Source organism: Jeotgalibacillus sp. S-D1 (assembly GCF_004358665.1).
Taxonomy (GTDB): Bacteria; Bacillota; Bacilli; order Bacillales; family Jeotgalibacillaceae; genus Jeotgalibacillus.
In genome coordinates, this window is record NZ_SMZR01000004.1 from 1 (window position 1) to 57,671 (window position 57,671).

Below are 57,671 nucleotides of genomic sequence, written 5' to 3' on the forward strand. Positions count from 1 at the left end.
GTGAATCCGCGGGTGCAGGCTCTGGATCGAAGGGTATTGGTGTTCAATCCGCGGGTATAGCTGCCGAATCGAAAGGTGGATGCCTCTAATCCGCGCTTCATGACAAATTTTCTACTTCTTCCGAAAAAAAACCATGTAAACATCTACATGGTTAATGAAATGGGCTGAGATATTTGCGTGATCTGCAGTTTCCCACAGTTTTAAGATTCATTGAATGCAAATGGCGCCGCATGGTATCCGGTGAATCTACCCCTAAAAATTGTCTTGCCTCTTTGTTGGTTAGAGCGGGGGAAATAAAACGAAAATATGCTTCAATTGAGCGTTTATATGCATTGTTGTCTGTGCGTTTGCATAGGGTGCAGCGCCATCTCAACGAAAGCCACTTCATCGACAGCTGTTTACACTCGTTACACCAGACCCCGCTTGCCAAATCAGACTGAGACAAACCAAACCGTTTCATTACATCGTAAAATCTATCAGGAATCATATTATTTAAAAGGGTTTGACTTAATTCCTGCAGATCACATTCCTTTAAATGGGATTTATTGTGCTCCCGTAATAAACTCCTAACACGAACGGTTAATTGTTCAAAACGGCAAATTTCAGGCGGCAGAAGGGGATGCGTCCCTTCTGCTTGAAGAAATACCTCGGGATGAGTGAACACGACCAGCTTATAAATGGGAAGTGTACAGCCGATCCCAGTGAAGAGATACTCAAGACCTTCCTGCTGGCGTTCGACTTGAAGGACTGGATGGAGGAAACACTGGACTTTACCATCTTTTTCTCTGTACATTTGTCCGCTTTCCTTATTTAATTTCAAATGACCTTTCATGTTTTTGGTTTCGATTATTAATGCAAAGAAAGGGGTTAGACAAAGATGATCAATCTGTATTGTTTCACCGGAGAAAGGAAATACAGCATTCTGGAAGATTAAAAAAGAATTTGAGGAAAAGTGTTGGATAGCATGGTCAACTCGCTGTTCACCAAAATTGCCTGAATGCAGTAGAGAAATTTCATCGAGTAGAGCAGAGGATATAGGATGGGATGGAGGTAGGTGGAGGTTTAACAGTTCATAACTTCTCAAGCGGATAGAAGGCTTTCTTTCCAGTACGATCAAACGCAGCAGCTCCTTTTTGTAAGTTCCTTTAAGAATAGCATAAACCGGATGCTTATAAAGGGATATCATTCTTACATTCCTATATTATGATTCTCCAATCGCAAGAAACTTTTAACCCCTTGCAGACTAGCAAAATTAGGTGGTTAGTGGCAGTAAATGGTATAATAAGTAATAATAACGGATTTTAAAAGGAGAGAAGGCCATGAAAGCAGTTATATTTTATAGTTGTGGAGCAGCATGGGTCTCTGGCAAGCCGCACTGGGAACAGGAGCTTATAGCGCACAGGAAGTATTTGGTGAAGGAAGCAGGAGACCGGTTAATTGCTGCAGGGCCTTTCATGGATCATACGGGAGGACTTGTAATTGTAGAGGTGGAAAAGCTTGAAGAAGCGATTAAAATTGCTGAGAGTGATCCTGCTGTTGCAGAACGAAAATTTAACTATGTTGTCAGGCCTTGGGAACCGCTTGAAGGAATATTTAATCCTCCTCTTTAATCGAAAAACCTTTCTTCAGAAGACTGAAGAAAGGTTTTTTTAAGTGAAAGATTGCGTTGAATTACTCATTTTTGTTTTTAGCTAAAATCAGCACCATATAGCCTTTATCATTTTGAAAATCCCAGTCAACAAAGACTTCATGAATATTCTGCTGAAGAATGGATTCTAAGTTGGATTGTTTAATTAGTCTGGTCTCAAGAGGTCTTTTGGCAAGCCTCAATTCTTCAATAAAGCCGTTTTTTATTAATTCTTTTTCTATTTCTACAAAAAGCCCTGACCTGGCAATTAAGATACTGCGGTCATTAAGCCAGCTGACATTAATGTTTTCAGGCTTTTTTTGTGCTTTTTGGCTTGCATCAATCGCTTCTGATTTAAACGCTTCCATGTCTATATTTTCCGGCCAGTCAAAATGTTCATCACCTTCTTCTTGCTCTAATAAAGCGATGAAAACTCCGGTTTTATTCTCAAGGTTCCAATCCGTGAATATTTGCTTCACATCGAGATTGGCAATCTTCCAAAGCTCAAGTTTGATTGCTTGTTTAAGGTCTTCCATTAGCAAGTCCCTGGTCTCAAGGACGCGCCTGGATTGTTTCTGTTTAACCAGAATTTTTTCTGTTGGGGCAAGAAAACCACGGACGTGAACAATGACATAGGGCTTTTTAATGGTTACATACACAGAAGTAGGACCTTTTCCGAAATGATCCCTTAGCAGTGAAGAGATATAGCTGCCAATTTTGCTTTGGACTGACTTTTCTTTTACAGGTTCATTTCCCATATTTACCTCCCTTCTTCAGCTTACGAGAGTATTAATCTTGCAGTCATTATAAATGATAGGTATATAAATTGCGAATATAAATAGAGTGAATTATCTGTATTATAATGTATTATTTTGATGATTACTGACAACCTAAAAAATGGAATGTTTTACGGTGATGCTTTACTATTCTACCGATAGCGCTTATAATGAAGTTACTTGGAAAACGATAGTGTTTCCACTTTCAGCAAGATGATTAGAAGCGCGTATAAAGTAAAATTAAATATATTTGGTACAATGTTACGGACAATAGAACTGTTAACAAAGCCGAAAAGACTCACATACCCTGTGGTTCTTTTCGGCTTTTTTTAGTTTGAAAGGAAGGCATCAGAATGAAATACTTTATTGATCACGAGAAGAAAAAAGTTCACCATAGTCAGCATGCAGGGGATCAATGTGAATTTTCAAATACTGCAATAGAAAATAGAGAATTTACGACAAATATAACGTATGTTGAACGGTTAATCCTTCAAGAGAATTATGCTAAATGCTCATACTGCCGGGAGGTATTGATATCATTAAATTAATAGACCGTCAGTAAAAGAGGGGCTAAACAAGTTCTTTTAACAGACATTCAATCAGATAAGGGGGAATGGCGATGCGGAAAAGTTTATTAAACACTGATAGCATTCAGTACTTTTTTACAAGGGTAAAAAATTCATATGAGGAAAATGGCTGTATTTTTGTTTCATTTTTTGCCCGGCTTACGAAAGAGCATCGTCATACAAAAAATTCAACCATATCCTTTAAAACTGAAAGGGTATGGGTTGATATTGATGAGTGTAAAGAGAGTCATGCTTCTCAAAAAATGAAGGCGCTGCCAGAAGGTGTTTCTACATATCTGATCACAGAAGAAGTATTTAAAGAGCTGGTTAAATTATCAAATGATTGCCCGCAAGAGCTATATCAGATTACACCTATTTGTTCAATTAATCGAGTTAAGAAATTTAGCGTTTAACCTCCAGAGGACGATTTGTCCATTACCTCATCAGTTTCTAACTTCAGCTTACAACCTCAAAACATATCTCATTTCTGAAAAAAAGCCAGCTCCTTTATGGAAGCTGACTTTTCCGATTGTTATTTTATTGCTTCATTAAAAATCATCTCATGTGTCGCCTTCACCTTAGGACCTTTTTTAGGCTTTGGCCCTTTGTTGTCAAATCTTGCCCGGTCATACACAGCAGCTCCAACAATTTCACCAACATCTTGAAGCTTTTCCTTGCTGATTTTATCGATTGTATCTTCTGGTGTATGGTACCAAGGCTCAGACGGGCTGTGGATAAATAATGCTGCAGGAATCCCGACAGCTGCAAAAGGGACATGGTCGCTGCTGCCGCCCTGTCCATACGGAGTGGCTGTGCCGTTCAACTTTTTACTTGAATTTTGGGCAAGCTCCGTAACCAGGTTCGGCTGCCCATTGACTGTACGCATGATCAGATCACCTGCATCCTTGCTTCCAACCATATCAAGATTAAAGTTTGCAATGGTGCTGCTGATTTCATCGTCAGATAATGTGGAAACGTAGTGATAGGAACCGATCAGTCCCACTTCTTCCGCACCGAAAGTGGCGAAGCGGATTTCCGTGTCAGTAGGTACGTTTTTCAAAACGCGTGCAAGCTCGAGGGTCATGGCAGTTCCAGATGCATCATCATTTGCTCCAGGAGCACCCGCTACAGAGTCATAGTGAGATCCGATGACAATAATGTCACCAGTATCCTTCTTTTTATTTGTCGGCTTTTTAGTAGCAATCACGTTTTGGGATGTTCTGTCACCAGCTTCTGCTCCTTCAACGTTAAGTGTGGCTGAGTTTCCTGCAGAGGCCTTTAATGCTTCGCCTTCAGCTTTTGTTAAGGCAACTGCCGGCACATAATCATCATTGTGTTCTCCGAGCGTACCGTTTAATGCACCGGCTGCATTATTATAAATAATTACACCTTCAGCACCTTTTTCCGCGGCATTTAACACTTTTTCTCCAAAGCTGATTTCACCGCGTTGGATCAGCGCAATTTTCCCGGTAAGATCAACATCTTCAAGCTGAACCTTCGTACTCAGCCCGGCATCTGCAAGTTCTCCAGTTACATTTCCGTTTACGGAATATGTAAATGATGTCGGCGCAAGCTCGTCTGTGTAACCGTCCACGTTAAGTTCAATGCTGGTTGGAGGAGTATAGCCGTAAAAAGTAAAAGGCTGAATGTCAACGTCATAACCATAGGATTCAAATTGTTTTTTAATAAATTGAGACGCCAGTTTTTCAGCTTCCGTGCCTGCGACTCGAGGCTGTTTGGCAAGAAGTTCAATGTTGTTGTAGATTTTGTCGGCATCAATTTTATTGACGACTTTTTGATCAAAATGCCCTTGATTAAAATGGACCTCAGGGACGTGTACAGCTGTTGCAGGGGAACCAACCACCCCTAATGACAATGATGCTGCTAGTGCTAATGATACGACCGTTTTCTTCAAAAAATCCCTCCTGAATAGAATAATAGTCTGACTATATTGAATACTACATTATTTTTTAAATGGAAATAAGTAACTTAATAACCAATTAAGTAGTAAATTAAGACTAATTGTCAGATTTTGCATTCTATCAGATGGGATAAAATGAATTTTGGACCTCTTCTCTTTCAGTAAAATGTCATCCGCACCCTTCCCGTCTTTTTTAATATAGTAGTAAGAACGGAGAAAGGATGATTACGGTGAGTTTCCATGAACGGGATATTGTGAACGATGTCATTGGATTTTTGGATATTTTTGTGATTCTTCTGCTCGAGGAGGACCCGATACTCTCCCTTGTTTTAGTGGCTTTGCTTAAGACTGTGACAGAAGATAAGCTTATTAGAATCTCGTTTATACTTCTGATTATTTTTTTAGGTGTTTCTGATATTGATTAAACGGAAAGCTTAAACAGGCAGCGTAATCAGAAAAGTCGTGCCCGCATCTTTTTCACTTTTTACCTTAATCGTGCCTCCAACTTTGTCAATCACGCTGTAAATCATGACCATCCCAAGACCTGTGCCTTCTTTTTTTGTTGAATAGTAGGGCTGTCCGAGCAGAGAGCACTCTTCTGTTGTCATGCCAATCCCTGTATCAGTGATGGAAATCAAAATAGATCCATTGTTTTCATAAACATCAATGGAAAGAATACCGCCTGTTTCCTTCATTGCTTCAATTCCATTTTTGTATAAATTGATGAGGCACTGCTGCATTTGATTTTGGTCAAACCGCATAAGTAATGTGTTGGAGAAGCTGAATTTCAGGTCTACCAAATGTAAATGGGCGTAGGGAATCATAATATTATTTACATACTCGATTTCTTTTTTGAAATTGGAATACACCATATTCTCTGCTTGCGGCTTGGCAAATGACAGGAAATCACTGATGATTTTCTCTGCCCTTTTTATTTCCTGCAGTGAAATAGCAAGATATTTCTTTTCTTCTTGATGGATTTTGCTTGATTCCATTAATAATTGAAGAAAACCATTGGCAGCTGTTAGCGGGTTTCTAATTTCGTGAGAGACGCTTGCAGATAATTCACTGATGACATTAAGCCTTTCAGATTGTAAATATCGCTCGCGGTTTTGATAATTTGCTCTAATTTTTTCAATTAAAATAACGATAATCATTACACCGATCACGTGAATGGGCAGGACATTAGCTGCAATAATCCAATATTCCTTATTCAGCACCGGAAAAAAGGAGGTTAATGTAACAAGATAAAATAACATCGTCAGGAACGAAAACAGACCAGCCCATAAAACTCGATTACGGGTCTTTAGCTTTATAAACTTCTTTTTCCACAACGGAATAAAAAGGAGTATAACCGTTGAAAAAAAGAAAGATTGATATACCCCTTCACCGCCAATGATAAAACGGTAGACATTTAATACGAGATAGAGGGGAATGGCCCCTTTGAATCCTAAAAACAGAGACGCAACAATAAACGGTATATAGCGCAGGTCATAGATAAAACCTAAATCCAATCGTATTGGAAAAGTCATCGTGAGGATTAATGGAAAGGATGCAAGAAGAACGATGATGGTATTGTTCAGATATAGTGTTATGCGATTTTCGAAAAAAATCAGGTAAATCAGCACAGGGAAGAGGATAAAAAGAAAATTAATCAGAAGAGTTTCGGTCAAAACAGGACGTCCTTTCGTATAGTTGCTGTCATTCTTCCAATCCAGCAACATAGCATCTGCTAATAATACCATAAATGAAACAAATTGGCTTCGCTGACAGCGAATATAAGTATGCTGACAGGATTAAATCTGCTTTTAAATTGCCGATATTAATTGCTATAAATATCCAAATATCTTAATTTCTTTTGTTCTATTCCTACTTCGGCTATAATAAGTGTTTAAGATTTCTGTTGTCTGAATTTTTGGAATTAGGAGGAAAAAGATATGATTGATGTAGTAGATCGCAGCGCACCTTTAAGAAGTGATGTAAAAAAGCTGGGGGCTATCCTGGGGGAAGTTCTTGTTCATCATGGAGGGATATCCCTTTTTAATAAGGTTGAAGAGATACGGGAAACGACCAAGCTTTTACGGAGCGAATTTAATGAAGAAACCTATTCGCAATTAAAAGAAGAAATTCGTTTGTTAAAACCGCCTATGCGCGAACAGGTCATTCGTGCATTCTCCATCTATTTCCACATAATCAATATCGCAGAGCAAAACCACCGTATCCGCCGTTTTAGACAATATCAGCTTGCTGAGGATGGAGCGATACAGCCTGCTTCCATTGAAAGCGCGGTCGCATATATAAAAGAAAATAATTTTTCACCTGAAGTGATTCAGCAGGTTGTTAATGATCTTTCCATTGAGTTGATTATTACGGCTCATCCCACGGAAGCTACAAAGCGTACCGTACTTGAAGTTCAAAAACGAATTTCATTGCTGCTGCGCGATTTTGATAATCCTTCTTTGACGAAGAAGGAAAGAAGAAAGCTGGATGACAGTCTTTTTAATGAAATAACAGCTCTCTGGCAGACTGATGAGCTGCGGCACCGCAAGCCTACTGTACTCGATGAAGTAAAAAATGGATTGTATTATTTTGATCAGACGTTATTTAATGTTTTACCGGCGATTCATCAGGAATTGGAGGATAAGCTGGAAGATTACTATCCAGATATTGAGTGGAAGGTTCCTAATTTTCTTCACTTTGGTTCCTGGATTGGGGGAGACCGTGATGGAAATCCGCATGTGACGCCCGAAATCACATGGGAAACGCTCAAACTGCAGCGCAGTCTTACACTAAAAAAATATGATACAAGCCTTGTTGATTTAATGAAGCGGTTCAGTCAGTCAACAACAAGGATTGATGTGAATGAGTCACTCGTGCAGTCAGTAAAGCAGGAAGAAGCCAAGTATTTAAACGAGAGCGAAGCATGGCCGGTGGAAGGAGAAATCTACCGCCGAAAATTTGCTGTTATGCTGAAACGTTTGCGTGAAGTGGGGAAATCAGAATTGGGCTACCAGCACGCAGAGGAGCTGCTGGACGATTTAACTCTGATAAAAGAGGATGCAGAACAGCATCAGCCATCGAATCGCAAGCTGAAAACGATCCGTAAACTGATCCGTCAGGTCCAGCTGTTTGGCTTTCATTTAGCGACACTGGATATCAGAAATCATAGCGGCGAGCATGAAGCAGCGATCACTGAAATCTTAAAAGTAGTGGGGATTACCGATGACTATGCTGCGTTGTCAGAAGAGGAAAAGCTTGCGACGCTCCAAAACGTTCTGAAGGATCCGAGGCCTGTGACTCTTCTGCAGGAAGATTATTCAAAAGAAACTCAAGAAGTTTTTAATGTGTTTCAAATGATAAACAAAGCCCATAACGAGTTTGGGAGAAGATCCATAGAAGTGTATCTTATCAGCATGACTCAATCAGCCAGTGATTTGCTGGAGGTGCTCCTGCTGGCAAAAGAAGCAGGCATCTATCGCCTGCATGCCGATGGCACCGTGGAGAGTCACCTGCATGTTGCGCCGCTTTTGGAAACGGTAGACGATTTGGTTGCCGGTCCGAATATCATGAAAACGCTGTTTGAAATGGACATATACCGCAGCCATATTGAAAAACGGGGGAATCACCAGGAAATCATGCTTGGTTATTCTGACGGCAGTAAAGACGGTGGAACGTTAACAGCAAACTGGAAGCTGTTTAGAGCGCAGCAGGAAATACATGAAATGGCCAGAGGCTATAATGTAGCGTTGAAGTTTTTCCATGGCCGCGGAGGGTCTTTAGGCCGAGGAGGCGGCCCGCTAAATCGCAGCATCCAGTCGCAGCCTGGTGAAACGCTTGGGCATGGCGTTAAAATAACAGAGCAGGGTGAGGTATTGTCATCACGCTATTTACTGGGAGATATAGCATACCGTAATTTAGAGCAGGCGGCATCAGCTCTTCTTCAGGCCTCTGCTAAAGCGCTGCAGCAGTCTGTTCAGGGACATGTTCTTCCTGAGAAATGGGAAGAAGCGATCACACACAGCTCGGAGATTGCATTAAGCAAATATCAGTCCCTTGTGTTTGGGGATCCTGATTTCCTTACCTACTTTAAACAGGCAACGCCGCTTGGAGAACTGGGTGCCTTAAATATTGGTTCGCGTCCGATGAGCCGTAAAGGAAGCCAGCGCTTTGAAGATTTACGGGCGATTCCATGGGTATTTGCGTGGACACAGTCAAGACAAATGCTGCCAGCCTGGTATGCTGCTGGTTCGGGCTTGAACTCTTATGCTTCTCAAAGCGATGACCATCTGAAAACATTGCAGGATATGTACCAAAACTGGCCGTTTTTCCAATCTACCATCAACAATCTGCAGATGGCATTGTTAAAAGCGGACCTGACAACAGCGAAGGAATATCTGCATTTAGTCCAAGATCATACGATTGCAGAGCGTATTTTTGGTGAAATCTCTCATGAATATGAGACCACCAAAGAAGTGCTTCTGCGGATTACCGGAAATGAAGAACTGCTTGATCACACACCTGCCATCAAGGAAAGTGTCTACCGACGTAACCCGTATGTAGACCCGCTTAACTTCCTGCAGGTCGATCTGATTCAGAAAATGCGCGAAACGGATGATCAGTCAGATCAACTGTTAACCGAAGTTCTATTGACGATTAATGGAGTAGCGGCAGGCCTTGTTAATACGGGCTGATATGAATATTCAATAGAAATAGATCCACTGCGGCGCTATGCTGCAGTGGATCTTTTCTTCTGTTCTTTCCTCTTTGAGTCAGTCATACCATTAGAAAAATGACATGGAGTGATGACGGTGAAAAAAGGAAAGGTATTGTTTATTAGTGTGTGCATTTTTGTCCTGCTTGGCGGTTCCTTCTATTTGTATAGTGCTTTTTTTAATGAAGAAGACAGGGCAGAATCAGATTTTTCACAGATGACTGAAACAGAACAGGCCAGAGTGTTGAAAGAAGTAAATGAATTTGAGCAGACGCTAAGAGTTGAGGGTGGTTTTTACGATCAGGTAGCGGATGAAATGGAAAGTAAAGGGTACGGTGGCTACAGCATCCTCGGCTCAATGTATTCAAAGGAAGATGTACGGCTGCAGATTATATTGGAGAAAAGCGATGTAACGAAAAAAGACGAGGAGCATGTTCAGGGGATTTTTACAGAATTAATGATTCAAAATGACATGGATCCTATGGTATTTACAATTGAAGTAAAGGATCGGAAGAGTGCTGAATGGTAAACAATCTCTTCTATTCCGTGGTTTAAGCCGCCTTCGAATAGGTACATATTTATAATGAGAGTGAAGGGATAAAGATGAAAGGAGGATCAACGTTGACACAGGCAGAGGGCAATGAAGATAGTCTTCCAGCCAACCTGGGCAAACCGGCTCGCCGCGCACTTGAAGGAGCGGGCTATATAAGGGTTGAACAGTTGACTGAGGTAACAGAAGCTGAACTATTGAAGCTGCACGGCGTTGGCCCATCTACTATTGGGCCTTTACGTGAAGCGCTGGCGGACAAAGGGCTCTCGTTTGCTCAAAAAAAACGGTAAAAAGGCTCTTGATGCGATGAGTGATAGAACCGGCCCGACATGAAGTAATCCTCCTGCTCGAATGGGGGATTACTTTTTTTATGGTCTTCATTAAGAGGATTAAACCGCCGCTTGAGATTTTGAAAGAACTGCGTAATATAAGGTTTTCTGTATGCTTTTGACGGATCCTATCAGAACGCGTCATATTGCTAATTTTACTCTTTACTAATGTACAAGCTCTGACCATAATGTAGTTATCTGAAAATTCAATCCCATTATAAGGATGCAGAATTTGAAGGAAATGACATTTCGGAGGGAGGATAAGAGATTTAAAACGTCACATGAATGTTTCCACAATTGGTCAGGAGTTTTATACAAAGGGACAGTTTTTGTGATTAGAGAAGAGTCACCTCAATGCTTTTAGATGTGCCAATCAGGCTACGGTCCCCGTGAAACACTGGCTATGTTTAGCTAATACTATTCTTTCTTTCCATATCCAAACGTTTAAGGACGTGTTTACACGTTTATCCTTTTACGTCCTATCCAGTAATACCCTCTTCCAAGAACCTGCATCATGATTGCTTCTGATTCAGTACAAACAAAACCACTAACCACTAGTACGCTTCTTTGAATACACAGTGCTCCTTTGAATGGGAGCGACAGATGCAAAAACTCAGCAGTTCCGGCTATCGAAAACGGCAATATAGCTAATCTGTTAATAAGGGGGCCTTCTATATGACAAGTAAAGTCAAAATCGGGTTAATACAAGCTTCCAATGATGTGGATGGAAATGAACCCGTTGCGCTTCACAAGGAAAAAGCGATTGAAAAGCATGTTCAACTGGTGAAGGAAGCTGCAGCAAAGGGAGCACAGATCATTTGTCTGCAGGAAATCTTTTTCGGTCCATACTTTTGCACAGAGCAAAACTCGAAATGGTATGAAGCGGCAGAACCAGTGCCAAACGGTCCGACCACCGTGCTGTTTCAATCTTTAGCAAAAGAACTTGGCACGGTTATTGTGCTGCCAATCTATGAGAGAGACGGGATCGCAACCTACTATAATACCGCTGCTGTAATCGACGCAGATGGAACATATCTCGGAAAATACCGAAAGCATCATATCCCTCAGGTTGGCGTGGGCGATGAGGGGAATGGGTTTTGGGAAAAGTATTATTTTAAACCCGGAAACATGGGGTACCCGGTTTTTGATACGCAGTTTGCAAAGGTAGGCGTGTATATCTGTTATGACCGTCATTTCCCTGAAGGTGCACGTTTGCTTGGGCTTAATGGAGCTGAAATTGTGTTTAATCCTTCTGCTACGGTGGCCGGATTATCGGAGTATTTATGGAAATTGGAGCAGCCTGCACATGCGGTTGCCAATGGCTATTATTTAGGAGCAATCAACCGTGTAGGAACAGAAGCACCCTGGAACTTAGGCGAATTTTATGGGCAGTCCTATCTTGTTGATCCCAAGGGCAGCATGGTGTCAGTCGGCAGCAGGCATCAGGATGAGGTTGTGATTGGAGAAATGGACAAAGAACTGATAAGAAATGTCCGAAATACCTGGCAGTTTTTCAGAGACCGACGGCCTGAAACATATGGAGCAATGGCAAGCAACGACCAATAAGCTGAGGAATTGAAAGATTAAACGTTTCATTATTGGAGGGATGAGGATGAAGCATTCCAGTCAATCTTCTATTTCGCTGACTGACTTACATGTTAATTTTGAGGAAATAAATGCAGGGCTGACCAACGCAGACGCAGTGGACGAATCAAACAGGTGTCTGTATTGCTATGATGCCCCCTGCATTCAGGCGTGTCCGACGGGAATAAATATTCCATCTTTTATTAAAAAAATAGCGTCTGGAAATTTAAAGGGATCTGCAACTGCCATTATGGATGCGAACCCGGTCGGGGCAAGCTGCGCACGAGTATGTCCAACCGAGGAGCTATGCGAAGGGGCATGCGTCTTAAATCATTCTACTAAACCAATCATGATCGGAAATTTGCAGCGCTATGCAACGGACTGGGCAATTAAAAATGAACAGACCCTATTTGAAGCGGGGGAAAAGAACGGGCGAAAGGTTGGAATTGTAGGAAGCGGCCCCGCAGGCCTAAGCGCTGCCAGGGAGCTTGCCCGTCTCGGCTACGAAGTGACTATCTATGAAGCAAAAGCAAAAGCCGGCGGTCTGAATCAGCATGGCATTGTTTCATTCCGGCTGCCTCAGAAGGTCGCCCAATGGGAAGTGGAACAGGTAGAAAAGCTTGGTGTGCAAATCAAAACCAATGTCACCGTTGGCCGGGATATACCTGTGGACGATCTATTTGAACACTATGATTCTGTGATTCTGGCTGTGGGCATGAGCAAAGTGCCAATGCTGCAGCTAGGCGGTGAAGATCTGGATGGCGTGTATGATGCCATAGAATTTGTAGAAGGAACAAAAAAAGGCGATCTGACGACAGAGCTGATCGGAAAACATGTGGCGGTCATCGGTGCCGGCAATACGGCGATTGATGCTGCGACCTGTTCGGTTCGTTTAGGTGCTGAAAATGTGAAGATCCTGTACCGACGGACCCAAAAAGAAATGACGGCATACGAATTTGAGTATGAATTTGCCAAGCAGGACAGCATTGAATTCCGCTGGCTTACTGCTCCGATTCGTCTGATCGACAATGGACATGGAAAAGTAAAAGGTATTGAATGCGTCAAAATGGAGCTCGGAGAACCGGGGATGGATGGCCGGCGCAGGCCGGTGCCGGTAAAAGGATCGGAGTTCATTTTAGAAGCAGATGCTGTTATTAAAGCGATTGGACAGACCAGACACCTTGATCTCATTGATGCATTTGATCTGGCTCACCATCGTGGCGTCATCAAAATTGATATCGACACCTTCCAGACATCCAATCCAAAAGTTTATGCGGTTGGTGATGTGATTTTTGGTGATGGACAGGGAGAAGCCATGGTCGTTTCAGCTGCGCAGCACGGTAAAAAAGCGGCTTATGCAATTCATCAGCAGTTGAAAAAATCCATAAGCGAGACCGCCTGATGAACAGGGAGTTCAACGATGGTTAATCGCTTTCCTTAGGAGGAATTCGGATGGCAGATTTAAGAATCAACCTGGCAGGAATTGAATCACCTAACCCGTTTTGGCTTGCGTCTGCACCCCCGACCAATTCGGGCTACCAGGTTCAGCGGGCATTTGAAGCAGGCTGGGGTGGAGCGGTCTGGAAGACGCTGGGTGAGCCTATTATTAATACCACTTCACGATTTGCTGCAGTCAGTTTTAACGGCAGGAAGGTGGCTGGGTTTAATAATATCGAGCTGATCACCGACCGTCCGCTTGAAGTGAACTTAAAAGAAATTTATGACACAAAAAAACGATTTCCAAACCACGCCATTATTGCTTCCCTAATGGTTGAACCGAGCAGGGAAAAATGGCATGAAATCGTCAAGAGGGTAGAAGCCGTTGGAGTCGACGGACTTGAACTGAACTTTGGCTGCCCCCATGGAATGGCGGAACGGGGGATGGGTGCGGCTTCAGGCCAGCAGCCAGATCTGGTAGAGGCTCAAACCATGTGGGCAAAAGAAGCTGCCCAAACACCTGTCATCGTGAAACTGACACCAAACATAACCGATATCACCATGACAGCAATCGCTGCCGTAAATGGCGGAGCAGATGCGGTTAGTATGATCAATACCATTAACAGTCTGGCGGGAGTTGATATTGACTCATGGAACACCATCCCGCATGTAGCAGGAAAAGGAGCGCACGGCGGCTATTGTGGTCCTGCTGTTAAACCGATCGCATTGAATATGGTTGCGGAATGTGCCCGAAATTCTAAAATTAATATTCCGATTTCCGGTATCGGCGGCATTTCCACTTGGCGCGATGCAGTGGAATTTATGCTGATGGGCGCTTCCGGTGTTCAGGTATGCACAGCCGCTATGCACCATGGCTTCAGTATAGTCGAGGATATGATTGATGGTCTGAACAATTACTTAGATGACAAGGGACTTTTATCAGTAAATGATCTGGTTGGTAAATCAGTGGAACGGTATTCCGACTGGGGCAATCTTGATTTAAATTACCGCATTGCAGCGAAAATCAATACAGACGTCTGCATCAATTGCAACAAATGCCATATCGCCTGTGAAGATACCGCGCATCAATGCATTGATATGCTGACTGATGCTAATGGGAAAAATTATCTGCAGGTGCGTGAGGAAGACTGTGTTGGCTGTAATCTCTGTTCCATTGTTTGTCCTGAAGAAGGCGCCATCTCCATGATTGAACTGCCGAGAGAAAGCATGCCAATGACTTGGAATGAACGTCAGCATGCGCTGGCGAAGCTGATGGGATAAAGTTACTTGATACTATTACGAAAGGGGAATTCGTATGAAGAAAATAATCATAAACGGGATCGTTGTCACCTCAGGCGATATGTTTAATGCAGACATCGTCATTGATGATGGAAAAATCACCGCAATCGGCGTGGATTTGCCAAGGGGCGATATGGAGGTAGTTGATGCCAAGGGCTGCTATTTATTTCCGGGCGGGATTGACCCCCATACTCATCTTGAAATGCCGTTTGGGGGTACGGTCAGCAGGGATGATTTTGAATCAGGCACCATTGCAGCCGCATATGGGGGAACCACCACCATCATTGATTTTTGCTTAACAAATAAAGGGGAGCCCCTTCAAACTGCCATAGAAACCTGGCATGCCAAATCAAGAGGAAAGGCAGTCATTGATTACGGCTTCCACTTAATGATTGGGGAAATGAATGAACAGGTGCTAAGTGAAATTCCAAAAGTAATTGATGATGAGGGCATCTCCTCTTTTAAAGTATTTATGGCTTACAAAAATGTTCTCCAGGCAGATGATGAGACGCTTTTTCGAACGCTGGTCATGGCAAAAGAACACGGTGCCATGGTCATGGTTCATGCAGAAAACGGAGATGTTATCGATTTCCTCACCAAAAAAGCACTGGAAGCGGGGCATACAGACCCCATCTACCATGCCTTAACAAGGCCTTCCGAAATCGAAGGTGAAGCAACCGGAAGAGCCTGTTTATTAGCCGGATTGGCAGACGCGCAATTATATGTTGTGCACGTCACCTGCGCGGAAGCGGTTGAGAAAATAGCCGAAGCAAGGAGCAAGGGATTTTCTGTATACGGGGAAACCTGTCCCCAGTATTTAGTTCTCGATCAGTCAGCGCTTGAAAAACCGGATTTTGAAGGAGCAAAATATGTCTGGTCGCCTCCGCTTCGGGAGAAAAAGCATCAGGATGTATTATGGAACGCCCTAAAAACAGGACAGCTGCAAACCCTGGGCTCCGATCAATGCTCATTTGACTTTAATGGACAAAAGGACCTGGGAAAAGGCGATTTTACCAAAATACCAAATGGAGGGCCGTTTATAGAAGACCGCTTCAGTGTCCTGTTTTCAGAAGGTGTAAAAAAAGGCAGGATCACGCTTAATGAATTTGTCGATATCGTCTCAACCCGTTCGGCCAAGCTGTTTGGAATGTATCCGCAAAAAGGGACAATCGCTGTCGGAAGCGATGCAGACATTGTTATTTTTGATCCGGAAAAGGAACGTATCATTTCTTCAAAAACCCACCATATGGCAGTGGATTACAACGCCTTTGAGGGCATGGAAATTACGGGTGAACCCGTCTCGGTCCTATCCCGTGGTGAATTTGTTGTTAAGGACCGCCAATTTGTCGGTGAACTCGGGAAAGGACAGTACCTAAGAAGGGGAAGGCACATTCCGCATGCCATTCCGGCAAAACTGGAAATTTCACATTAATCCCGGATCAGCCTGCATTTACACAGGTTACTGAAAAGGTTTAAAAAGTTTTGGAACGGGCTCCTTACCTGATAAACAGGAGGGGCCCCTGTTTCCTTTTTACACACCTTTAAGCTGAACAATGGCTTTGTATATGCTAAAGAAAAGGGAGAAGTGCGAATGAAAAAAGCCTACTTGAAATCACCTGACTTGCTTCCAATTGCCCATGGGGAACGAAAGGTCGGTACGTTTGGTTTTGCTAATATGTGGATCGGAATGGCTGTAGTGCTGGCGGCTTTTGCCATCGGAGGGTCGGGTGTTCAATTTTTGCCACTTGGATGGGTCATTGCCGCAACCATTATTGGGTCGCTTGCGATTGGGTTTTTTATTACGCTCACAGGAGACATTGGCATTGAGCACGGATTATCCTTTCCGGTATACATGAGAGCTCCCTTTGGTACAATCGGCACACATATCCCATCTGTCGTGCGGGGCGTTACCGCATCCTTCTGGTTTGGAATTAATACGTATTTTGGGTCAGCCGCATTAAATGGTATTTTGTTTACATTAGTAGGTTTTGATAACTGGTTTTTATGTTATGTACTATTTGCAGCTGCTCAGCTGATTAACACGTCACTTGGCATTAAAGCGATTGAACGCTTCGCAGACCTGGCAGCCCCTATTATTATTTTGATTTCAATCTGGATGTACACTTCCCTTTCAGCGCATTCCGTTGAACAGGGAAGAAGCGTCTGGGCATGGGTGGAAAGCCCGGTAACCGGTGTTGCAGCTGCAACCGCTTTTGTCGTGGTGATTTTCAGCAATATGGGATTTTGGGCGACGCTGGCAGCAGACATCCCATCGATTTCCCGGTTTATCAAGGCTCCTCAATTTGAAAAAAACTGGTTTAAACGCAATAAAAGTGCGATCATCGGAAATATGATTGCGATGCCATTAACCCAAACATTTATGGTGGTCATTGGAGCCGTATCATATATTGCAGTTCAAAATTATGACCCGATCGTCGCGCTGCAGGAAGCAGCAAGCGGATTAATCCTGGCAGTTTTGCTGATTATGATTGTGTTTGCCCAGTGGTCCACCAATGTTGCCGCCAATCTTGTTCCGGCAGCTACCATTTTTTCAAATGTGGGAGGCCCCAAGGTACCTTTTTATGTAGGGGTGCTTGCAGCGGGGGTTATTGGGACAGCCGTTCAACCCTGGAATTTATTTAATATCCTCGTTCCGTTTTTACTGATCATTGGCGCTGTTCTGTCAGCGATCGTAGGCATTCTCTATGCTGATTACTACTTGCTCCGAAAAAGACGCGTCAACGTGCCGGATCTGTATGAAAACAATGGCCAGTACCGGTATCTAAACGGAGTCAATCTGGCAGGGATGATCTCATGGGTAATCGGAGGTCTAGCTGCCTACTGGCTGACCAACTACTCCTTTATCGTCGGCTTTGTCGTGGGAGCTGCCTGCTATTATGTTTTGGCAAAATACTGGTGGTTTAAAAAGTATCCGCAGCGTGAAATGGAGGACCCGAGTGATGAACTGTACTTAGGCGTCACCGTGGGACGTGACTGGGTCATTACAGAAAATGAAGATGTGATACTGAATGAAGCAGTCGGTGCTTCATTTACAAAAAAGAATGAGTAAGGAGGATGTCCATGAGTTCCCATCGAGAATTTGTACTGGAAAAAGAAAAAATTGATGCCATCAAAAGCCAGGGCTATCAAATCAACACAGTGACAGAATCCCTGGACGGCGCCTTAATTGAATTTAAAAAACGGGACAATGAAGAGGACAAAGAACTGCTTCTGCTCACTACAGCGGATGGACGGAAGTACCTCTCCACACTTGTCCTTGAACAGCAGCTTGAGCAGCAGGGAATTCTTCAGCAGCAACAACCGCCCAACGAACCGCTCCAGCAACAGCAGCAACAGCAGCAATGAAAGGATCCTGGCAGAGAAGTGCTCTGTCAGGGTTTTTTTGACCCTAAAATGGGTGTTGGATCGTGCGTTCTGCATTTAAACGCGGATGTTCTACACTTCAAAGTAAAACTTCTACGCTAAAACTCCGATGTTCTACACTTCAAAATGAAAGTTCTACATGTAAAACGAAAAGTTCTACATTTCATTGGCGGTCTGACCTCTAATTCAGGTTTACTTCGTATCAAGATGGGCGTTCGGGAGGGCGTTCTACACTTAGTTTCGGATGTTCTACACTTCAAAGTGAAGCTTCTACACTTCAACCTGGATGTTCTACATTTCAAACTGGAACTTCTACGTGTAAAACGAAGAGTTCTACATTTCACCACCCATCCGACCCCAAATATAGTTTAATAATGCAAATAAAAAACCGTGATAATGAAGTAAGCCGGATAATAGAATAAGTAAAAACATGTGAAGGAACAACCAAAATGAGACCTTTAAAAAGATCCATGATCGCTGTCATTATTTCAGGTGTATTATTTGTTCTCTTTCTTGACAACATGTACTACGCAAATGTGATGAACTTCAGTCTTCTGGCAGGCATGACAATGGGTGCTTTAATTGCCGTTATTTCAACAAATCTAACAAAAGGAACCTTACGATCAGCATTTTTAGGAGGTGTACTGCTCCTTTTATGCATCTCCATTACCATTCCTAATCTTACATATGATCAGGCATCTGAGTTGGTTCAAAACAATTACCCAGGTCAAATACTTAATGCTGGCTTTTCAAAAAAGGTCCCTATAAAAGATGGAGAATTCACCTTAATTATGCCAAGGAGTTTTTATCTGTTTTCGCTTGAGCATGATGAAGGTACACAACAATACATAGTGAATCCTAATACAGGGAAGATTGCACTTCTTCATTAATTTGATGTCATTTCAAAATTAAAACCTGCAGCTAAGTTTAATGCTTAGCTGCCGGTTTTACTTATTGAGATTCAGAAGGCAGAAGTTCTACACTTCATTTGAAAAGTTCTACATGTAAAAATAATCTTTCTACATCTCGTCCCCGGCCGCATTCATTTTTTTACCCTCACTTAACTTAATTCCCCCTCCGGGTAAATGCATGAAAGAAAAAACTTAAGACCTGAGCCCCGGCAAGGAACGAACTCAGGTCTTAAAATAATCTTCAGGTCTTACCTATTTATTCAGTCATACGAGTTGTTTGCTCACTCAGTGTATCCCAGAAGGAAACATCTTTTGTCTCAATTGAACCGTCTGCAATTGCACGAACGGTTGAATCGAGCGTGACGATGGTTTGTTTGATCAGATAGCCATTGCTTTTTTGGCCTAAAACATAATCTTCACGGTAGTGATCGGACATGCCGCGCATTTCAAATAGCAGAGTGGATATTCCATATTCTACGGCAATTCCGTTACGGCTGATGGTTTCAGCAGATCCTCCGACATATTTACCGAGATGGCCCCAGCCGGTTGAGTCAACGGCATCAAATACAACTGCACCCAGCTGTTTTGACTTTTGAACAACTTCAGGATCTGCGTTGGGTGTTGTTGGGTACAGAATGGAGCCTGATACCAGTTCTCCGTCGCGTTCACTGTTCGCGCCCTGATGATGAAGGTCGATCATATAATCAATATCATATTTTTGCATTACGTTGGAATGAAGAGCTTGCGTTTCAGGCTGGATTTTGTCTATATGATCACGATTTAAGTCAATTTCATTTGCATTGTAGCGGGTCAGATTTCTACCGCCACTGGCAATGTAGTCATCCAGTGAAAAGTTTACGTCGCCCATAGCCCCGTCAGCATTCAGCATTGGAACGATTAAAATGTTTACATTATCAGTTACACCCTTCATTTTCCCGGTTCCAAGATGCTTGATAAATTCAAGAGCACCTTCCGTTGTCAGCTGCTCGTTTCCGTGCTGCTGTGTCAGAAACAGAATGGTTGGATTATCCGGGTTTTTTATGTATTTAGCCAGATAAAGGTCACGGCCCTTTACACTCTGGCCAATTACTTCAAGTTCAAGATCCTTTTGTTTGGCTTCCTGCGTTTTGAGGTAGCTGACCATCTCTTCATAGGTGTGAAGAATGGATGTGTTAATGGTTTCATTCCCGCCATACCCTGGGCCATTTCCTACTGCCTGTGCTGCAGGGGATGCAAGGGGAGAGGCACTGAACACCAATGCGCCAGCGATCGATAAGGTTAAGATGCTTTTTTTCATTTCATTTCCTCCTAAGTTGTGTGGAAAAATTTAGTTTGTCGGGCTGTAAGATGTCAAAGGGATCTTTTCGTAATCTTCCGGATTTAATATTTCGACGGAACCGTCTGCTACAGATCCAACGATGGCGCTAAGGCCCCGTTCAACTGATTTTACAAGCAGTCCTTTTTCTTTTTGTCCCATCATTTGTGTTTGTCCTCTTACCTCAAAAAGTACCGTTCCGCTGCCGTTAAGAGCATAGCTTCCGAGTGCTGTTCCAGGCAGATCTAGGCCCTGTGAATATAAAGAGATATTTTTAAATCGGGAATTGCCGTACGATTGCAGCTCGTTATAAGCAGCAACATTTAATTGTCTTGAGAAGTCATAATCATAGTTATCCGCATACTCTGCATATTTTGATCCTTCAGGTGTGGTCGGATCTGGAACAAATTGAGCAGATAACGAGAGAGTCACTTCATCGTCTGTGCCATCTACGTAATACATGCCCTGGTGATGGAGGTCAATGAACACATCCACTTTGCCATACTCTGCCTGCAATGATTTATAAACATCACGTGATACCTGGGATTCCGGTGTAATGAACCATCCCGGTGTATTGGAAGCTCCAGGGAAATCTGCTGCTTGCGGGACATAATTTAGATCAGGGTTAAAATCACGGTTTACATCAAAACCAGGATTTTCTCCATAGTTGTAGCTTTGGCTGATGCCGCGGTCCAGGTAGTTCCAGGAAGGGGTGGCACCAGCAAGTTGAGGAAAGTCCTCTACAGCCTCGCTCCATGTCATGCTGTTGCGGCGCTTGTCACCTTCAGAGGCATCGGGATTCATCATCGGCATAAATACGATCGTTAACTCGTCTCGAATCTGCTTTGATTCTTTCGAGTTATTTGACAATGTTTTAAGCAAATTAAGGATTGCCACAGTACCCGTCTTTTCATTGCCGTGAATTTCACTTTGGATCAAAATAACCTTATCCCCGGTCCCAACCGTAGCTGTGTATATGTCCAGACCCTTATTTGACTGGCCTGCCACCTCCACATGTACGGCTCCTTTGCTTGTTTTTTCAATTTGATTCAACTTTTTCTGCAGTTCACTGTAATCAATAAAGCCTGAAATGGAATAGTCATGATGATGCGAATCCGGTTGACTGGTGGTTTCAACCGCATATGCAGGCATTGCGAGGGCTGTACATAAACTTAAAACGCCGATCGTCGTAATTAATTTTTTCTTCCTCAAATCCATCATCCCTTCTTGTTACCAATTTTTTGTCCCGTGAAAATAAAATAATTTAACAAGCCCTTTTTCACCCTCCTTTTCCAACTGTTACATACTTACCCAGTAATAATAGCAAATGAGAAATGAGTTGTGTTTCATATTTGAATATTCAGATCTTTCGTATTGTTTATTGCTGAAATGAACTCCTGACATTTAAATAGTAAGTCCTGTTTAGAAGTTTTGTTTCGTAGGTCGAAGTATATAAAGGTGTTTTTATGGGGGTTGTTTTACAAGAAAAGAACTTTTTTATTAACACAAAAAACGTGCAGTGGAAAGGTTTTAGTACTACATTGATAGAATGATTTTTCTCTAATTAATGGGATGTCTTTTATCTTAGATGTAAGTGTAAAAAACCTCTAATTCCTATTACAGGAATTAAAGGTTTTTTAAGAGGGATCGTAGATAACCATCTATTTATTCTGCTCCCGCCGCCATACTCGCCTTCATTTCCTCAACTGACTCTATCTCAAACCCCAGATCAATCAGCATACGTTCATCTTCGGTTTCCTCTTGACCAGCGGTGGTGAGGTAGTCTCCTACAAAGATGGAGTTGGCTGCAAAGAGTCCCAGAGGCTGAAGGGAACGGAGGTTAACCTCGCGGCCGCCTGAAATTCGGATTTCCTTTGTTGGATTGATGAAGCGAAACAATGCCAGGACTTTTAAGCAATAAAGCGGGTTTAAGTCCCGTACATTTTCCAAAGGCGTGCCATCGATGGCATGCAGAAAATTGACCGGAATAGAGTCTGCATCGAGAACCTTCAGGCTGAGGGCCATATCCACTACATCCTGCTTCGTTTCCTTCATTCCGACAATAACCCCGGAACAAGGTGACATCCCGGCTGCTTTTGCATGCTCCACAGTCGCCACGCGATCATCATATGTATGGGAAGTCGTAATATTCTCATGGTTCCGCTGGGATGTATTGATATTATGATTGTAGCGATCAACCCCGGCTTCCTTTAATTTCTCAGCCTGTTCAGGTTTTAGAAGACCCAGGCACGCGCATATTTTCATACCATACGTATCCTTAATTTCCTTTACTGCTTCCACCACCTGGCCAACCTCCCGATTCGATGGACCACGACCGCTTGCCACAATACAGTAGGTTCCTATGTTCATGTCATAGGCACGCTTTGCTCCTGCAAGAAGGGTATCCTTATCCACCATTCTGTACGATTCGATAGGTGCCTTTGAAATAGAAGATTGAGAGCAATAGCCGCAATTTTCCGGACACAGCCCGGACTTAGCATTGATAATCATATTAAGCTTTACTTTTTTCCCGTAATACTGTTTTCGAATCCTGAATGCAGCGTGCATAAGCAGCAAAACATCTTCATCCGGACAATCGAGGATTGATAGGGCTTCTTCATTCGTCAGTTCCATTCCAGCAAGCACCCGGTCTGCAAGCTCTGTCCATTGGTTCATGTGCGTCCCCTCCGTTTATGTAAGAAATGGTTATATGTTAACCATTAATATAAAAAGGTTAACTCTTTTCTATTTAGGATTCAACTCTTATTTCAAATGTTTAGGATATACTGACTCAATAAAACAGAAATTTGATCGCTGTGTTTCACGTGAAAACGACATAAAACGATGTATTGCACCAGCTTTATTCTCCAATTTTTTGAAGTGGATGGTACAATATAATCATTAAATACCTAATAGGAGAGTGCTGCATGCCTGTTTACAACAAATTAGTCAGAGATCGTATCCCTGAAATTATTGAACAGTCAGGAAGCAAAAGTATTGTGAAAATATTAGATACTCCAGAGTATTTAGTTGAACTGAAAAATAAAATGCACGAGGAACTGGAAGAGTATAAAAAAGCTCAAACGGATGAAGAAGCAATTGAGGAACTGGCTGACATATTGGAATTAGTTTATGCAGCTGCCCGGAACCATGGGGCTGCACCTGAGGAATTGCAAAATGTCCGGGAAGATAAGAGGCTAAAACGTGGAGGGTTTGAGAAAAGACTATTTCTTATTGAGGCAGAGGACTAAGTAAATGGGGTCCTTAGAAAGGAGCATTCATGAGCTACAAACTGCAAATTGGGGAAATGAAAGCTTCTTACGTTACGGATAAGGAAATTTGGAGTCATTTCAATTATATCTTTTCACCAAGATCTAAAAATTCTACTACATATAAGTTTGTTTTGATTAAATCAATAATTGAGAATTTGTACAATGTAAACGATGAGCTTGAACTTAATTACTTTAATTTATTTGGCAGCTTTACAAAGATTTATTGGAATCTTGTGATTCATCATCAATTAAATCAAATCAATATGACTGGGAAGCAGGCAGAAGTACAGAAGATTCTTTTGGAGTTTCAAGATAAGCACGGAATTGATTCTTCGTTTGTATTTGACAAATTGTCTGATGAACTGCAGCTAAAGATCATTACGAGTGTGACTAAGCGCTGTAAGATCAATGTGATGGGTGCAATTTATGGAGATACGGCCGGCAGTATCTACGATTTTGATAATAAAAAAGAGATGATTAGATTGAATGCTTCCTTTTACTCTTTTATGCAACGGTTCCAGAAGGTGCTTACTTATCTGACGAACTATCAGCTAGCTTTATTTTTAGAGAAATTTAATGGATATGGAGATACGACGGGGTTGTTAATAAAGGTTGAAAATGTATCGAAGCGTTCATCGTTAAATAAATTTTATAAAATTCTTACTTCCTTTTATACAGGTTCCTGTTTTTATTGCGGGAGAAGTAAAAGCGGGGCCCATGTTGATCACTTTATTCCCTGGAGTTTTGTGCAGGCGGATCAGCTTTGGAATCTAGTCATTTCCTGCAGCGGCTGCAATCTTTCTAAAAATGATAAACTGGCTGCTGATGTTTACCTGCTGGCGCTAATAGATCGTAATCAGGAGCTTGTCTCCAAACAGCAAATTCAGGTTAGGGAAGATATGAAAGTATACACGTCCATGAAATTGAAGTCTTTATATCATTATACAGTTGAGAATGGGTATACGGCGTATTGGGCACCGAAGGGGAGTTAAAGGCTTTACCCGATCAAAAATTTGCAGAAAAGGTTTGGATGAGGATGGGAAATGTGTCTCATCCTCTTCTAACCGGTTCACTGCGCTTCAGGCGGACACTTTCCGCAGGGACGGCGCTGAGCCCTCCTCAGGCTTCGCCTTGCGGGGTCTCAAGCGGAGTCAAATCCTGCAGGAGTCGCCGCCTTCCGCTCCGCTCACCTAGTCGTTACAATTAAATCAGACTCAATTTATATGATTTATAGAGTTATGTCCCAACCTCGTTTTCTAAACAAGTAAAGAACTTATATCCATAATCACTCCACAATTACCAGCCCCAGCAGCGCAGCAAATTGAATAGCCTGATGAGTGGATACTTTACAGCCTTTCAGATCCTCCAGAGATAGAATAAGTGATTCGAAAGTGGAAGAACTGATATCGACTGTTTTGAGCGGCGTTCTTTCAAAATTTGAGCTGTTGATATTGCATGCATTAAATTCAACTTTCTTGAACAGGCATTCATAAAAATCAGAGCTCTCCAGTGAAGCATTTTGAAATTGGACTTTTTCAAGTTTGGAATTCCCAAATGCAGATAAATTCAGGATGGATTCTTCAAATAATACATTGCCAATACGTGAATCTGTGAAATCGACGCCTACAAATTTGCAATTGTTAAAGGTGGTTCTGTGAATGGAGGATTTACTCAGGTTGGCGTTGGAGAAATCACAGTTTTCAAAGTGAACATCTGTCATGCTGATGTTTGTAAAGTCGGTCTCGTTAAAGCGGCAATTTTTGATTACCATGGCAGACAAATTCACTTTATGCAGCTCTTTTTTTTCAAAGTCAGCATCGTTGATCGTACACATGTCGAGCTCCGGGTATTCTTCATAAAAGATATCGTTAAAATTTCTTAATGGTAAGTCGTTTGGGATTTTGGGTGTGATGATTTTCATTGTATGACCTCTTTCTGATTCGCCAGGAGTTAAACGAATGTCTTTAGTCATAGTGTAGTAAAGGATTCAATTAATAAATAGACTATATTTTTGGGAGAAGTTGTGTGCAAGTACATTTTAAGAGGTTCTACGTCATTTACATGAACGATGGCTGAGTACAGGCTTGAAAATATGTATAAACCATCTATCCAGCAGGTGACTACAAAGTAAAAGCCTCGCTGCTAAGCAGTGCTCAGCAGCGGGAATTTGTAAAATGAGGCTGTTGATTATGTTTCACATCTTCAATCAAGAGTCGATGACAGAAAAATTAATAAAATGGCCATAAACATTATTCTTATTTCGCTATTTTACGAATATAAGCGATTTGACCAATATGGTACGCATTATGTGTTGCGGCATTTGAAATGATTGCCCACCATTCGGCTTTTTCCGGAAAGCCCGTAACACTTTTTAATAGTTGGTCAGCATCAATAATTTCCTGCCAGTAGAGCAGTGTGGTGAGCAGTTTATCTTTTAATGCAGAGAAAGTTATTTCTTCCCTAATAAGAAAGGTACCAGTGTTATCATTGGTTGCTGGAACTGCATTTACATGATTTGCGTTGTATCTTACTTGCCAGGTATCGTTCCAATAGATTAGATGCTGTACAATCTCAGCAATACTATGACTGCCATCGTCAGGCTTCCAAAACGCTTCTTCTTCAGAGAGTCCATCCACTGAATCAGAAAATGCACTATACCAGCTTGAATCATTTGCATTGGCTAAAAGTTGATCTAATAAAAGTGTTTTTACATCAGACATGTATTGGTCATCTCCTTAAAAGTAAGATTTTAACTTAGTATATCAGTTTTAATTCTATAGAGTGGGCAGAGTGTGATTGATTATTTGGGCAAACATAAGGGGGAGGAATATAAATGAGCAATATTGATAAAAGAAACAAGTTGAACGAAAATCCTTTTGAATATACAGTGACTAAGGATGAAAAGGTGTTTGTTTCATATGAAGGAAAACAGATCAAATCGTTAAAAGGCAAAGAGGCGAAGCGTTTGCTGTCGAAGCTGCAAAGTGCTGGAACAGAGAAGGACATTCAACTGCTGCTCGCAAAGATTACGGGGAATTTTAAGCGGGGGAATGAGAAGTAATTTAAAGTTATACTTCTGGTGCTTCAGTTGCAGGTTTATCCAGGGAGCTATTTTACCCTTGATTGCTTTACGTATTAAGCGATTAACTATTAGCCATTTCCTGTTAATTATTTTGTGTTGACAACGGTTTCATAGGTGGATATAATCACAGAATAATAGAATGTAAAGCTTTACATTTAGCGCTTACATAAATAAGCGTTTTGTTTTCCACGTAAAATGTAAAGCTTTACATTTTACAGATGAACTGTGAAGGAGCGAGTATAAATGAATTACAAACAGATTGCTGAGAACATATTGGTGGCTATTGGGGGCACAGAGAACGTAGCTGCTGCTGCTCATTGTGCAACAAGGTTGCGGTTAGTGCTGCGCGATAATAGTCTTGTGGATGAGAAACTGTTAGAAGAAATTGATGCTGTGAAAGGAACATTTGCTTCTGAAGGTCAGTATCAAATTATTATTGGTACAGGTACGGTTAATGAGGTGCATCGAGAATTTGCGAAATTAACTGGTATTGATGATATGTCAAAAGAGGATTTGAAGAAGGAAGGAACCAAGAAATTAAATCCTGTTCAGCAATTTGTTAAAATGCTGTCTGATATTTTTGTTCCGATTTTACCGGCGATTGTAGCTGGTGGTTTATTAATGGGGATTTACAATATTTTTTCTTCTCCTGATCTGTTTTTTGAAGGTCAATCCTTAATTGAGGTTTATCCGAATTTGGCTGACTTGGCTGCAATGATTAATACGTTTGCCAATGCAGCATTTGTCTTTTTGCCCGTACTGATTGGATTTTCTGCTACTAAACGATTTGGTGGAAATCCGTATTTAGGTGCTGTAATGGGAATGATTATGGTTCATCCTGATTTACTGAATGGCTGGGGTTATGGCGGAGCTGTTGCAGAAGGTGAGATCCCAACGTGGAATATCTTTGGGCTTGAGGTTGGAAAGATCGGTTATCAAGGAACTGTATTGCCTGTTTTAGCTGCATCGTTTGTGCTTGCAAAGCTTGAAAATCTCTTCCGAAAAGGGATACCTGCAGCGTTGGACAATTTATTAACCCCTCTACTGACAGTTTTAGTAACGGGAGCTTTAACATTTACACTCATCGGTCCAATTATGCGGGCGGGAGGAAATCTGTTAACAGATAGTCTTGTGTGGTTATATGACACATTAGGTTTTGTTGGCGGTGCGTTATTTGGACTTGTGTATTCACCGATTGTCATTACGGGGATGCATCATAGTTTCATTGCGGTTGAAACTCAACTGCTGGCTGATATTGCTCGAACGGGCGGGTCCTTTCTATTTCCGATTGTGTCCATGTCCAATGTGGCTCAAGGGGCTGCAGCGCTGGCAGTTTTATTTATTACAAAGAATGCAAAAATGAAAAGTTTAGCATCGGCATCAGGCATATCAGCGATGCTCGGGATCACTGAACCTGCAATGTTCGGTGTGAATTTAAAATTACGCTATCCATTTTATGCTGCATTGATTGGATCAGCTGTCGCATCTGCCTATATTACCCTTTATCAAGTGAAATCCGTAGCGCTTGGACCTGCTGCTCTCCCCGGTGTAATTGCAATCCGTCCGGATGTGATTGGGCATTTTGTGATCGGGTTAATTATATCAATTTCGGTGACGTTTGCTGTGACTATTTTATTCTCAAAGAAGATGAAATCAGCAGAGAAAGTATAAGGTAAGGAGAGGGTTATGGTGGAATGGACTACAGAACAGCGCTATCGCCGTTTATCGGACGCGAGTGAGGATGAAATAAAGGAATTAAAAAAACAGGTGGATCAGAGTCAGTGGCGTCAACATTTTCATATTCAGCCGGAAACGGGTCTTTTAAATGATCCAAATGGTTTTTCGTATTTTAATGGGGAATATCATTTGTTTTATCAATGGTTTCCTCTTGGGCCTGTCCATGGGATGAAGCATTGGTATCATGTGAAATCAACCGATCTTGTGCACTGGGAGCAGGTTGGCCTGGCAATTGAGCCGGAGATGTATTTTGAAAGCCACGGTGCGTTTTCAGGAAGCGGTCTTGAGGTAGGAGACGCTCTGTACTTGTTTTACACAGGTAATACCCGCGATGAAGAGTGGGTGAGAAAACCTTATCAGTGTATGGCAGTGATGAATAAAAATGGACATATTACAAAGTTTAATGAAGCTGTGATAGATGGCTCGCCAAGTGGTTATTCCGAGCATTTCCGTGATCCGAAATTATGGAAAGATGGGGAAGATTTCTTTGCTGTCATTGGAGCTCAAAGAACTAATGAAACAGGAACCGTACTACTATACCGCTCAAAGAATTTGACCGATTGGAATTTAGTTGGAGAAATAAAAACCGATCTTTCTTCATTCGGATATATGTGGGAATGTCCAGATTACCTGGAAATAGCAGACAAAGGAATATTTATTTTTTCTCCTCAAGGAATTGAAGCACAGGGGGATCTTTACCAAAATATTTATCAATCAGGCTATTTGCTTGGTGAAAAGCTGGATAATAAAACGGGCGAATTTATTCATGGTCCGTTTGTCGAGCTTGATCGAGGCTTTGACTTTTATGCACCTCAAACAATGCTCGATCCTGATGGAAGAAGAGTACTGGTTGGATGGATGGGGCTTCCTGAAGTTGAGGATCCTTCTGCTCAGGATGGATGGAGCCACTGTCTAACGTTACCGAGAGAACTAACGTTGAAGGGCAATAAAATGATTCAGCGTCCTGTGAAGGAGCTTGAAAAACTGCGCCGCAATAAATGCGAATTGACAGATCGGTTAGCTGGTGAGACAAAAAAATATGATCATTTTACTGGTGAAACGTACGAAATGATCGTTGAGTTTGATCACCTTGATGCGTCCCAGTTTGGGTTGGAATTGCGAACAAATGGCGAGCAAAAGACAGTAATCGCCTATGATTCAGTTGAGAAGAAAGTCATCGTTGACCGCACGGCAGCTGGTACACCGGTTGGAGAAGAATATGGTACAGTAAGAAAGGCTTCCCTTGACGCAAACAAAGTGAAATTTCACGCCTTTGTAGACGTTTCTTCTATCGAGGTTTTTGTAAATGATGGGGAAGAAGTATTTACTTTGCGTATATACCCGCAAACCGATAGCAAGGGCATTCACTTTTTCGCTAAAGGTGGAGAAGTGGCATTTCAAGCGGTAAAATGGGATTATTAAATGCTGATCTTACGTAATAAGACAGCTGTGACTGGGTGATAAACATGAGAAAAGACATTAATATAAGTGAAGTAGCCAAAAAAGCAGGAGTGTCGATTGCCACTGTTTCCCGGGTTTTTAATAATTCGGGTCCTGTGAAGGAAAGCACGAGAAAAGCGATTCAGAAAATTATTGAAGAAACAGGGTATCTGCCAAATGTACTGGCAAGAGAATTGGCTGAAAAAAGAACCAATTTAGTGGGAATGATCGTTCATAACCTTTCTGGTGAAGGGATGTCACGTGCCATTGAAGGGGTTAATCGTGTTTTGGATTCCAATAGCTACAGCTTATTAATGACTTGTTCGAATGGCAGTTTGGAAAGCGAACGAAAGCATTTTGAGTTATTGCGTTTAAAACGTGTCGACGGGATTATTTTCGCCACGAGAAGTTTTAAAGAGGAGCATAAGGACATGATTGAAAAGCTCCCAGTTCCAGTTGTGGTTATGCTGCAAAACACGGAGAATGCGGGTGTACCTTTTGTTGCTTTTGCAAATACGGCTTTTGCTAAGGGGGCCACTCAAAAACTGATTGAACTTGGACATCGAGAGGTTGCTTTTCTTGGAGGTCCGGAAGATTCAGTCAATGCTAATGAACGAAAACGCGGCTTTATTGAAGCGCTTGAGGATGCAGGGATTGCGGTTGAGGAAGATTTCATCTGTCACGGGAATTATCATATTGAATCCGGATATGAACAGATGAAGACCATTCTGAAACGCAAAAAAATTTTCACAGCAGTAGTTGCAGTTAATGATGGAATGGCAATTGGAGCGTTAAATTGCCTTCAGGATCACGATGTGAAGGTGCCGGAAGAAGTATCTGTACTCGGCCTTGATGATACTGTTTTGGCGAAAGCGTCAAGGTTAAAACTTTCCGGTGTTCATTATTCCTATAACGATCTGGGATTTGAAGCGGCTCAAATGTTATTAAAACAAATGCAATCAGAAGTCTATGATTTTGAAAAAAAGGTTTTGCCATATGAAATTCATCTAAGAGAATCGGTTCAAGCAAGAACTCATTACAAGAACTAATTAACTGCCAGATCAACTGGCGGTTTTCTTTTTTATAATATGTAAAGCTTTACATTGTTAAGGGAGCGGAGTTTAATGAAAAACCAAACCAACCAGTGGTGGAAAGAAAGTGTTGTATATCAAATTTATCCGAGGAGCTTTTATGACTCAAATAAAGATGGGATCGGGGATATTAAGGGAATCATTTCGAAGCTGGATTATTTAAGCGAGCTTGGGGTTGATGTTGTGTGGCTTTCACCTGTTTATGAATCGCCCAATGATGACAATGGCTATGATATCAGTCATTATGAAAGGATCATGGACGATTTTGGCACAATGGATGATTGGGATCAGCTGCTGAATGATATGCACGAGCGCGGGATGAAGCTTGTGATGGATTTAGTCGTGAATCATACGTCTGATGAGCACGCATGGTTTGCTGAGGCACGAAAATCAAAAGATAATCCATACCGAGATTATTACATTTGGCGTCCTGGAGAAGAAGGTAGTAAACCTACTGACTGGGAGGCATCGTTTGGCGGATCTGCGTGGGATTATGATGAGAAAACCGAAGAATATTATTTACATATGTTTTCGAAAAAACAGCCTGATTTAAACTGGGAAAATCCTGAGATGCGTTCGTCCATTTATGACATGATGAAATTCTGGCTTGATAAAGGAATTGATGGCTTCCGAATGGACGTCATTAATATGATTTCAAAAAAAGAATTCCTTTCTTCTTATCAAGACTATCACAATGGTTCAATTGAAAAGAAGAATTATGAATTTAATGGGGCTCGTGTCCATGATTTTTTACAGGAAATGAATCAGGAAGTGCTGTCGCATTACGATGTGATGACAGTAGGGGAATGTCCCAGGGTGTCGCCGGATCTTGCCAGGCTTTACACAGATGAAGCGCGAAACGAATTAAATATGGTGTTTCAATTCGAACATATGGGTCTCGATAAAATTAAGGGGAAATCGAAGTGGGATTTAAAACCGCTGCGTTTGCTTGATTTAAAACAGAACCTGACAAAATGGCAAAAAGAACTTGAGCAAATAGGCTGGAACAGCTTGTATTGGAATAATCATGATCAGCCACGGGCGGTCTCACGCTTTGGTGATGACACTACTTACCGCAGGGAATCAGCGAAAATGTTAGCCACAGTTCTTCATATGATGAAAGGTACCCCGTATATCTATCAAGGGGAGGAAATCGGGATGACAAATGTTCACTTTGATTCCATTGATTCTTATAAAGATATAGAGACACTAAACATGTACAAGGAACGGATATTGGGTCAGGATGAAAAGGATGTCATGCATGCGATTCATGTTAAGAGCCGTGATAATGCCAGAACTCCGATGCAATGGGATGCAACACATAATGCTGGTTTCACGGAGGGAACACCATGGATTGAAGTGAATCCAAACTTCACTGACATTAATGTAGAGCAGGCATTGCTCGATCAAGATTCAATTTTTCATTATTATAAGAAACTAATTGAGTTAAGAAAGCAGCACGAAATCATCGTGCATGGGAAATACGATTTGATTCTTGAAGATCACCCGGCCATTTTTGCTTACACTCGCACCTTAGGAAACGAAATGCTTTTAGTTGTGAATAATTTTTACTCAGACAATGTACCATTTATTCTTCCGGATACAATTCATGTGGATAATTATGAGCTGATGATTTCAAACTATGAAGTACCCTGTGGAGAACAGATAAAGGAATTTAATCTGAGATCTTATGAGTCCAGGGTGTATAAATTAACGATATAAATAGATGGGGCCAGACTCCGGGCAAAGTAACGCTTTGCCCGGAGTCTGGCTCCATGTTCGTTTAAAAAAAGCTTTTTTAAAAAAAGAAAAATAATCTATTAGTTGGGATATAAGAGCAGTAATTTTATGGTAAGTATATGATATAATAGACAAAGTTAACACAATTTTCTGCCATTTAACTCTAGTAAGGAGTTGTAGAATCATGACAATTGATAGTAAGGAACTAACCATTTTTGATCATATTGGCAACAGGATAGTAACAGAAGATAGAGAAATTAATATAATAGCTAAATTTGAAGAGCCGCTGATTGTCATCTTGGGAGATGTTTTGAGTGATGAAGAGTGTGAGCAGCTAGTTCTATTGTCCAAGGACAAAATGAACCGTTCTAAAATAGGAAAGTCACATGAGGTAAATGAGATCAGAACAAGCAGCAGTATGTTTTTTCAAGATAGTGAAAATGACCTCATCACGAAACTTGAAAAAAGAATATCTTCTATTATGAATATACCCGCCGAACATGGAGATGGTGTACAAATTCTGAAATATACCCCTGGTCAGGAGTATAAAGCTCATTTTGATTTTTTCACATCTAAAAGTAAAGAAATCAAAAATAATCGAATTAGCACCATTATCATTTACTTAAATGATGTGGAACAGGGGGGAGAAACTTTTTTTCCTAAACTGAATTTATCGATTTCTCCGCGAAAAGGAATGGCTGTCTATTTCGAGTATTTCTATAATGACCAAACCATAAACGAGCTGACTTTACATGGGGGAGCGCCGGTTATAGAGGGGGAAAAATGGGTAGCAACACAATGGATGAGAAGACAAAAAATAGAATGAGGTGAACTTTATGGGTTTGCTTGAAGATGACATACATGGTCATCTTCAAGCAAACCCATTGACTTTTCTTCTGATGCAAGTTATTATTTGATACGTCAATGATTGATAGGTCAATTAATTATTTTTTAGGAGGTGGATGCGGTTGGCAGAACAATGTGCAGGAAAAGAAAGTGTGCTGCTTCGGCTTCATGATATCAATAAACGGGTAGCGCCAAAGTTTGAAAGCTGCATGGGAATAAGTCAGACAAGGCTTGCAATATTGCAGCGGCTATTTGAGGTCGATGAGATTAGTCAGAAGGATCTTCAGCTAAGTGTGAAGGTGGACCATGCGGCAGTGACACGTCATTTAAAGCAGATGGAGGAGCATGGCACGATTTCCCGTCACAAAAATGCTGCGGACAATCGGGTCACCTACGTTCGGCTAACAGATGAAGGACGTTCACGAATTGCGCATTATTGTGCGGAAAAAACGCATTTTATCGAGCAATTATTTGATGGTTTTTCAGAAGAAGAATCCAATCAGCTGAACTTGCTCCTTGAGAGAGTTCAGTACAACATAGAATTTATACAGAAACGGGAGATGAAATAATGAATACAACAAAAGTAAACGATTTTAATGAAATTATTACAGGACGCCGTTCGATCCGCTATTACGATCCAACGGTCAAAATCAGCAAGGAAGAAATGAAGGAAATTCTTCAGGAAGCTTCATTAGCACCATCATCTGTCAATCTTCAGCCATGGCGATTTCTTGTGATTGATTCACCGGATGGCAAAGCAAAGCTTGCGCCAATCGCTCGTTTTAATCAGTCGCAGGTGGAATCGTCCGCAGCAGTGATTGCGGTTTTTGCAGATATGAAGAGCGACAACTACCTGGAAGAAATTTATTCTAAAGCGGTTGAAAAAGGATATATGCCTCAGGATGTAAAAGAGCAGCAAACTGCAGCAATCAGCGGTTATTTCAAAGCGATGACGTATGACCAGCTTAAGGAAATGAACCTGATTGATGGTGGACTCGTATCAATGCAGTTAATGCTTGTGGCGCGTGCACACGGCTATGATACCAACCCAATCGGCGGCTATGAAAAAGACAAAATAGCTGATGTATTTGGCATGGATACAGAACGCTACTACCCGGTAATGCTTATCTCAATCGGAAAGGCTGCGAACAGCGGCTACTCATCTGTACGTCTTGATGTAGACCAAATCGCAGAGTGGGCGTAGACTTATGATCATCACACATGTTCACTTTCAAATTCAGCCGGAAAAGGAAGCCGAATTCTTACAGGAAATGATATCGCTAATGGCGGAATCAAGAAAAGAAGAAGGCAACCACCAATATGAACTAATGAAAAGCCTGGAGCAGGACTTCGCTTATACCATGGTTGAAGTATGGGAAAATGAAGAAGCAGTTCAGGCACACAACGAAAGCGCGCACTTCAAAGCATTTGTGCAAAATGCACCAGCTTATCTTGCTGCCCGCTTAAAGGTAGAAAGCTACTCGGGAAGCGCGATAAATAACTAAAGCATTGACGACCGGACATTGAGTCCGGTCTTTTTTTGTATGATGATATTGGAAAAGTACTTAATGTTGCTTATCTTGCAGGAACTTCATATGTCCAAAAGAAACTATATATATGACGATTAAAGAAAGGCGGACGAATATGACAATCTATCTTGCACTACTAAGAGGCATTAATGTTGGCGGTCATAATAAGCTGAAAATGGCGGAACTGAGAACTTCTCTTGAGTCGCTTGGATTACAAAATGTGAAAACTTATATCCAAAGCGGGAATGTTCTGTTTGGATGGAATGATGGTGCAGAAATTTTACATAAACAGATAGAGTCAAAAATAGAAGAGGATTTTGGAATATCAAGTGCAGTGATTATCAGAACAAAAGAGGAACTGCAGGAAATTATTAATCATTGTCCATTTAGTGAGCAGGATATATCAAAAGCGGCATCTTCCGCTAAAGGGGAGTCACTTCACGTTGCGCTGCTGCAGGAGATTCCTTCAAATGAGGGAATTGATAAGTTATCAGCCTGTGTAAATGAAAGAGAGCAGTGTGCAGTAAACGGAAGGAATATTTACCTTTTATTCCATGACAGCATTCGCAATTCAAAGCTTGGCAATCAACTCAATAAAATTGGTGTGCCCGCTACTGTCCGCAACTGGAAAACGTTAAACAAGCTTTTGAGTATGTCAGAAGAGCTGGATTGAAGTGTGATACTAAAAAGGAATTTATCTATCTCTGGCGAAGTAAGTTAAGAAAGCAGAAGGGGGCGGTCTTTATGTTCATTAAAATGGAAGATTCGTTTAATAGAAAGTATGAAATTAAATTGAAAAGGAGTTTTGCTATTGAAACAGGCATTGCTGATTATTGATGTTCAACAGGAATTAGTCGAGGGAAATCAGGAAGAGAAGTGTGTATTTAATAAGGAAGGATTGTTGGATAATATTAATTTAGTAATTGAAAAAGCACTGACATTAAATCACCCCATCGTTTTTATCAGAGATAAAGATGTCGCTGAGGGAAAAGGTCCGGGATTTAATATCCATCAAAGATTAAACGTGCCAGCATCGTCGGTTGTATTCGATAAAGAAGCAACAAATTCGTTTTATGGAACACCTTTATTAGGCTACTTAAAAGAAAAAGGGATTAAACATCTTGTGATCATGGGATGCCAAACCGAACACTGCATCGATACTGCAGTGCGAACGGCTACGGTTAATCAATTTGACGTCACATTAGTGGGCGATGGCCATTCCACCACAGGCTCCGACATCCTATCAGCTAAGCAGGTTATAAGCCATCACAATAAAATTCTGCATGGCCATTACAATGTAGATCATTTTTCTGTTGTTCGGACTGTTGATGAGGATTTGTTTGAACCGATTCATAATAATTACCGATAAAGGATTAATGTATAAATATTTAGGCGCGGATCTGGATTATAGATTTGCGTCTTTTTTAGAGTGAAATCAATCAGGGAGGACTGATCGATAAACGCAGAAACTTGAGCGATAAGTTCAGAAAATTGATCGATATAATTAGAAACTTGATCGATAAAACTCTTTATAGTGCTTAGATGTTAGATAAACCTTCAAACAAAAGCGATATATTTATGATGATGTGCGATAAAAGGGAAAAAGTGATCGATAAATAGGAAAAGTTGATCGATAAATAGGAAAAGTTGATCGATAAAAGTCTCCGTCTACTACGCAGAAGATTCACTAATGATGTTGAATAAACTAAATCAATTTCCACCTGCTATATATGCCTCTAAATTAAAACAACCGAAAGTCCATTAAGAACTTTCGGTTGTTTTATTTATTCTAGATTAGCATGTTTCCCATACATCGTATTGGAATCCAGACCTTTTTTCTCCATGAAGCGCAGAATAACGGCATCAAAGAATACTAAAAGGGTCTGTTCGAAAAGTGATCCCATAGGCTGAATGGTTTTATAGTCACTGGTCGATTTATCTTTTGGCGAGCCAGGCATTTTCACTACCTGGTCCGCTAATCCGCCAATTGTTGATTCAGGGTTAATGGTTACGGCAATGACCGTTCCACCTAAGCTTTTTGCTGTTTCAGCCATTGACACTAAGCTTTTTGTTTCTCCTGAGCCTGAAGCTATGATGAGGATATCATCTGTTTCCAGATTGGCGGTAACCGTTTCACCGACCACATAAGCATCAATTCCCATATGCATCATACGCATAACGAAGGATTTGCCCATGAAACCGGATCTGCCGGCTCCTGCCACAAAGATTTTTTTTGCCTGAAGAATTTGATTCACCAGCTGCTCAGCCTGCTCGTCTGATAGTAAGTCAGCTGCGCGACTTAGCTCATCAAGAATTTCATTAAAATATTGAGTAGTCTGCATAATGAATGATTAACCTTGTGTGATTAATTCTTTCATTTTAGCAGCTGCAGCTTCTTTGTCGTCTTGTCCGGTAATACCGCCCCCGACAATGATTAGGTCCGGTTGCGCTTTGATTACTTCTGGAAGTGTTTCAAGTTTAATTCCGCCTGCAACAGCTGTTTTTGCGTTTTTTACAACGCTTTTAATTGTTGCCAGATCTTCAAAAGAGTTTTGACCAGCTGCTTGAAGGTCATAGCCAGTGTGTACGCAGATATAGTCTACGCCAAGTGCGTCAAGTTCTTTTGCACGTGTAGCAATATCTTTTACAGCGATCATATCAACAAGGATTTGTTTACCTTGTTTTTTCGCTTCTTCAACAGCGCCTTTGATTGATGCATCTTCAGCAGCACCTAGTATGGTCACGATGTCAGCGCCTGCAGCAGCAGCCTGGCTTACTTCATAACCCGCAGCATCCATAATTTTAAGATCCGCAAGTACTGTCAGATTAGGGAATGCAGCTTTCATTTCTTTCACTGCTTTAAGCCCCTCATTGATCACAACAGGAGTACCAATTTCGACTACGTCTACATGCTCTTCTATTTCTTTCACCAATTCAATGGCTTGTGGAATATTTACAAGGTCTAATGCTAGTTGTAATTTCATTTACCGAACACTCCTAAAAATTATTGTACAGATGTAATAGATCCTGGGTGCTTACAGAATAAATTAAGTCAGCTTTCGCTTTTTCTGCACTGAAATTAGTATAAGTCCTATAAGCTGATAATGTAAGTACGCACTTTTAACTTACATAGTGATAAAAAGTATACTGTCTGCTGTGCCGGGGATGAAGAAGGCAGGAAAGGGACTAAATTATCTCCTTCTCGCAATGTGCAGTAAAATTTGTTCTATTTTTGTCTTTTATTCGGAGCTTTTGTCGAGTGTATTTCGAAATATCAAACGGGAATTTATAATAGTAGTAACGGTGTGGGGGACGAATGGCAGAGGGTGTATTTAATGCAATATTATGATACTACCTTCTCTATTAATATAAGGCTTTGTGGAAATTTGGTGCTGGTAATTACATCATTACACAGCATTTATTGGAGCTGCTGGTGTGAGACGCCTGTTGGATTAGTGGAAGAGGTGGAAGTTAATAAAACGGCATCCCGTTAAGATGACTCATTTCTGCCCCGCAAAAAGCGAGCGCCTGCAACCCAAAACAACCAATTAAATTTACCAGAGCTGAAAAAGAGGCACCATACTAAACGCAAGGGCGGTGAAAAAATGAAAATGCAGCCTGTAAAATCTTCTCTAATTATCGCGGTTGGCTACGATGAATCTTTTGAGATTTTACGTATTCAATTTCGGGTAGGAACATATGATTATTATAGCGTGCCGAAATTCCTTTATGAGAATCTCATGAGTGCTTTTTCCAAGTCTCGCTACTATGCTTTATTTATACAGGATTCGTACGCTTATTCCCCATTCGTAAAAGAACGGGAATTAACCTATTAAGATAATAAAAAAGGTTTCCACGTGAGAGTCAGCCAAACTCTTCCGATGGGAACCTTTTTTATTTTTAACTTCTCTTTTTTTAAGTGGGTTCAGGCGGCCTTTACGTAAAATAAGGATTCGAATAATCAGGGAGAATAAATAGGACCCCGACAGTGATGATGGATTTTTCAGCGCTGCAAACCTCTATATCTTTAATGTAGGCGTAAGCTTCGGTCCTTTCTTTACAGTAATCCGCACTTGGACATTCATCGCCAGGTGAGTAGCCTAGTGTGCGGTTTACACTGACGGAGCCGGTACAGGAAAAGGGATGATTTACGATTTGAATATGATTTTGCCCATTGTTGTAAAAGGTGGGAGCATAAAAGGAAGCTACGTAACTAATGCTCCCAATTGCTTTTACTTCGTTCATATCGGCGGGCGAATTCATTGCCTGTGGAACCGCGCAGCAATCGAGGAAAAAGAAGTCAGCACCAATATCCATAAAACCCTGTGGGAATTCAACCATTGAACCGGTTGCCAGCGTGACGGTGCTGCTATCATGGATGACCCGATGCGGCTGTTCAATTCGTTTCAGTAAGTGTTCCACCTCTTCATGGCTGCACTGTTTTTTAGCTTCAAGGTCTTTTCTTAACTCAGCAAGCCGATCCTCTCTCTCATGCACTGTTATCCCTCCTTTTCAGCTACATCGTACTTTATGTGAAGGGGCAAACATTCATGCTTTAATTTTAAGGGTCGCAGAAATTTGATCTTGCTAAAAAAGGATTCTTTGAGATTATCCGCTTTTTAAAACATGGATAAAATGCAGACTCTATTGTTTTTTTATCTATTTATTGAAATAATTGTAAATGAGAAGAAAATCTTACAGGAGGAAGTTATGTATACGTATGAACAGTTTGAAAACGCTTGGTTCTTTTACTTTATTACGACCTATTTTCTTTACTTTATTAGTGGTGTCATTGTTTTTATTACTGGCAGTATTGGTGCCGAAAACCAAAAACCTGCTGAATGGTTTTACTGTTGCCTGCATCTCATTTGTCACAATTGTAGTTTGTGCACAGCTTCTTTTCTATGGCGCCATCATTGCAGATGAAACGAATTTGGGGGGAGATGCAGTCTCAACCTACCTTGTGTTAATCATTCTGGGGATAAGTTTATTTAATCCTTTTATATATTTTATTAAGAGGAGAGGACAATGGAAAACCTCCGGAATATGAAATGGTTTTTTTATCTGGCTGGAAAAAATGATTGATTATGGCGGTATAAATCAAAATTCGACTCAGAATAAATCTGAGTCGAATTTTTTTATTTATGATGATGATGAAAAATGGCGAGTAAAGCTTTTACGATTAGGAAAATGGAGAATACAATAACAGCGATAACACCGATCCAGGTAATGATTGTAGCCAATCCGGCAAAAGCCCCGGTTAATGCAGCGGCCACCTCTATTAAAGCAAAGCCGGCTACAATACCTGCCAACAGCAAAAGGATAAATCGATCCATCTGTCATCTCCTCCTTTTTTAAACTATATGAGGGATAAAACTGATTATGATTAGTGGGCAAAAAAATTTTTTTGTCGATGTTTGGTTTTTTATAATGACTTCGTTAAACGAGACAGTTTATTTTTGCTGAAGTGAAAAGATTCTTGCATACATAAAAAAAGTGTAAGAGGTCAGTAGAATGTGTATAGATACTGTATAAACAATTCGACAGAAGTTCAGGTAGCTTGGCGAGTCCATTTATTTTGGCGAAATAAATAGTATCCAGGTATAAATGAAGGGATTTAGCGGTTGGAAGTGTTCGTGATCAGAAGAAAATTCATGTTAACTAACACAAAGGAGGAGTACTTATGAGTATGAATAGTACGATTGAGTCAAGTGTTGCCCGGTTTTTCAGTGAATTTCTTGAGGAGCAATTTGGAGAGAAACCAGGTGCAGTTACAGTAGTTAGAAACCCTCCTTTTACCGTTGTGTATTTGGAGGAATTTTTATTGCCAACTGAAAAAGTTCTGATTAATCGGAATGAGTTAAATCGTGTACTGGAAACACGGGATTTTTTGATTCAGACTTTAAAGCCTGAAATAATGTCAGGTCTGAAGGAAATTTCAGGTGATGACTTCATGGGATTCTATGCAGATTGGAATGTGACACAAGAGACTGGCATATTCATTGCGGTTGGTGCTCAGGAAGGAGCATCTGAGAATTTCAAGTGGCCAAAAGAAGCTGACGAGGAAGGCATTCGGAAAGTAGTCCTTATGAACAGCAGCTACACTCAAAAAAAGCCTTGGCAGCTGCATTTCTACTGGCTGAATGATCAGCTTCTTTTAATTGAGCGTTGGGGGATCATGGTGGATATTGAAAAAGAACTGATTAAAAATGGAATTACGGAAGACCTAAGATTAGCTAAGAGGCCGATGGAATATCAAATGAAGAAACTATTTAACCTGGATGCACTTTTACAACGGCATGTGATTGAACTATTTGCGGACTGGGATTTTGAATTGGATAAAGGCTATTATGTACTTGTGATGGAAAATAAGAATAAATAAGCGTAAACACTCCCTGTAGCTGAAAGCTGCAGGGGTTTTTACGTTTTCCTCACTATTCATTCAAACTGGATAATACCTGCAGTAGGCAGAATGGTTTTAAACTCATGTTCTTAAAGAACAGTTCAACTCTATCAATCTAAAATTATCACAATATTTTAAAAATTATGATTGACGATTCATATTGATAGCGCTTACAATCATATTGTTACTTTACCTAAATTTGATAATAGAGGGGGTTATAGACCAAAATTGAGCGAACGCTCGGTCAGCGGATCAAGGATTAGTGCAACAAGTATATCCATTCTGGGGGGAACGTATGAGAGCTTATAAGAAAGAAGTGCAATTTACGATATGGATGACACTGGCGTTTGTTTTAGTGGGGAACGCTGGACTGTTTTTTGCGATGTTTCCTACAGATGCCATGATGTTCGGTTTTCCAGTCAAGTATATTGTGCCGATTTTATTGGGATGGTTCGGGGTGTTTTTCTTAACAATTGTGGCCGGGAAAATTGGAAACCACATTGATGATGAAATTGATCGTGAAAATGAATCGCTCGGGCATTCCGACGAAATAAAGGGAGCGTAATAGATGAACGGTGAAGGCTGGCAGTTATCGAATCCAATTCTCGGCTTGGCAGTTGTGGGGGCAACGTTTTTATTGTTTTACATAGTAGGGTATATTTCGAATCGTAAGAGTGCATCCGTCCAGGATCTATATGTTGGCGGAGGCAATGTAGGTGCATTAACGAACGGCCTTGCCATGGCTTCCACCTATATGAGTCTGGCAACCTTTTTAGGCATTACGGCTCTTATTTTAAATTTACAGGCTCCTTTTATTCTTTTATGGATTCAGTTGATTCTGGCAATCCCTTTGATCACGATCATATATGGGACAAGCCTGCGCAGGATGGGTGCCTTTTCTCCGACTCATTTTATACGGAATCGTTATGGAGTAAAAGCTTCTATTATTGCGGCTCTGTTTATGATTTTAGTATCGATCATGTATGCGCTTGGCCAGATGATCGGCATTGCTATTACATTTGAAACACTGCTTGGCATCCCTTATCTGACAGGGCTGATTGTTGGAGGATTAATCATCGTTGGGTATATAACAATCGGCGGGATGGCTGGAGCCACAAATAATGCAGCCATTCAGATGGTCATTATGGCACTGATGTTTATAGTGCCGCTCGCTGCCATTATGAAGGCGGTTGGGGGAAGCGGCTGGTATTTTCCTCCGTTGCTTTATTCTGATATGGTACCCGCCATGCTTGAATCTATGCCAACCTTCTTTGACTATCAATTTTCGCCAAAATGGTATTTTGCTATAATTCCAGCGCTGACAATAGGGGCCTTGGGTCTTCCCCATTTAGCGATGCGTGTGTATACAGCATCGAATTTGAAAAGCGCACGTTCAGCGATGGTATGGTTTGCTTTTATTTTAGGGCTGGTTTTTTCTGCAACCTATGCAATGGGATTCGTAGGCGTTTTCGCAACTGCTACTCAAGGGCTGAATGTTTCAGCTGCAGATGCTGATAAACTGACCATTATTTTAAATCTTGTTTATAACCCTGAATGGGTAACCGCACTTGTAATAGCCGGTGCAATATCAGCTGGTCTATCCACCTTAAGCGGAAATCTATTGGCGATTGGAGCATTGTTATCTCAGGATATCGTTGCCACGCTAAAGCCGAACATTTCACCAAAAATGAGCCTGAGACTAGGATACGCTGCAATCTTCCTTGGCGGGCTGGTGAGTATCCTGCTAGCAATTGAACCGCCAGCATTTTTAGTCGTTAGTATTTTATGGGCATTTGGCCTGGCTGGTGTTACAAATGCGCCCCTCATTATAGTCGGTGTATGGTGGAAGGAAGCCAATAAATTCGGTGCGATGGCAGCAGCGGTCGTTGGTGGACTCATTTATATCATTGTGTCCCCTTTTGTATTTCCAAGCATTGTACTAACAGGTCATGCAGTGACCGATGGCATGGGCTTGTCAGGTGCATTGCTTGCTGTGCCTGTGAGTTTCATCCTGCTGATTGTTGTATCCTATATCACAAACCGGATGCCTTCGCTCCAAAGCAAACTTAGCAGGCAGTCTGATATCGAACTAATTGAACGAATTCATGGCTGGAAAGACATTCAGTCCTACCGTTATAACAGTACAGCAGGTGCTGCAATTACTGTAGTAATCTCAACAGTCATTGCGATATGGGCGCTCATGCCATGGAATATGTAAAGCAAGAAGGAGTGTAGAAAATGGTCGGAAAAATGATCATATTTGATGAAGCAGCTTTTCGGGCATTTTTCAATTCACCAACGGTCGGGCTTGTGAGCAGGATCGTGCTGCTTATCGTTGGAATAGGTTATGGCGCGATTTCGATCGCGTCAAATGCCGCCTACATACTCAGTTTTGATTCATCTCTGCTGAGATTTTTGGTGGTTCCCGCTCTATTTATTGTCTTTGGTCTCGTCACTGCCCTGATTACGAAAGTGGGTCTCACACTGCTTCTTTGGGCAGCGGCGAGGGGGTTTGGGGGCAGGGGGCTGTTAAAACAGGTGGGCTCAGCTGCACCAGTCTCCTTGATCCCGGGGCTGCTGAGTGTTCCGTACCTTGCAGGAGCAGGAAACGTCAGTTATCTTATCCTGTCGCTGTTTGGGATTGTATGGATGTATATTATCAGTGTGAAAATTGTCAAAACCACGCAGGGTTTTAAGCAGGGAAGAGCCTGTATTGCAGTATTTTTCGCCTTCTTATTTTTAGCAAGCATTTATTATTTAGTCGTACCAACAACATGATCTGCACATGAATGAAACCGGGGGGAACAAACAAATGACTGCTTTAAATTTACTTGCACCAGAGCAATACAATCTTACTTCAGAACTTGAGAATTACAAGGATGATCATGAGCGTCTTGCCATTCGCTGGCTGGATCAGGAAGGGCACCGCCTGGATCTATCTTACCTTGAACTTTATGAAAAAATGAATCAATACGCACAGGCGCTTTTATCGCTGGGGATTAAGAAGGGGGATCATATGCTGATCATTCTCCCTCGTATTCCGGAAGCCTATATTACCTATTTAGCCTGCTTGCGTGCAGGCATTGTCGCTATTCCATGCTCTGAAATGCTTCGGAAAAAAGATCTGCTGTACCGGATGCATCATTCAGGTGCAAAGGGAATCGTTGCACACTATAAAACAACAGAAGAAACCAACTCAATTGACGAAGATGTTGAAACGCTGAAGAATAAACTCATTATCGGAGGAAAAGAAGAGGGCTGGATGTCGTTTGAAGAACTGGCTTCGAAAGAATCCGTCACATTTGATGCCGTGTCAACTCACCGTGAGGATGCTGCCTTTTTATCTTATACATCAGGCACCACGGGAAATCCGAAGGGGGTTGTTCATGTACATGCCTGGGGCTACGCGCATGTAAGGACGGCTGCAACGGAATGGCTGGGCGTTCAGCGAGATGACATCGTTTGGGCGACTGCTGCTCCGGGCTGGCAGAAGTGGATTTGGAGTCCTTTTCTGTCAACCATTACACTTGGGGCAACGGCATTAGTTTATCACGGTGCTTTCGATCCATTAAAATATTTATCTATTTTAAAAGAACAGCAGGTAAATGTTCTTTGCTGCACCCCGACAGAATATCGCATCATCGCAAAGGTGGAAGACCTCGACCAGCATGAACTGCCCGCTTTAAGAAGTGCGGTATCAGCCGGTGAACCGCTCAATAGCCAGGTTATCAGGGCATTCCAGCAGGCATTTGGATTAAATGTACGGGATGGGTATGGGCAGACGGAAAACACGCTGCTTGTCGGAACGCTTCAGGGAATGGAAGTAAAAGCGGGTTCAATGGGAAGGCCAACACCTGGAAATCCGGTTGAAATCATTAATGAACACGGTCAGCCGGCAGCAGCTGGAGAAGTCGGTGACATCGCAGTACACAAGAGTTGCCCCGCACTGTTCAGAGAATATTATTTAGACCCTGAGCGCACAGCAGCTGCATTCCGGGGAGACTGGTATATAACCGGTGATCAGGCAACGCGGGATGAAGATGGCTATTTTTGGTTTGAAGGGCGCAGTGATGATATTATCATTAGCTCTGGTTATACAATCGGGCCGTTCGAAGTGGAGGATGCCCTTATGAAGCATTCCGCTGTCAGGGAGTGTGCTGTTGTCGGAGCGCCGGATGAGATCAGGGGAAGTGTGGTTAAAGCCTATATTGTCCTGCGTGAAGCTGTGGCATTCAGTGAGCAGGCAGCATTGATAAAAGAACTGCAGGATCATACTAAAAAAATTACAGCACCATATAAATATCCGCGAATTGTAGAATTCCTTGAAGAGCTTCCGAAGACAGCGTCAGGGAAGATTCGTCGTGTGGAGCTGCGCAAGCTGACATCTACGAAGCCGGTCATGTAAACTTTCATTATTATGTACTGGACGATCGGGCCCTTCTATCTCAAAATAAAGATAGGAGGGATTCTTATTTTTGACTACTTTCAGGAGGGGATAGAATGCTGACAGGAAACACAGTTCATATAAGAGAGTTATATGGCAACGACGCTAAACATTTGCTGAAGCTTGAAAGAGATAACCGTCTGTTTTTTGAGACCTTCTCCATGCTCCGGGATGACGACTTCTATACGCTGAAGAGTCAGCAGGAGAGGATTAGGAAATACGCTGAACACCGTGAGAAGGATACAAGCTACAATTTCGGCATCTTTTCAAATGACGAGAACGAACTCATAGGATCGATCAGTCTTTTTCAAGTCATGCGTGGTTCTTTGCAGAATGCGGTTGTTGGCTATTTTCTGGATGAAAACCATAACGGAAAAGGCTATACCACTGAAGCAGTAAAGCTGATCTCTCACTATGCGTTTTCAGAATTAAAGCTGCATCGTTTGGAGGCTGGTGCAATGCCTCATAATATCGGTTCCATTCGGGTGCTTGAAAAAGCCGGTTTTCATAAAGAGGGAATCGCCAAGAAAAATGTAAAAATTAATGGTAAATGGGAAGATCATCAGGTGCTGGCTCTGATTAATCCGGAAGACGATTAAGTTAACTTCAGCATGCTAAATCCGGGGAGGCAAAACGAATGTACTTTTCCACAAGCCGCTTAAGGGTCAGAAAAGCAGAATGGAGTGACTATCCAGCATTTCATGAAATGCAAAGCAGCGAACGTGTTATGGGATTCATCATAGGGCGGGCAAAAACAGAAAGTGAAAACCGAAATGAAATGGAAAAAATACTAGCTTCATATAATCATCAAAAACAGGATTTTTTAGTCATGGTTATTTCGAGGAAGGATGATAAGCAGGATTTACTGATCGGTACCTGTGCAATAATCAAAAATGAGGAAGGAGAATATGAAATTGGCTACCGGCTTTCAGAAGCCTTTTGGGGGAAAGGATTTGGATCTGAGGTGCTGGAAGGGCTGATTGATTATTGTTTCCAGCGAACAGACATTTCTTCTGTTGTAGCGACTGTCCACAAAGATAATTTAGTGTCCTGTAAAATTCTCGATCGTTCGCCTATGGAACTGATAAAGGAAACAATCGACAAGGAGACAAAAGAGAAGGTCAGGATTTATAAACTGGAAAAAATGTAATGAGTGATAAAACAGAGGGATGGCGGCTATGATTCCAAGTTAGCTGCCTTTTATTATGGTAAAATAATCTTGCAATTCAGATTTTTAGCCCATATACTTTAAATGTAAACGATTACATACTTGCTTGAAGCACTCACTAAGGTTATCCGGGAGGGGTTCATGTTAGGAGCGAAAACGATGGTGAAAATGATTGATGTTGCGAAATTGGCCAATGTATCGACAGCTACAGTATCAAGAGTATTGCGAAACCCGGATAGTGTCAAAAAGAAAACAAGAGATAAGGTGCTTGAGAGCATTGAACAGTTAAATTATCAGCCAAATGTATTGGCAAGGCATTTCAGAAGAAGTAAAACCAATACAATTCTGGTCATTGTTCCGAACATAGCTAATACGATTTTTTCACAAATGGTTCAGGGAATCGAAGCAACAGCTTCTCAAAATAATTACCGTGTGCTACTTGGTAACTCGAACCGTAATGTGGAAAAGGAATATGATTTTTTGAATATTCTTCGTCAGCGACAGGTGGATGGAATGATTTTATTATCCGGAAAAATTGATCGAGATACGCTGCAGGAGCTGCTGGAACAGTATCCAATCGTGCTTGCGTCCGAATATTTAAAGGACGTGGAGATGTCAACTGTATGCATTAATAATATCAAGTGCGGAAAAGAAGCCACAAAGCATTTATTGGCACAGGGGCATCGCAGAGTTGCCCATATTTCAGGCCCCATGAACAGCATGCTGAGCGTTGACCGGCAGGGCGGCTATTTGGAAGCGATGAATGAGTATGGATTAAAACGGGATAACCGGCTGATTCTTGAAGGGGATTTTTCATTTGAGTCCGGCTATGAAAGAATGAAGGGATTTCTGCGTTTAAAAGATCGCCCAACCGCTTTGTTTGCTGCGAGCGATGAGATGGCGATGGGGGCCATTAAAGCCGCAAAAGCAGAAGGAATAGCCGTTCCCGAAGAACTTGCTGTCGTTGGATTTGATGATATACGATTTTCCTCCATTTTTGAACCGGGCATTACAACAGTAGCGCAGCCTGCAGTTGAAATGGGCAATACTTCTATGGAGCTTTTGCTCAAGCATATTAAGGATCCAGCCTTCAAGCCGGAATTAATAATGCTGGAAAGTGAAATGATCATACGGGAATCATGCGGTTTAAAAGTAAAAGAAGAAACGAGGTAAGGAATTTAGCTTGAGTAAAATGTAAACGATTACATTTTACTCCACTTCTCCTTCCTTCCAATATAAACATGTATTAACGGATTTTATTGACCTGGTTAATTGCTTAACTCATGAAACGACTATAACTAAATGTAATCGATTACATTTTTAGAGGAGGATATTTATGAATCGAAAAGGGATTGCTTTACAAATGTATACCTTGAGAGAAGAAAGCAAAAAAGATTTTGCAGGAACATTAAAGAAAGTGGCTGACTTAGGCTTTGATGGTGTAGAGCTTGCAGGCTATGGCGGGCTTACTGCTAATGAATTGAAGAACCTGCTGAAGGAGCTGGGACTTCAGGCAGCATCCAGCCATGTACCGCTGTCATCTATAGAGAATGAGCTGGAAGAAGTGATCCGCTATCAAAAGGAGCTTGGAAGTGCTCATATTGTATGCCCTGTGCTGCCTCGTGACAGACATACACAAAAGGACTATGAAAACCTGATTGCGACTTTAAATGAAGCAGGGAAAAGATGTTACGAAGAAGGCATTACGCTGTCCTACCACAACCACGATTTTGAGCTTGTGCCATTTGATAACGGAGTACAGCCGCTTGAAAAAATATTGGCAGAAACCAATCCTGAATGGGTTAAGGCTGAATTTGATGTGTATTGGCTGAAGAAGGCGGGTGAGGATCCTGTAGCCTGGCTTGAGCGCTATCAAGACCGAACGCCTCTGGTACATCTAAAAGACATGACGACTGACGGGGAGCAGTTTTTCGCTGAACTTGGAGCTGGCGGTGTCGATATTGATTCCATCGTCAGTCATCTGTTATCCGCGCCAGTGGAATGGTGGATCATCGAACAGGATCAAAGCAGAACAGACCCATTGGAAAGCATCGAAAAGAGTATTCAATATTTGAAAAAAAGAGCGTAAAACTGGCAATTAAAACGATAAGGGGGATGGCTATGAAACGTAAATTTTTACTTTTAACAACTTTTTGTATGATGGTTCTTGCTGCATGTGCACCCGGGGGAGGATCTGACAGTGAAGAGTCCAATGCGGTCAGTGGAGACGGGGGTTCCGGAAAACAGGTGCTTGATTTCTGGTATATTGACCCGGGCGAAAAGGAAAAAGTCTATCAGGAAGCTGTGGAACGGTTTGAGGAGAAGCATCCTGATGTTGAAGTGAAAATGCTCCGTGTTGCCAATGATGCTTATAAGCAGAAGCTTGCTGTATCAATGTCCGGCGGGAATGCACCAGATATTTTTAACAGCTGGGGCGGCGGCTGGCTGAAGCAGTTTGTTGACCAGGGACAGGTGCTGGATGTAACAGAAAGCATTGAAAAAGAAAGATTTAACGAGCTGGCTTTGGATAATACAACGTTCCACGACAAAATTTATGGATTGCCGCTGGGCTTATCATTGGATTTAGTATTTTACAATAAAGAGATTTTTGAAGAATATGGACTGACTCCGCCTGAAACATATACAGAATGGGTGGAGATTATCGAAACGCTAAAAGAAAATAATATTATTCCGATTGCATTAGCCAATCAGACCAAGTGGCCTGGGGCGTATTATCTTATGAATTTCGCTGCCCGTATTGGCGGACCTGATTTGTTTAATGAAGCTTTCTTGAGAGAAGGAAGAGGCTTCGATGATCCCGCCTATGTAGAGGCTGGTGAATATATTCAGGAAATGGTTGAAATGGATGCCTTCAATCCAGGGTTCAATGGAGTTCCTTATGATGAAGGCCAAGGCCGTCAGCTATTGTATTCCGGTCAGGCTGCCATGATGGATATCACTATGTCTTTAGTTAATAACGTTCGTACAGAAGCACCTGAGTTTGAAGAGAAGATGGATTTCTTTGTATTCCCAACTGTAGAAGGAGGACAGGGAAGCAATAAGGCAGTGGGTGCCTCAACGGGTCCTGTCTGGTCTGTTGCCGCTGATACCGAAAATCCGGATCTGGCTACTGAGCTCATTCAGGAGTTAACAAGCCAGGAAACAGCTGAAGCCTACACGAACCGTACCGGCTCTTTAACTGCAGTGAGCGGCGTAGAGCCTGAAGATGAATTCGTGAATCGTATGTATCAGGTTGCTGAAGAAGCCACACACCTGCAAATGCCTTATGATCAAACGCTGCCTCCTGAACTGGCTGAGCTGCATAAGGATACCACTCAAGCGCTTTTTGGTTTATCCATCACGCCTGAAGAAGCGGCAGAGCAAATGGAAGCCAAGGCGAAAGAAGTTCTGGAGTAACGGGAGAGGAGGGGGGAATCCCCCTTTTCGATATTTAAGGCTTTGTTAAACGTTGGCGTTGGTAAATCAACAACCAGTCGCTTAACAAAGCTTTATTTAAAAAGGAGGCTTATGTATGCAGCAAGCAGATGCACGATTGTCGACGGTTTTAGAAGAAGCCAGATCCAAATCGAAAAAGAAAAAGTGGAGAAATGCACTGACCATCCTGCTGTTTGTTTCACCTGCTTTAATTGTTTATGCCATGTATGTCATTTATCCGATTCTCGCGACGCTAAATTACAGCTTTTATGATTGGAATGGCAGCAGTGTTGGAACGTATATCGGGCTTCAGAATTATGTGCAGCTGTTCAGTGACAGCATTTTTTGGACGGCGCTGCGCAATAATACGTGGATTACATTAACGTCTGTCTTTGTTCAAATTCCCCTGGGGTTGATTATGGCATTGATGCTGTTTGCTCCAATTAAAGGGATCCGGCTCATGAGCAGTGTGTATTTTTTCCCTTTCCTCATGTCCACAGTAGCCATTGGTCTGTTATGGATCTACATGTTTGATCCGATAAATGGTTCGATTAATCAGCTGATAAATTTACTTGGCTTTGAAAACGTAGCCTGGCTAAGTGGGGAAAATACAGCGATTATTGCGGTGTTATTTGTTATCGTCTGGCAATTTGCTCCCTTTTATATGATCCTGTTTCGTGCAGCGATTGTGGGAATTCCGGAAGAATTGTATGAAGCAGCCGATATTGATGGGGCTAATCCCTGGCACAAATTTTCACGCATTACGCTTCCTCTTCTGATGCCAACCATCGTCAGTTCTTCTATATTAGCCATTGTGGGGTCTCTAAAGGCTTTTGATATCTTTTATGTCATGACCGGCGGTGGACCAAATCATGCCACCGAGCTGATGGGAACATATATGTTTAAACAGGCATTCGTGAATTTTAATATGGGTTACGCAAGTGCTATTGCCTTTGTCATGTTTTTCATAGCACTAATTGTCACGATTTTAATTCAGGCACTTGATTTTTACCGTCAAAAGAAAGGGGTATTTTCTGAATGAAATCTTTTTCTAAAATCCCTTTATATTTCATCGCCGCAGTGCTGCTGATTGTATCCGGCTATCCTTTTGTATACATGATTTCAACTGCCCTTAAAACTCAAAGTGAATTCTTTGAACAGCCATTTGCTTTATTTACTTCATTTAATTTAGAGAATTTCACCAATGTTTTTAAGCTTGGTTTAACTGGTTATTTTTTCAACAGTGTCCTTGTCACCGTCATAGCAGTGGGGGCCGTTGTCATTATTGGTGCGCTTGCGAGCTATCCGTTGAGCAGGATGAAGTTTCGCTTTAATCGGGTATTGTTCCTGTTATTTATTTCTGGCATGATGCTGCCGATTCATGCCACGCTGATTCCGATCTTTAAACTGTCAGAAAGCATGGGGATCTATGATACTTTATTCGCTTTGATTGGTCCTTATATTGCCTTCAGTTTGCCAATCTCGATCTTTATTCTGACACAGTTTATGCGGGAGATTCCAAAATCGCTCGAAGAGGCAGCCAAAATGGATGGCTGCACGCATTTAGGCATATTCAGACATGTCATCATGCCCATGCTGAAGCCTGCATTGATGGCCGTAATTATTTATAATGCGATTCATTTGTGGAATGAATTTGTCTTCGCCCTCGTCCTGATCTCAAGTCCGGAAAGTATGACACTTCCGCTTGGACTGCAGGCGTTTAGGGGAGATTTTGCAGTGAACGTCCCCGGCTTGATGGCTGCGTTGACGCTTGCAAGTCTGCCGATTTTAATCGTGTATTTATTCTCTCAGGAAAAAGTCGTAAAAGGACTGACAGGTGGAGCTGTCAAAGGATAATCGAAAAAAATAGATGGATGGTGAAGGTTTATGAAAAAAATTAAAATAGGGGTCATCGGCTGCGGCAGCATTGCGAGAAGGCGCCACTTGATTGAGTATGCTGAAAACATGGACGCAGAAATCGTCGCTGTAGTTGATCTGGTCGAAGAGAGAGCAAGGGAAATGGCGGAACAATACAATGCATCAGCCTACACCAATTATAAGGAAATGCTTGAGGACAGCGGGATTGATGCGGTGAGTGTTTGCCTGCCGAATCATCTTCATGCTTCAGCCAGTATTGATGCGCTAAATGCAGGCAAGCATGTCCTTTGCGAAAAACCGATGGCGACTTCGCTTGAAGAAGCAGAAAGCATGATAAAAGCAGCAAAAGAAAACAGTAAATTACTGATGATAGCTCACAATCAGCGGTTTGTTTCCTCCCATCAGCAGGCCAAAAAGCTTCTCGACAGCGGAGAGCTTGGCAAAGTATACAGCTTTAAAACCACATTCGGTCACCCAGGTCCTGAAAGATGGAGCATTGACGGCCGGTCCAGCTGGTTTTTTGATAAGGAACAAGCATTTATCGGTGCGCTTGGAGATTTAGGTGTACATAAATCAGATTTAATTCGTTATTTATTTGGCGAAGTAGCGGAAATCGGTGCTTTTGTCGAGACCAGTGCTAAGGAAAATACAGAGATTGATGACAACGCGATGTGTATTGTGAAAATGCAGTCAGGTGTAATTGGATCGCTGGCAGCAAGCTGGTCCTATGTATCAGGCAGCGATAATTCCACTTTTATATACACAGAGAACGCAGTACTAAAGCTTGAAGCCGATCCTGTTTATCCACTGGTCGTTCAGTATGCAAATGGGGATATCGTCAACTACGAATTGGCTAAAATTCAATCTAATGAGCAGGGAGTAAAAACCAATACCCATGTGATTGATCATTTCATTGAAGCCATTGTGCAAAACAAAGAGCCGCTCATCACGGGCGAAGAAGGAATGAAATCACTGAATGTTATTTTAGGTGCCCTTGAATCAAAAGAAACGAAGCGATTTGTTCAGCTCGTTTGATCAAAATTGCTGTGTAATAAGCCGGCCAAGCTTGGCCGGCTTTTGCGTTGGCTGCTGGGGGAAAGGGGAACAGGGAGGGGTGAGCGATAAAAGCTGAAACATGGTGGATATACAGAGAAATGTGATCGATATCTTAAGAAATCTGATCGATAAATCAATTAAATAGAGAAAAATGATTAATATAAATAAAAAATTGATCGATATATCACAGATAGTGATCGATATAACATGGAAAACGATCGATATTTTGCAAAAAGTGATCGATAAAAACGAACTGTTATGGACAAAGAAAAAAATCAGACCCTCTATTTGGGATCTGACTTTTTATATCGTGTTTACCATAGTGGGTCATCTTCATCCTTCAATACTAAAAAGAAGGGCATAACCATAAGAACGGCAATGAATAACAACAGCATTATGCTTAATGCAACCGGAATTGAAAGGTCAAGGATTGTTGACACAGGAAGCAAAACAAGAGGAATCATATTCAGTAAGCCCGCTTTTTGCCTTGAACTTCTGGTTTGGTACTGTTTTTTTTGACAGTGTGGACAATTCATCGTCCTATGGATTGTGAGTTGTTTCGTTAAAGCTTCTCTCCATGACCACTTATGCTGACAATATGTACATTTGGGCATTGGACATCACCTCGCTCATTGGCTATTTATACCTATTTATACGAGATGAGTTGATCGATAGTTTCATTTTTTCCGAAAAATCGATGATTAGTCCAGCCATCCAATCGATGCAATCGGATAAATTCGCATTTTCACTTCTCCAATTACGGATGCCGTTGAAATAACGCCGTAGCTCCTGCTGTCCATGCTTTTTAAACGGTTATCACCCATTACAAAAAATGAACCTTCAGGAACCTCTAATTCAAAGTCACCTGTGATCGGCTGATTAAACAAGCTGTTTTCTTTGTTCTGTTTTAGATAAGGTTCTTTATATATTTTTCCGTTAATCGACAGAATATCATCTTTAATCTTTATTTCATCCCCCGGCAAACCGATGACCCGTTTAATATGCTTATCAGCAGAGATGGGAGATTGAAATACAATTAAATCAAAGGCTTCGATGTCCGTTAGTTTAGAGATGATGACCCTGTTATCATCTTCGAAGGTAGGAATCATAGATTCTCCTTTTACTGTGACAGGAGTAATTAAATAATGGCGGCAAACTCCTACAATGACTAGTGCAATTAGAATTGACTTCAACCAGGAAATCAGTTCTTTCTTCGATTGCTTACTCACAGGGAACCTCCTATTACTGTCATTTTTTAGTGATAATGTAAGTTTAAACTATCTTGTCCTATTCCATCAACGAAATTTTGTGAGAATATAACATTATATGCGACTAAAATAGTAATATTCGAAAAAGACGGGCAATATGACTTATTTTTGAAAATTTTTGAGGAATGATAAAGGCGATGCGTTATATAGTGAGGGTGTTTTTTATAAATAGCACTGTAAAACAAGTCTGTTATTATGTTTAAACAATTGATTGGAGCTGAAGATATTAGCCCTACAGAGCTTCATCTCAAGGAAGCTCAACACCCGCCCCTTGAAAATCCTCCGCAAGTTGCGGAAATTAACGTCTCCTTTTTATTGTTCTTTTTCATTATAAATAAATAGTTTATTTTTCCATAAATAGATTGTTTTGTTGTTGTTGTTTGAGTACGATGAAATAGAAATGACTATTCGAGTTAGGGGGCAAATGATGGGTTCGATTAAAATGAATGAACGGATACATACCATCGATATTATTCGAGGATTCGCATTGTTTGGCATTCTTATTGCAAACATGATTACATTCAAGACACCTGTTTTTACTGAGGCTAGTGGTTTAATAGAGGGAGCGAGCCTTCCTGCAGGAGACCTGAATGCAGTGCTGACACTGCTTACGGCATTTTTTGTTGATGGTAAGTTTTATCCTATGTTTTCAATGCTATTTGGGTTGGGGTTTTACATTTTTTACAGCCGGTTAATACAGAAGGATCTGCCTGCCAAAACATTATTCAGGCGCCGTCTGGTCTTTCTGCTGCTTTTGGGTCTGGTTCATTTGTTTTTTATTTGGTCGGGAGATATCCTGCACACCTATGCACTGGCCGGATTTTTTCTCCCATTATTTATTAACCGATCTGTAAAGGTAATTAAAATTTGGGCGATCGCCATGCTTGGTGCAGGAATAGCTGTGTTTTCAGTTTTGGTTTTATTAAGTACTTTATTTATGCAATTTACTGTCAGCGAAGGAGTCGAATCAATAGAATCTCTTCGATCGACGGAGCTGGCAGCTTCAACTTTAATGGCAACCGGAAGCTTTAGTGAGATATTTCAATTCCGTCTAACCAATGAGGTACTTCCTATTTTATTACAAGTGGTACTTTCTCTTCCCACCATTTTGCCTTTGTTTTTAATCGGACTGTATTTTGGAAAAAAAGAAATGTTCCAGGATATTGGGGGAAATCTGCGAAGATGGAAAAAAGTAATGTGGATCGGGCTCGTTGTTGGTGCGCCTGTAGTCGGATTATCAGTAGCTGTTACCTATAACGTTTTTGATTGGGAGCCCTTTTTGACGGCCTTTATCGGCGGAGGATTAAATATGATCGGCGGTCCGTTTTTAATGCTGTTTTATGTTGCCTCAATCGTACTGATTACGAGAAAACAGAATATTGAACGATTGCTGATGCCGTTTGCTGCAGTCGGACGAATGGCTCTCACGAATTATTTAATGCAGTCAATCATTGCAGTTATCATTTTTAATGGATATGGCTTTGGTTTGTTTGGACAGGTATCGAAAACACAAGGTGTACTTATCGCGATTGCGATTTATGCCATCCAGGTTGTTCTCAGTCACTTCCTGCTAAAGCGGTATCCGCAGGGACCGATGGAATCTCTTTGGAGAAAATGGACTTATTCAAAAGTACAAAAGCAGTCAAAAGCCGCATAAAATAATCCAATACATTCGAGCCCATTATAGCGGGCTCGAATTTTTTAGATTAGGCCCATAATATTCAAAAAAGCGTTTGTTCCAATTCCCCAAATAATCACAAGTTACTCTGCTGTAAAAGGCTGCTCCCCTTAAAACGCAACTGCTGTTCATGAATCCTTTTTTTGCCGATAGAAAAAATTTCTATATCGAGTGAACGCGATCAATGTTCCGATGGTATAGCTAGTAAAGAAGGAAAAGGAGAGATCTTACATGGATATAGGCTCGATTATTTCATTGGTATTGGTTGGTATTATGGTGGTTGTGATAGTGGGTATTGCGATTCAAATGGATCGAAAGTACATTGTGAGGGAAAGAGGAAAGGTTAATTATAAAAAAACACAAGTCTATTTAAGGTGGAATGTGTTTGACACTCTGACACTTATTCTTGCGATCTATGCGGTCGTATGTGTACAGGTGCTTAATGTATTGATAATTACCGGTGAATCAATTGAAAATAATTATGTGCAATTTTTTTTGAATCAGGGTCAAGTGTGGACAACAATCAGCATCATTTATCTTGTTGTCAGAGTAACCAACACGCTAAAATGTATTAAATCACGTATAGGAGACCAAAGTGTCTAATCAGGAAAATGAGTGGATGGCTGCTTTTCAGAACGGTGACTCAGATGCATTGGAGAAGATCTATCTTGTGTTGAAAGGTCCGCTTTATTCGTTCATTTTCCGCTATACCAGAGATGAACAGCTGAGTATAGATGTTGTGCAGGATGCATTTATGAAGCTTCAGCGCAACAAGCATCAATTTAACCCGGAAAAAGGAAGATTGAGATCCTATCTTTTTCAAATAGGCTATCGGATTATGATTGATAAGCTCAATCGTCGAAAGAAGTGGCAGAGCATCCTGCCGTTTTTGACACCTCTTCCAAAAGAAGAGCTTCATCAGGCGGATCGAATGACCATCCGGGAGGCAGTGGCAAGGCTTCCGGATATTCACCGGTCAATTATTCTTCTTTTCTATTATCACGATATGACACATGAAGAAATATCCGGCATACTTGATATACCAAAAGGAACTGTAAAATCAAGAATTCATCACGCGATAAAAAAATTAAAAGAAGAATTGGGGGAGGATATTAATGAATCAAGATCCCTTTAAGAATGACCAATTTATTAAATCAAAACTAGATGAATATCACGTTGAAATCCCCGATATTC

The 57,671-nt window shown here is 41.5% G+C and carries 61 protein-coding genes (1 of these 61 running past the window's edge); 46 read left to right on the top strand and 15 right to left on the bottom strand.

The window, feature by feature from the left end; translation table 11 throughout:
- Positions 1-151: 151 nt before the first annotated feature.
- Positions 152-1,186: a nuclease-related domain-containing protein gene (locus E2R51_RS12790; protein ID WP_133377480.1), complete on the bottom strand. Its 1,035-nt coding sequence runs from the start codon at positions 1,184-1,186 to the stop codon at positions 152-154.
- A gap of 133 nt (positions 1,187-1,319) precedes the next feature.
- Here E2R51_RS12790 and E2R51_RS12795 point away from each other — a divergent pair, with 133 nt between their 5' ends.
- Entirely contained in the window at positions 1,320-1,610 is a 291-nt protein-coding gene (locus E2R51_RS12795) for a YciI family protein (RefSeq protein WP_133377481.1), read from the top strand.
- 61 nt (positions 1,611-1,671) lie between these two features.
- Here the strand turns inward: E2R51_RS12795 and E2R51_RS12800 are convergent, their stop codons facing one another.
- Positions 1,672-2,385 (bottom strand): Na-translocating system protein MpsC family protein, encoded by a 714-nt coding sequence (locus E2R51_RS12800; RefSeq protein WP_133377482.1) that lies wholly within the window; start codon positions 2,383-2,385, stop codon positions 1,672-1,674.
- A 637-nt stretch (positions 2,386-3,022) separates the two neighbouring features.
- Between E2R51_RS12800 and E2R51_RS12805 the strand changes: the two genes are divergently transcribed.
- The gene (locus E2R51_RS12805) at positions 3,023-3,382 is read left to right on the top strand and encodes a hypothetical protein (protein WP_133377483.1); all 360 of its coding nucleotides are present in this window, start codon (positions 3,023-3,025) and stop codon (positions 3,380-3,382) included.
- Between the two features lie 119 nt (positions 3,383-3,501).
- On the opposite strand, the gene E2R51_RS12810 is transcribed toward E2R51_RS12805, so the two are convergent.
- Entirely contained in the window at positions 3,502-4,884 is a 1,383-nt protein-coding gene (locus E2R51_RS12810; RefSeq protein WP_133377484.1) for a M28 family peptidase, read from the bottom strand.
- Between the two features lie 236 nt (positions 4,885-5,120).
- On the opposite strand from E2R51_RS12810, the gene E2R51_RS12815 reads away from it, so the two are divergent.
- Entirely contained in the window at positions 5,121-5,315 is a 195-nt protein-coding gene (locus E2R51_RS12815) for a hypothetical protein (protein WP_133377485.1), read from the top strand.
- A 9-nt stretch (positions 5,316-5,324) separates the two neighbouring features.
- Here the strand turns inward: E2R51_RS12815 and E2R51_RS12820 are convergent, their stop codons facing one another.
- Entirely contained in the window at positions 5,325-6,611 is a 1,287-nt protein-coding gene (locus E2R51_RS12820; RefSeq protein ID WP_240733077.1) for an ATP-binding protein, read from the bottom strand.
- Between the two features lie 216 nt (positions 6,612-6,827).
- Between E2R51_RS12820 and ppc the strand changes: the two genes are divergently transcribed.
- The 10 genes from ppc to E2R51_RS12870 all read left to right on the top strand — a co-directional run bounded on the left by ppc (position 6,828) and on the right by E2R51_RS12870 (position 19,074).
- Complete coding sequence (gene ppc, locus E2R51_RS12825; RefSeq protein ID WP_133377486.1) at positions 6,828-9,581, top strand: phosphoenolpyruvate carboxylase; 2,754 nt, start codon at positions 6,828-6,830, stop codon at positions 9,579-9,581.
- 117 nt (positions 9,582-9,698) lie between these two features.
- Positions 9,699-10,130, top strand: coding sequence for a hypothetical protein (locus tag E2R51_RS12830; protein ID WP_133377487.1), 432 nt, complete (start codon positions 9,699-9,701; stop codon positions 10,128-10,130).
- Positions 10,131-10,222: 92 nt separating this feature from the next.
- On the top strand, positions 10,223-10,441 hold the full coding sequence (locus E2R51_RS12835) for a helix-hairpin-helix domain-containing protein (RefSeq protein WP_133377488.1): 219 nt from the start codon (positions 10,223-10,225) through the stop codon (positions 10,439-10,441).
- 714 nt (positions 10,442-11,155) lie between these two features.
- Positions 11,156-12,046 carry a nitrilase-related carbon-nitrogen hydrolase gene (locus E2R51_RS12840; protein WP_133377489.1) on the top strand — a complete coding sequence of 297 codons (891 nt, stop codon included), beginning with the start codon at positions 11,156-11,158 and terminating at the stop codon, positions 12,044-12,046.
- 46 nt (positions 12,047-12,092) lie between these two features.
- The gene (locus E2R51_RS12845; protein ID WP_133377490.1) at positions 12,093-13,466 is read left to right on the top strand and encodes an NAD(P)-dependent oxidoreductase; all 1,374 of its coding nucleotides are present in this window, start codon (positions 12,093-12,095) and stop codon (positions 13,464-13,466) included.
- A gap of 50 nt (positions 13,467-13,516) precedes the next feature.
- Positions 13,517-14,782, top strand: coding sequence for an NAD-dependent dihydropyrimidine dehydrogenase subunit PreA (gene preA / locus E2R51_RS12850; RefSeq protein WP_133377491.1), 1,266 nt, complete (start codon positions 13,517-13,519; stop codon positions 14,780-14,782).
- Between the two features lie 34 nt (positions 14,783-14,816).
- Positions 14,817-16,232, top strand: a complete 1,416-nt coding sequence (gene hydA, locus E2R51_RS12855) for a dihydropyrimidinase (RefSeq protein WP_133377492.1) — start codon at positions 14,817-14,819, stop codon at positions 16,230-16,232.
- Positions 16,233-16,391: 159 nt separating this feature from the next.
- Positions 16,392-17,870, top strand: coding sequence for an NCS1 family transporter (locus E2R51_RS12860; RefSeq protein WP_133377493.1), 1,479 nt, complete (start codon positions 16,392-16,394; stop codon positions 17,868-17,870).
- A gap of 11 nt (positions 17,871-17,881) precedes the next feature.
- Complete coding sequence (locus E2R51_RS12865; RefSeq protein WP_133377494.1) at positions 17,882-18,166, top strand: hypothetical protein; 285 nt, start codon at positions 17,882-17,884, stop codon at positions 18,164-18,166.
- 467 nt (positions 18,167-18,633) lie between these two features.
- Positions 18,634-19,074 (top strand): PepSY domain-containing protein, encoded by a 441-nt coding sequence (locus E2R51_RS12870; RefSeq protein ID WP_133377495.1) that lies wholly within the window; start codon positions 18,634-18,636, stop codon positions 19,072-19,074.
- A 277-nt stretch (positions 19,075-19,351) separates the two neighbouring features.
- Here E2R51_RS12870 and E2R51_RS12875 read toward each other — a convergent pair whose 3' ends face one another.
- From E2R51_RS12875 to bioB, 3 genes are all read right to left on the bottom strand, one after another.
- Entirely contained in the window at positions 19,352-20,392 is a 1,041-nt protein-coding gene (locus E2R51_RS12875) for a M14 family zinc carboxypeptidase (protein ID WP_133377496.1), read from the bottom strand.
- Between the two features lie 30 nt (positions 20,393-20,422).
- Entirely contained in the window at positions 20,423-21,622 is a 1,200-nt protein-coding gene (locus E2R51_RS12880; protein ID WP_483299937.1) for a M14 family zinc carboxypeptidase, read from the bottom strand.
- 453 nt (positions 21,623-22,075) lie between these two features.
- Complete coding sequence (gene bioB, locus E2R51_RS12885) at positions 22,076-23,086, bottom strand: biotin synthase BioB (RefSeq protein WP_133377497.1); 1,011 nt, start codon at positions 23,084-23,086, stop codon at positions 22,076-22,078.
- Positions 23,087-23,337: 251 nt separating this feature from the next.
- Here bioB and E2R51_RS12890 point away from each other — a divergent pair, with 251 nt between their 5' ends.
- Both E2R51_RS12890 and E2R51_RS12895 read left to right on the top strand, forming a co-directional pair.
- Positions 23,338-23,661, top strand: coding sequence for a nucleoside triphosphate pyrophosphohydrolase (locus tag E2R51_RS12890; RefSeq protein WP_133377498.1), 324 nt, complete (start codon positions 23,338-23,340; stop codon positions 23,659-23,661).
- A 29-nt stretch (positions 23,662-23,690) separates the two neighbouring features.
- Positions 23,691-24,674 (top strand): HNH endonuclease, encoded by a 984-nt coding sequence (locus E2R51_RS12895; protein ID WP_133377499.1) that lies wholly within the window; start codon positions 23,691-23,693, stop codon positions 24,672-24,674.
- Positions 24,675-24,967: 293 nt separating this feature from the next.
- Here E2R51_RS12895 and E2R51_RS12900 read toward each other — a convergent pair whose 3' ends face one another.
- A complete protein-coding gene (locus E2R51_RS12900; protein WP_133377500.1) occupies positions 24,968-25,603 on the bottom strand; it encodes a pentapeptide repeat-containing protein in 636 nt (211 codons plus the stop codon).
- Between the two features lie 334 nt (positions 25,604-25,937).
- The gene (locus E2R51_RS12905; protein WP_133377501.1) at positions 25,938-26,402 is read right to left on the bottom strand and encodes a DinB family protein; all 465 of its coding nucleotides are present in this window, start codon (positions 26,400-26,402) and stop codon (positions 25,938-25,940) included.
- 113 nt (positions 26,403-26,515) lie between these two features.
- Between E2R51_RS12905 and E2R51_RS12910 the strand changes: the two genes are divergently transcribed.
- The 11 genes from E2R51_RS12910 to E2R51_RS12960 all read left to right on the top strand — a co-directional run bounded on the left by E2R51_RS12910 (position 26,516) and on the right by E2R51_RS12960 (position 36,516).
- Positions 26,516-26,743 carry a hypothetical protein gene (locus tag E2R51_RS12910; RefSeq protein ID WP_133377502.1) on the top strand — a complete coding sequence of 76 codons (228 nt, stop codon included), beginning with the start codon at positions 26,516-26,518 and terminating at the stop codon, positions 26,741-26,743.
- Positions 26,744-27,007: 264 nt separating this feature from the next.
- Positions 27,008-28,435, top strand: a complete 1,428-nt coding sequence (locus tag E2R51_RS12915; RefSeq protein WP_133377503.1) for a sucrose-specific PTS transporter subunit IIBC — start codon at positions 27,008-27,010, stop codon at positions 28,433-28,435.
- Between the two features lie 18 nt (positions 28,436-28,453).
- Positions 28,454-29,923, top strand: coding sequence for a glycoside hydrolase family 32 protein (locus tag E2R51_RS12920; RefSeq protein ID WP_133377771.1), 1,470 nt, complete (start codon positions 28,454-28,456; stop codon positions 29,921-29,923).
- A 44-nt stretch (positions 29,924-29,967) separates the two neighbouring features.
- A complete protein-coding gene (locus E2R51_RS12925) occupies positions 29,968-30,990 on the top strand; it encodes a LacI family DNA-binding transcriptional regulator (RefSeq protein WP_133377504.1) in 1,023 nt (340 codons plus the stop codon).
- 75 nt (positions 30,991-31,065) lie between these two features.
- Entirely contained in the window at positions 31,066-32,754 is a 1,689-nt protein-coding gene (locus E2R51_RS12930) for a glycoside hydrolase family 13 protein (protein WP_133377505.1), read from the top strand.
- Between the two features lie 202 nt (positions 32,755-32,956).
- Positions 32,957-33,598 (top strand): 2OG-Fe(II) oxygenase, encoded by a 642-nt coding sequence (locus tag E2R51_RS12935; RefSeq protein ID WP_133377506.1) that lies wholly within the window; start codon positions 32,957-32,959, stop codon positions 33,596-33,598.
- A gap of 136 nt (positions 33,599-33,734) precedes the next feature.
- Complete coding sequence (locus E2R51_RS12940) at positions 33,735-34,187, top strand: MarR family winged helix-turn-helix transcriptional regulator (protein WP_133377507.1); 453 nt, start codon at positions 33,735-33,737, stop codon at positions 34,185-34,187.
- Entirely contained in the window at positions 34,187-34,822 is a 636-nt protein-coding gene (locus E2R51_RS12945; protein ID WP_133377508.1) for a nitroreductase family protein, read from the top strand. The genes E2R51_RS12940 and E2R51_RS12945 overlap by 1 nt, the downstream gene beginning before the upstream one ends.
- 4 nt (positions 34,823-34,826) lie before the next feature.
- The gene (locus tag E2R51_RS12950) at positions 34,827-35,123 is read left to right on the top strand and encodes a putative quinol monooxygenase (protein ID WP_133377509.1); all 297 of its coding nucleotides are present in this window, start codon (positions 34,827-34,829) and stop codon (positions 35,121-35,123) included.
- 139 nt (positions 35,124-35,262) lie between these two features.
- Complete coding sequence (locus E2R51_RS12955) at positions 35,263-35,820, top strand: DUF1697 domain-containing protein (RefSeq protein ID WP_133377510.1); 558 nt, start codon at positions 35,263-35,265, stop codon at positions 35,818-35,820.
- A gap of 138 nt (positions 35,821-35,958) precedes the next feature.
- Positions 35,959-36,516, top strand: a complete 558-nt coding sequence (locus tag E2R51_RS12960; protein WP_133377511.1) for a cysteine hydrolase family protein — start codon at positions 35,959-35,961, stop codon at positions 36,514-36,516.
- A gap of 415 nt (positions 36,517-36,931) precedes the next feature.
- Here the strand turns inward: E2R51_RS12960 and hxlB are convergent, their stop codons facing one another.
- Together hxlB and hxlA are read right to left on the bottom strand one after the other, a co-directional pair.
- A complete protein-coding gene (hxlB, locus tag E2R51_RS12965; RefSeq protein WP_133377512.1) occupies positions 36,932-37,489 on the bottom strand; it encodes a 6-phospho-3-hexuloisomerase in 558 nt (185 codons plus the stop codon).
- A gap of 9 nt (positions 37,490-37,498) precedes the next feature.
- Positions 37,499-38,131, bottom strand: coding sequence for a 3-hexulose-6-phosphate synthase (gene hxlA / locus E2R51_RS12970; protein ID WP_133377513.1), 633 nt, complete (start codon positions 38,129-38,131; stop codon positions 37,499-37,501).
- 351 nt (positions 38,132-38,482) lie between these two features.
- Here hxlA and E2R51_RS19840 point away from each other — a divergent pair, with 351 nt between their 5' ends.
- Together E2R51_RS19840 and E2R51_RS12975 are read left to right on the top strand one after the other, a co-directional pair.
- Positions 38,483-38,641 (top strand): hypothetical protein, encoded by a 159-nt coding sequence (locus E2R51_RS19840; RefSeq protein ID WP_165967220.1) that lies wholly within the window; start codon positions 38,483-38,485, stop codon positions 38,639-38,641.
- A gap of 111 nt (positions 38,642-38,752) precedes the next feature.
- A complete protein-coding gene (locus E2R51_RS12975) occupies positions 38,753-38,983 on the top strand; it encodes a KTSC domain-containing protein (protein ID WP_133377514.1) in 231 nt (76 codons plus the stop codon).
- A 100-nt stretch (positions 38,984-39,083) separates the two neighbouring features.
- On the opposite strand, the gene E2R51_RS12980 is transcribed toward E2R51_RS12975, so the two are convergent.
- On the bottom strand, positions 39,084-39,644 hold the full coding sequence (locus E2R51_RS12980) for a hypothetical protein (protein WP_133377515.1): 561 nt from the start codon (positions 39,642-39,644) through the stop codon (positions 39,084-39,086).
- A 223-nt stretch (positions 39,645-39,867) separates the two neighbouring features.
- On the opposite strand from E2R51_RS12980, the gene E2R51_RS12985 reads away from it, so the two are divergent.
- Positions 39,868-40,197, top strand: a complete 330-nt coding sequence (locus E2R51_RS12985) for a hypothetical protein (RefSeq protein WP_133377516.1) — start codon at positions 39,868-39,870, stop codon at positions 40,195-40,197.
- 88 nt (positions 40,198-40,285) lie between these two features.
- On the opposite strand, the gene E2R51_RS12990 is transcribed toward E2R51_RS12985, so the two are convergent.
- Positions 40,286-40,483: a hypothetical protein gene (locus E2R51_RS12990; protein ID WP_133377517.1), complete on the bottom strand. Its 198-nt coding sequence runs from the start codon at positions 40,481-40,483 to the stop codon at positions 40,286-40,288.
- Positions 40,484-40,830: 347 nt separating this feature from the next.
- On the opposite strand from E2R51_RS12990, the gene E2R51_RS12995 reads away from it, so the two are divergent.
- The 13 genes from E2R51_RS12995 (at position 40,831) to E2R51_RS13055 (ending at position 53,510) form a co-directional block, all read left to right on the top strand.
- Positions 40,831-41,529, top strand: coding sequence for a Na-translocating system protein MpsC family protein (locus E2R51_RS12995; protein WP_133377518.1), 699 nt, complete (start codon positions 40,831-40,833; stop codon positions 41,527-41,529).
- A 316-nt stretch (positions 41,530-41,845) separates the two neighbouring features.
- On the top strand, positions 41,846-42,115 hold the full coding sequence (locus E2R51_RS13000; protein WP_133377519.1) for a hypothetical protein: 270 nt from the start codon (positions 41,846-41,848) through the stop codon (positions 42,113-42,115).
- A 3-nt stretch (positions 42,116-42,118) separates the two neighbouring features.
- Complete coding sequence (locus tag E2R51_RS13005; protein WP_133377520.1) at positions 42,119-43,768, top strand: solute symporter family protein; 1,650 nt, start codon at positions 42,119-42,121, stop codon at positions 43,766-43,768.
- Between the two features lie 20 nt (positions 43,769-43,788).
- Positions 43,789-44,328 carry a hypothetical protein gene (locus E2R51_RS13010; protein ID WP_133377521.1) on the top strand — a complete coding sequence of 180 codons (540 nt, stop codon included), beginning with the start codon at positions 43,789-43,791 and terminating at the stop codon, positions 44,326-44,328.
- A gap of 34 nt (positions 44,329-44,362) precedes the next feature.
- Positions 44,363-45,955 carry an acetate--CoA ligase gene (locus tag E2R51_RS13015; protein ID WP_133377522.1) on the top strand — a complete coding sequence of 531 codons (1,593 nt, stop codon included), beginning with the start codon at positions 44,363-44,365 and terminating at the stop codon, positions 45,953-45,955.
- 95 nt (positions 45,956-46,050) lie between these two features.
- The gene (locus E2R51_RS13020) at positions 46,051-46,593 is read left to right on the top strand and encodes a GNAT family N-acetyltransferase (RefSeq protein ID WP_133377523.1); all 543 of its coding nucleotides are present in this window, start codon (positions 46,051-46,053) and stop codon (positions 46,591-46,593) included.
- Positions 46,594-46,631: 38 nt separating this feature from the next.
- Positions 46,632-47,144, top strand: coding sequence for a GNAT family N-acetyltransferase (locus E2R51_RS13025; RefSeq protein WP_133377524.1), 513 nt, complete (start codon positions 46,632-46,634; stop codon positions 47,142-47,144).
- A gap of 159 nt (positions 47,145-47,303) precedes the next feature.
- Positions 47,304-48,335 carry a LacI family DNA-binding transcriptional regulator gene (locus E2R51_RS13030; protein WP_306462119.1) on the top strand — a complete coding sequence of 344 codons (1,032 nt, stop codon included), beginning with the start codon at positions 47,304-47,306 and terminating at the stop codon, positions 48,333-48,335.
- A 163-nt stretch (positions 48,336-48,498) separates the two neighbouring features.
- Positions 48,499-49,251 carry a sugar phosphate isomerase/epimerase family protein gene (locus E2R51_RS13035; RefSeq protein ID WP_133377525.1) on the top strand — a complete coding sequence of 251 codons (753 nt, stop codon included), beginning with the start codon at positions 48,499-48,501 and terminating at the stop codon, positions 49,249-49,251.
- A gap of 32 nt (positions 49,252-49,283) precedes the next feature.
- Positions 49,284-50,579 carry an extracellular solute-binding protein gene (locus tag E2R51_RS13040; RefSeq protein ID WP_133377526.1) on the top strand — a complete coding sequence of 432 codons (1,296 nt, stop codon included), beginning with the start codon at positions 49,284-49,286 and terminating at the stop codon, positions 50,577-50,579.
- A gap of 115 nt (positions 50,580-50,694) precedes the next feature.
- Complete coding sequence (locus tag E2R51_RS13045) at positions 50,695-51,639, top strand: carbohydrate ABC transporter permease (protein ID WP_133377527.1); 945 nt, start codon at positions 50,695-50,697, stop codon at positions 51,637-51,639.
- Positions 51,636-52,454 carry a carbohydrate ABC transporter permease gene (locus E2R51_RS13050; protein WP_133377528.1) on the top strand — a complete coding sequence of 273 codons (819 nt, stop codon included), beginning with the start codon at positions 51,636-51,638 and terminating at the stop codon, positions 52,452-52,454. Before E2R51_RS13045 ends, E2R51_RS13050 begins: the two co-directional genes overlap by 4 nt.
- 30 nt (positions 52,455-52,484) lie before the next feature.
- Positions 52,485-53,510 (top strand): Gfo/Idh/MocA family protein, encoded by a 1,026-nt coding sequence (locus tag E2R51_RS13055; protein WP_133377529.1) that lies wholly within the window; start codon positions 52,485-52,487, stop codon positions 53,508-53,510.
- Between the two features lie 335 nt (positions 53,511-53,845).
- On the opposite strand, the gene E2R51_RS13060 is transcribed toward E2R51_RS13055, so the two are convergent.
- Positions 53,846-54,145, bottom strand: coding sequence for a TIGR04104 family putative zinc finger protein (locus tag E2R51_RS13060; protein WP_133377530.1), 300 nt, complete (start codon positions 54,143-54,145; stop codon positions 53,846-53,848).
- Between the two features lie 87 nt (positions 54,146-54,232).
- Positions 54,233-54,760, bottom strand: coding sequence for a signal peptidase I (gene lepB / locus E2R51_RS13065; protein WP_133377531.1), 528 nt, complete (start codon positions 54,758-54,760; stop codon positions 54,233-54,235).
- Positions 54,761-55,226: 466 nt separating this feature from the next.
- On the opposite strand from lepB, the gene E2R51_RS13070 reads away from it, so the two are divergent.
- The 4 genes from E2R51_RS13070 to E2R51_RS13085 all read left to right on the top strand — a co-directional run.
- A complete protein-coding gene (locus E2R51_RS13070; protein WP_165967221.1) occupies positions 55,227-56,456 on the top strand; it encodes a DUF418 domain-containing protein in 1,230 nt (409 codons plus the stop codon).
- A 252-nt stretch (positions 56,457-56,708) separates the two neighbouring features.
- Positions 56,709-57,080 (top strand): group-specific protein, encoded by a 372-nt coding sequence (locus E2R51_RS13075; RefSeq protein WP_133377533.1) that lies wholly within the window; start codon positions 56,709-56,711, stop codon positions 57,078-57,080.
- 16 nt (positions 57,081-57,096) lie between these two features.
- Positions 57,097-57,612 (top strand): RNA polymerase sigma factor, encoded by a 516-nt coding sequence (locus E2R51_RS13080; RefSeq protein WP_133377773.1) that lies wholly within the window; start codon positions 57,097-57,099, stop codon positions 57,610-57,612.
- Positions 57,593-57,671, top strand: the 5' portion of a protein-coding gene (locus E2R51_RS13085; protein WP_133377534.1) for a hypothetical protein. The gene runs 173 nt beyond the window's last position; only the first 79 of its 252 coding nucleotides appear in the window; it begins with the start codon at positions 57,593-57,595; its stop codon lies beyond the right edge, outside the window. The genes E2R51_RS13080 and E2R51_RS13085 overlap by 20 nt, the downstream gene beginning before the upstream one ends.

Excerpts from the sequence above, each read along its gene's own strand:
- E2R51_RS12790 (WP_133377480.1), bottom strand. The coding sequence starts at position 1,186 with ATGATATCCCTTTATAAGCATCCGGTTTATGCTATTCTTAAAGGAACT.
- E2R51_RS12795 (WP_133377481.1), top strand. The coding sequence starts at position 1,320 with ATGAAAGCAGTTATATTTTATAGTTGTGGAGCAGCATGGGTCTCTGGC.
- E2R51_RS12800 (WP_133377482.1), bottom strand. The coding sequence starts at position 2,385 with ATGGGAAATGAACCTGTAAAAGAAAAGTCAGTCCAAAGCAAAATTGGC.
- E2R51_RS12805 (WP_133377483.1), top strand. The coding sequence starts at position 3,023 with ATGCGGAAAAGTTTATTAAACACTGATAGCATTCAGTACTTTTTTACA.
- ppc (WP_133377486.1), top strand. The coding sequence starts at position 6,828 with ATGATTGATGTAGTAGATCGCAGCGCACCTTTAAGAAGTGATGTAAAA.
- E2R51_RS12840 (WP_133377489.1), top strand. The coding sequence starts at position 11,156 with ATGACAAGTAAAGTCAAAATCGGGTTAATACAAGCTTCCAATGATGTG.
- E2R51_RS12845 (WP_133377490.1), top strand. The coding sequence starts at position 12,093 with ATGAAGCATTCCAGTCAATCTTCTATTTCGCTGACTGACTTACATGTT.
- preA (WP_133377491.1), top strand. The coding sequence starts at position 13,517 with ATGGCAGATTTAAGAATCAACCTGGCAGGAATTGAATCACCTAACCCG.
- hydA (WP_133377492.1), top strand. The coding sequence starts at position 14,817 with ATGAAGAAAATAATCATAAACGGGATCGTTGTCACCTCAGGCGATATG.
- E2R51_RS12860 (WP_133377493.1), top strand. The coding sequence starts at position 16,392 with ATGAAAAAAGCCTACTTGAAATCACCTGACTTGCTTCCAATTGCCCAT.
- E2R51_RS12865 (WP_133377494.1), top strand. The coding sequence starts at position 17,882 with ATGAGTTCCCATCGAGAATTTGTACTGGAAAAAGAAAAAATTGATGCC.
- E2R51_RS12870 (WP_133377495.1), top strand. The coding sequence starts at position 18,634 with ATGAGACCTTTAAAAAGATCCATGATCGCTGTCATTATTTCAGGTGTA.
- E2R51_RS12875 (WP_133377496.1), bottom strand. The coding sequence starts at position 20,392 with ATGAAAAAAAGCATCTTAACCTTATCGATCGCTGGCGCATTGGTGTTC.
- bioB (WP_133377497.1), bottom strand. The coding sequence starts at position 23,086 with ATGAACCAATGGACAGAGCTTGCAGACCGGGTGCTTGCTGGAATGGAA.
- E2R51_RS12890 (WP_133377498.1), top strand. The coding sequence starts at position 23,338 with ATGCCTGTTTACAACAAATTAGTCAGAGATCGTATCCCTGAAATTATT.
- E2R51_RS12895 (WP_133377499.1), top strand. The coding sequence starts at position 23,691 with ATGAGCTACAAACTGCAAATTGGGGAAATGAAAGCTTCTTACGTTACG.
- E2R51_RS12900 (WP_133377500.1), bottom strand. The coding sequence starts at position 25,603 with ATGAAAATCATCACACCCAAAATCCCAAACGACTTACCATTAAGAAAT.
- E2R51_RS12905 (WP_133377501.1), bottom strand. The coding sequence starts at position 26,402 with ATGTCTGATGTAAAAACACTTTTATTAGATCAACTTTTAGCCAATGCA.
- E2R51_RS12910 (WP_133377502.1), top strand. The coding sequence starts at position 26,516 with ATGAGCAATATTGATAAAAGAAACAAGTTGAACGAAAATCCTTTTGAA.
- E2R51_RS12915 (WP_133377503.1), top strand. The coding sequence starts at position 27,008 with ATGAATTACAAACAGATTGCTGAGAACATATTGGTGGCTATTGGGGGC.
- E2R51_RS12925 (WP_133377504.1), top strand. The coding sequence starts at position 29,968 with ATGAGAAAAGACATTAATATAAGTGAAGTAGCCAAAAAAGCAGGAGTG.
- E2R51_RS12930 (WP_133377505.1), top strand. The coding sequence starts at position 31,066 with ATGAAAAACCAAACCAACCAGTGGTGGAAAGAAAGTGTTGTATATCAA.
- E2R51_RS12935 (WP_133377506.1), top strand. The coding sequence starts at position 32,957 with ATGACAATTGATAGTAAGGAACTAACCATTTTTGATCATATTGGCAAC.
- E2R51_RS12940 (WP_133377507.1), top strand. The coding sequence starts at position 33,735 with ATGCGGTTGGCAGAACAATGTGCAGGAAAAGAAAGTGTGCTGCTTCGG.
- E2R51_RS12945 (WP_133377508.1), top strand. The coding sequence starts at position 34,187 with ATGAATACAACAAAAGTAAACGATTTTAATGAAATTATTACAGGACGC.
- E2R51_RS12950 (WP_133377509.1), top strand. The coding sequence starts at position 34,827 with ATGATCATCACACATGTTCACTTTCAAATTCAGCCGGAAAAGGAAGCC.
- E2R51_RS12955 (WP_133377510.1), top strand. The coding sequence starts at position 35,263 with ATGACAATCTATCTTGCACTACTAAGAGGCATTAATGTTGGCGGTCAT.
- hxlB (WP_133377512.1), bottom strand. The coding sequence starts at position 37,489 with ATGCAGACTACTCAATATTTTAATGAAATTCTTGATGAGCTAAGTCGC.
- hxlA (WP_133377513.1), bottom strand. The coding sequence starts at position 38,131 with ATGAAATTACAACTAGCATTAGACCTTGTAAATATTCCACAAGCCATT.
- E2R51_RS19840 (WP_165967220.1), top strand. The coding sequence starts at position 38,483 with ATGCAATATTATGATACTACCTTCTCTATTAATATAAGGCTTTGTGGA.
- E2R51_RS12975 (WP_133377514.1), top strand. The coding sequence starts at position 38,753 with ATGAAAATGCAGCCTGTAAAATCTTCTCTAATTATCGCGGTTGGCTAC.
- E2R51_RS12985 (WP_133377516.1), top strand. The coding sequence starts at position 39,868 with ATGAACAGTTTGAAAACGCTTGGTTCTTTTACTTTATTACGACCTATT.
- E2R51_RS12990 (WP_133377517.1), bottom strand. The coding sequence starts at position 40,483 with ATGGATCGATTTATCCTTTTGCTGTTGGCAGGTATTGTAGCCGGCTTT.
- E2R51_RS12995 (WP_133377518.1), top strand. The coding sequence starts at position 40,831 with ATGAGTATGAATAGTACGATTGAGTCAAGTGTTGCCCGGTTTTTCAGT.
- E2R51_RS13000 (WP_133377519.1), top strand. The coding sequence starts at position 41,846 with ATGAGAGCTTATAAGAAAGAAGTGCAATTTACGATATGGATGACACTG.
- E2R51_RS13005 (WP_133377520.1), top strand. The coding sequence starts at position 42,119 with ATGAACGGTGAAGGCTGGCAGTTATCGAATCCAATTCTCGGCTTGGCA.
- E2R51_RS13010 (WP_133377521.1), top strand. The coding sequence starts at position 43,789 with ATGGTCGGAAAAATGATCATATTTGATGAAGCAGCTTTTCGGGCATTT.
- E2R51_RS13015 (WP_133377522.1), top strand. The coding sequence starts at position 44,363 with ATGACTGCTTTAAATTTACTTGCACCAGAGCAATACAATCTTACTTCA.
- E2R51_RS13020 (WP_133377523.1), top strand. The coding sequence starts at position 46,051 with ATGCTGACAGGAAACACAGTTCATATAAGAGAGTTATATGGCAACGAC.
- E2R51_RS13025 (WP_133377524.1), top strand. The coding sequence starts at position 46,632 with ATGTACTTTTCCACAAGCCGCTTAAGGGTCAGAAAAGCAGAATGGAGT.
- E2R51_RS13030 (WP_306462119.1), top strand. The coding sequence starts at position 47,304 with ATGTTAGGAGCGAAAACGATGGTGAAAATGATTGATGTTGCGAAATTG.
- E2R51_RS13035 (WP_133377525.1), top strand. The coding sequence starts at position 48,499 with ATGAATCGAAAAGGGATTGCTTTACAAATGTATACCTTGAGAGAAGAA.
- E2R51_RS13040 (WP_133377526.1), top strand. The coding sequence starts at position 49,284 with ATGAAACGTAAATTTTTACTTTTAACAACTTTTTGTATGATGGTTCTT.
- E2R51_RS13045 (WP_133377527.1), top strand. The coding sequence starts at position 50,695 with ATGCAGCAAGCAGATGCACGATTGTCGACGGTTTTAGAAGAAGCCAGA.
- E2R51_RS13050 (WP_133377528.1), top strand. The coding sequence starts at position 51,636 with ATGAAATCTTTTTCTAAAATCCCTTTATATTTCATCGCCGCAGTGCTG.
- E2R51_RS13055 (WP_133377529.1), top strand. The coding sequence starts at position 52,485 with ATGAAAAAAATTAAAATAGGGGTCATCGGCTGCGGCAGCATTGCGAGA.
- E2R51_RS13060 (WP_133377530.1), bottom strand. The coding sequence starts at position 54,145 with ATGCCCAAATGTACATATTGTCAGCATAAGTGGTCATGGAGAGAAGCT.
- E2R51_RS13070 (WP_165967221.1), top strand. The coding sequence starts at position 55,227 with ATGGGTTCGATTAAAATGAATGAACGGATACATACCATCGATATTATT.
- E2R51_RS13075 (WP_133377533.1), top strand. The coding sequence starts at position 56,709 with ATGGATATAGGCTCGATTATTTCATTGGTATTGGTTGGTATTATGGTG.
- E2R51_RS13080 (WP_133377773.1), top strand. The coding sequence starts at position 57,097 with ATGGCTGCTTTTCAGAACGGTGACTCAGATGCATTGGAGAAGATCTAT.